This window comes from Psychrobacter sp. AOP30-A2-5 (assembly GCF_052378115.1).
GTDB lineage: Bacteria > Pseudomonadota > Gammaproteobacteria > Pseudomonadales > Moraxellaceae > Psychrobacter.
Window position 1 is genome coordinate 1 of record NZ_JBQSXK010000008.1, and the last position, 57,671, is coordinate 57,671.

Consider the following 57,671-nt stretch of genomic DNA (forward strand, 5'->3'; position numbering starts at 1 on the left):
TGCTAAGCCAGGTTCAATCACTCCTCACACCAAGTTTGACGCTGAAGTATATGTGTTGAGCAAAGAAGAGGGTGGTCGTCACACACCATTCCTAAACGGCTATCGTCCACAGTTCTACTTCCGTACTACTGACGTAACTGGCGCAATCCAATTACAAGACGGTACTGAAATGGTCATGCCTGGTGATAACGTTGAGATGGGCGTAGAGCTTATCCACCCAATCGCTATGGACAAAGGTCTTCGCTTCGCTATTCGTGAAGGCGGCCGTACTGTAGGCGCTGGTGTTGTTGCTAACGTATTGAACTAATCTATTAGTCTCAGTAATGAGCTTGTAAGTTAGTCATAAAAAGCCATCCTTGTTTAAGGGTGGCTTTTTTTTGGCTATAAAAAGGTAATGGCATAATCAATATTGTAATGATAAATATTTGAAATATATTAAGTGCTATTGTATTTGGGTTTGTATAAATAATAGTAAAAGGATATATAATGTTGATGATAAAGATTTTATCAACCCATAGTGCAGATTTTGAGCAAGTGCTGCAAGCAGTAGCGGATATTGAAGCCATCGTTCAACCGCAAGATGCTTGGGGTTTTCAGACATTAGTGGAATCACTCAAACAAGATAGCATGCATCTGCTGATCGTTTATGAGCAAAAAAACAATAGTATTAATAATACTGTGACAGGCTATTGTCTATATCAAGTGATTTTTGAACAAGCGGAGATTTTACGTATTGGCACCCATCCTGATTATCAACGTCAAGGTATTGCCTCACAAATTTTTGCCAGATTGAATACAGAATTGAGAACGCATCAGGTGGAGAGCCTTTTATTAGAAGTGCGCTCAGATAATGCGCCTGCGATAGCCTTATATGAGCAACAAGAATTTGCTCTAATTCATAAGCGTAAAGGGTATTACCAAACTCCACATCAACCAGCTATTGACGCACTGATTATGCAGCGTCTTTACGTCCGAGAATAATGAATGGCATCGAATAGAACCAAATAAACCCGCAGAATAGTAGATGGGTCGGCACTTTTATTATTATTGAGTGGGTATTTTCTTTTTGCAGATTTCAATATTGAGTTTATAGTCATTATCTACTTTCATACGCTCAAGAACATCGATACGTTCGCTTAATAGCTCTACCATGAGGCTGATATTGGCTTGCTGTTTTTGTATTTGCGCCAATTTTTGCTGAGTAAGCATCAGTTGTAAATCAACATCCAATTGACCATCGTAATAATCATTCAAGCTGTCTCTGATTTCAGTGAGTGTAAAGCCAATCGCTTGCGCACTTTTGATTAGCTCAATACGTTCGATACATTCTGGATGAAACTCGGTATATAAACGGGAGCCTGCCTGACGCTTACGAGATTTTAGCAAGCCCAGTTGGTCATAATGACGAACGGTGTCTTTGGTTGTTTGAGCTTTTGTTGCCAGTGTTCCAATCAGTAAGAACGATGTGTCGGGTGCCATGATAACCTCGTTGGTAGGTAGCAGTTGATAAGGTACGAGTTAATAAAGTAGCGATTAACAAACAGACATAAGCTATCAATCACTTCGTCATCGTATTTATTTTAAGATAAGCTGCCAAGGTTCTATGGTATCAAGTAACGATACGGCGAGTGGTTTATGAGAATTATTTTGCCATTTGGCAGTGCTATTAGCCGTTAAGAGATCTAATTGAGTCAAAAAGTCAGCACGCGGTAGCGTGGTTGCACCCAAGCTCATCAAATGCTCATTTGGTAGCTGACAGTCAACTAGCGCCACATGGCTTTGTTCACATAAGCGCATTAGACCCCAAAATGCGAACTTTGAGGCGTTAGAGGCGATATGAAACATCGATTCGCCAAAGTAAATGCTACCTACTTTTAGACCATAAAGCCCGCCAATGAGTTGCCCTTTATCATTCCAAACTTCAATGCTATGTGCAAATCCTTGTGCATGCAGTTCGGTATAAGCCTCAATCATTTCATCATGAATCCAAGTATGTTCGCCCTCGGGCTGTTCATTATTGAGGCGATCACTGCGCGGTAAACTACAGGCATGAATAACGTTATCAAAAGCTTGATTCAGGGTTAATTGCCAACGCTCGCGGATGGCTTGCTTACGCAGCGACTTGCTTGGCTTATAATTGGTTGGCACCATCACACAGCGCGGTTCAGGGCTCCACCATGCAATTGGCTCATCTTCATTAAACCAAGGAAACAGACCCTGCGCGTAAGCAGAAATCAATGTTTCGGGTGCCAAATCTCCTCCGACAGCGACGATGCCAATGCCGTCAGAATCAACCATCAAAGGGTCAGGAAAGTCATAACGCCCAAGACTTTTTAAGGTCTCAGGCGTGATGTGCTCATTGTTATATTGAGAGAAATTACCCATTTAGGCTTCTTTATCAGCAGTCAATGTTGACGCATAAGTATGGTCAGCGGCTGTGGCTTCGCCAATCGCATCCAAGTATTTTTCAGCATCTAGCGCGGCCATACAGCCCGTACCAGCAGAAGTGATTGCTTGACGATAGACATGATCTGCGACATCACCTGCGGCAAATACACCTTCGATGCTGGTTTGTGTGGCATTGCCGTCTAAGCCGCTTTTGACAATAAGATAGCCGTCTTTCATATCCAGCTGACCTTTAAATAAGTCTGTATTCGGCTTATGACCAATCGCGACAAACATGCCGAACACGTCTAATTGTTTAGTGCTGCCATCAATCATAGATTCGATGATTACGCCATTGACGCCCATGTCATCGCCGACGACTTCTTTGACTTTATGATTCCACTCGATTTTAATATTACCGTTTTTGACCTTTTCAAACAGTTTATCTTGGAGGATTTTTTCGGAGCGTAAGCTATCACGGCGATGCACCAAGGTCACTTCAGCGGCAATGTTAGATAAATATAGGGCTTCTTCAACAGCAGTATTACCACCACCGATGACAGCAACTTTTTGATCTTTATAAAAGAAACCATCACAAGTTGCACACGCTGATACGCCTAGGCCACGGAATTTAGTTTCTGATTCCAGTCCTAAATATTGTGCTGATGCGCCAGTCGAGATAATAAGCGCATCACAAGTGTAGCTACCGTTATTACCCGTCAGCTCAAAAGGTCGCACGTTTAAATTGACTTCATTGATATGGTCATAAACCAATTCAGTACCAAAGCGCTCGGCATGGGCTTTCATACGATCCATCAATGCAGGACCCGTTAAATCATGCGCATCGCCCGGCCAGTTATCGACTTCGGTAGTGGTCGTTAATTGTCCACCGACCTCCATGCCAGTTACCATGACAGGTTTCAGGTTGGCACGTGCTGCATACACAGCCGCTGCATAACCAGCAGGGCCTGAGCCTAGGATAATGAGTTTTTCGTGACGTGGAGCGGTATTGTCAGTTGCCATGAGTTGTTCCTTGCTAAATATAAATGTTAAAAATACGAGTGAGCAATATAATAAAAAACAGTCTTCAAAATTGATGCTAATGGGATTTTCTAATCGCTGCGTGATAATAACATAAGGGCATTGGACGAAAAGTACAAGTTTGCTAAAACAAACACAGGTATGATTACAATCAAAGTATATTTCTCTTGAAATATTATGGTTAGAAACCGCTGGTATTTTATAGGTCTTGTCTAATATGACTGTCCTTGTTCTGGTCGTTATATTTTGCAAGTGACATAGGTTTTTGTTTAAACCGTATGATTTTTATCTAAACCGTATACAGACTGATTTTATTGCACGCTTTCTTTGTAAGACGGTCGCCACTATCCCTATGTATTTGTTATTATAAGAAGTTATGCCAAGTGTGCCAAAGGCAAAAAGAAGGCTGTTGTATATCGCTTTTATAATAGACAATGTTTTCTGTACACTTCGCTAAGTGCGTTTGTATCAGCACTTTATATCAAACCCTTTATCAGCGCTTTATGTCAGCATGATTAGGCTTAGTCATGCATTGGCAACCATTTAGTATTAATAACAAGGCAGATCTTACGTGATATCAGCACCGCTTATTGAGTATTTAAAAAAGGGAATATTTACCCTCCTTGGGTTAATACTGGCCGTTTATCTATTTGTCATTTTGATGACATATACCAGTAACGATCCTAGTTGGTCGCATATCAGTAGCGATATGACCACGATTAATAATGTAGGCGGCGAATCGGGTGCTTGGTTATCTGACTTGCTTTACAGCTTCTTTGGTTTTGGTGCATGGTGGCTGCTGGCGTTTGTGGTTTATGAGTCTATCCTTATTTGGTGGGACAACAAGCCAACGTTTTGGCTGATGCGAGTGGTTGCTTATGTATTTTTATTATTAAGTGCCAGCGCTTTGTTTGCACAATTGGTGGCGTTAGTACAGCAATTGACCAATCCAGGAACGCTAGGGCTGGAAAGCGTGGCTGGTGGCATTATTGGGTTTGAATTACAGGCGCGTTTGGCACAGCTTTTATCGCAGTGGGGGAGTGTGATTTTCTTGACGGCATTCGTCATTATTACCGCAACTTTTGCCTTTAATATTCATTGGCTAGCGATTTATGAGAAGGTTAAGGCGCTATCGTGGCTTGGCTCAGGGGTGAAGCGTCAGGGTAAGATGCACGATAGCGTGTCAACCACGCCAGAAAACATTAATGCCAAGCAAAATAATGAAAACACAGCCAACAGTAACGAGAAAAAAGACGCAGCCGATCACGAGCAGTTACCACTTGAGTTACAAGTTGCTGGCAATGCTCAAGCCGTAGACAACAGTGGTCGGTTCAGCAATGTGTTGTCAGAGTTCTTGGCAACGTCAGGGTTGGCTGAGAGCGTTAAAGCTTCTGTAGTTGCCGCAACACAAGCGGCGATGCCTAATTCAGCTGCTAAATCTAGTCGTGAGAATAGTGAGCCTGTTCCTGTCTCAGTAGAAACACCTAGCAGTACTGTTCAAAATCTTGCGAGTCATACGAATACATCGACGCCGTCAAGTCCTGCCATGACTGCTATCCGTAAAGTTGAGCCAAGCTTTGCTTGGAATGACGCCAATACTGTCGATGACTTGTTAGCCAGCGAACAAATGGCTTATCACGCTAATGATATGAACACTTCTGATTCAGCTGCTACTACTTCTGTATCTGCCGCTACTACTTCTGTATATGCTGATAGCAATACTGAGTCGTTAGAGACAGCGGTGCTAGACTCTACAGCGATATCAGCCGTAGAGATGTCCGAAGCTCAACCAACAGAGAACTTGCCGTCAACAGCTCAGCCATCAATAAATGAGCTGGTATACGGTGAGACGGCTGACGAAACGGATAATGAGCCTAAATCGTTCGAGTTAGAGGATAAAGTGGAGGCCGTTGATATACTTGCCGATGCATGGTTGGCAGAGCATGCGGATGTATCAACACCTACAGCTATGCAGTCTGTAGAAACAGGGCAACCTACAGGAACAGTGCAAGCAGCCAATATGACTGAGCTGCCCAGACAAGCAGCAGTCACCGCGCCTGCGACAGACTCATCTAATAGCGAAATGAACGACTTTACTGATAAATGGTTTGATGAAGAGCCTGAACTGTCAGAGGATTTCGAGACTTCTTCTATATCTAATGAAGCGAGTATCGCCAAAGCAGTAGACGTGGTTGAACCAGTTGCTGATATGACGCCGACCAATACGCCGCCGTCTAATCCTAAACTGCCGCCTACGGTAGAAACCCGCGTCACAGCATCAGCTATTGAACCAATAGTTGTGCCTAAACCAACGGTAAGTTTTGCGGTACCTGAGGGCGATAGTAGCAATCATATCACTGACATGATGCCAGAGGATGACAGCGCTGAGGATGTCAATGCGCCCGTTATGCCAGATATTAGTGATGATGCCGCCTTCAGTCAAAAATCACGCTCGATGCAAACAGCTGCCTATCGCAGTAGCCTAACGCCTATTCCAGAGATTTCTATTTTGGATAAGCCAGACCCTGATCGTAAGCCCAGTTATACCGTCGCCGAGCTTGAGCAATTATCAGAGTTACTAGAGATTAAATTACAAGAGTTTAATGTAAAGGCGAATGTGGTCAACGCCATTCCGGGTCCTGTTGTCACCCGCTTTGAAGTCGAGCTTGCTGCTGGTGTAAAAGCCAGTAAGGTTACCGGTATTTCACGTGATTTGGCGCGCTCGTTATCGATGGCGTCTTTGCGTGTGGTTGAAGTGATTCCGGGTAAGCCGTATATCGGTATCGAAGTACCGAATAAGCAGCGCGAAATGGTACGTTTGATTGAGCTACTGAATACCGAAAAATTCCAAGATCCCAAAGCCCAAATTAGCATGGCGATGGGTAAGGATATCGGTGGCAATGCCATCATTACTGACCTTGCTCGCGCGCCGCATATGTTGGTTGCTGGTACTACAGGTTCGGGTAAATCGGTATTGGTCAACTCGATGCTATTATCGATGCTACTCAAATATACGCCAAATGAGCTGCGTCTCATTTTGATTGATCCAAAGCAGCTTGAGCTTGCCAACTATAATGATATCCCGCATCTATTAACACCAGTCGTCACCGATATGACTGAAGCGGCCAGTGCTTTGTCATGGTGCGTGGCAGAGATGGAACGTCGCTATCAACTGATGAGTTTACTCAAAGTGCGTAAGCTTAATGAGTTTAATAAAAAGGTCATTGCTGCTGAAAAATCGGGCAATCCGATGCTTGATCCTTTATGGCGACCTAATGACAGTGTGAGTATCAGCCAAGCACCGAAGCTAAAAACCTTGCCGATGATTGTCATTGTCGCGGATGAGTTTGCCGATATGATCATGCAGGTTGGTAAGCAAGCCGAAGAGCTTATCACCCGTCTTGCACAAAAATCGCGGGCAGCAGGGATTCATTTAATGCTGGCTACCCAGCGTCCATCGGTCGATGTCATCACGGGTTTGATTAAAGCCAATATTCCCGTGCGGGCGGCACTACGTGTGAACTCAAAAGTAGATTCGCGGACGATTCTGGACAGTGGCGGTGCCGAAGACATGCTGGGTAATGGTGACATGCTATTTTTAGGACCTGGGCAAATTGAGCCAGATCGTGTGCATGGTGCCTATGTCAGCGATGAAGAGGTCAATCGTGTCTGTGACGCGTGGCGCGAACGCGGTGCGCCTGATTATATTGACAATATGGCAGGCAACTTTGAACTGTCTAGTCCTAGTGGCGGCGGTAGTACGGCTAACGCCTCTGGTGAGGACGATGACCTTTATAACGATGCTGTGGCCTTTATTATGGAGACGCGAAAAGTTTCTGCTTCAAGTATTCAGCGTAAATTTAGCATCGGCTATAACCGTGCCGCACGTATCGTAGATTCCATGGAGGACGCGGGGTTGGTCAGCTCAATGGGCAAAAGCGGTAAGCGTGAGCTATTAATGTAGCGTTTAGATTATATTAGATAATAAAAAAGACGAGTCACGAGAGTGGTTCGTCTTTTTTATTGAAGAAATATGATAGAGCTCATGTCTGAATGACCAATCAGTTTTTTTATCAATTATTAGCACTCGTTTTTTATACTAAACTGACAGTGGTAAATAGCATAAATATCACTCAATTTTCAGAAGTCTTAGGTTTATTACTCAGCAAGGATGCAGGTTATGTTTAAAGAATATATCCAATATGATGCCATAGCATTGGCGGCATTGGTCAATTCAGGTGAAGTCAGCGCTAAAGAGTTGTTAGATGCTGCCGTCTATCAAGCCAATACACTCAATCCCAAATTAAACGCTATTATCCATCGTTTCGATGACAGTGCTTATCATGCTGCACAGGCGGGATTACCCTCAGGTATATTTAATGGTGTGCCTTATTTGCTCAAAGATTTGTCATTTAGCTTTGCCGATGAGCCAATCACGATGGGCAGTCGTAGTGTTAATATCATCTCTGAAAGCGACAGTGAAATCGTCAAGCGAATGAAGGCCACAGGTGTGAATACCTTTGGCAAAACCAATACGCCAGAATTTGGTTTAATCATTACCACCGAACCAAAAGCCCATGGTGCGACTCATAACCCTTTCAAAAAAGGTTACAGCTCTGGCGGTTCATCGGGCGGTAGTGCAGCATCAGTAGCGAGCGGTATCGTACCGATGGCGGGCGCGGGTGATGGTGGTGGCTCGATACGCTTCCCTGCTGCTTGGTGCGGCGCGTTTGGACTCAAACCCAGCCGTGGTCGTAACCCAATAGGCCCTAAATTCGGGGAAGGCTGGGAAGGTGCAGTCGCAGATCACGTGATTACCCGCAGCGTACGTGACAGTGCCGCGATGCTCGACGCTACAAATGGCGCAGAGATTGGTGCGCCTTATGTCATTGCGCCACCTGATGGTACATTTTTGCAAGCAGCGATGCGCGCACCAAGGCAATTAACCATTGCCTTGCATCAACAGCCATTGATTGCCAATACTGTGGTGGATAAAGAAGTGTTAGCCGTATTAGAGCAAACGGCTAAGCAGCTAGAAGCCATGGGTCATCGTGTCATACCCGCTGAGCCGAATATCAATATCGAGCAGTTTTGGCATGACTTTATGGTGGTGGTCTGCACCCATACCGCTTTTACCATTGATAATATCGAGCGTGACTTTGGGGCAGAACATATCAAAAACCTAGAGCCTCAAACCTATAATATGGCATTGCTGGGTCGCTCATTATCAGCCGTTGATTTGGCGCATGCTAAGCATGGTTGGCATCACAGTCAGTATCAAACTGGTTTGCTACTCGAAACCTATGACATGATTTTATGTCCGACCGTGCCGACACCTGCAGTTAAGCATGGTGTATTGCCACCAAGTCGTATGGATGAAATGCTCATGCGTAGCGCAGGATTGCTCAATAAGGGCATCGATATGGGTAAGTATGCCTTTAGCTCAGGTATGATCGAAAAGCTTAGTCAGCCTGTACTGGGCAAAATGGCCTTTACACTACTGGGTAATATCACAGGATTGCCAGCGATGTCATTACCGGTAGGAATGAGTAAAAAAGGTTTGCCAATTGGGATGCAGCTGATTGGGCGTATGAATGATGAAGCGACATTATTCAGTGTGGCAGGGGAGATGGAGCGAGCAGGGTTGTTTACCAAACACGCTTTTGAGAGGTAAGTTTGCATTTTATCGATTAAGTAATTATTACTTAATCAAATCGATAAATATCCATGCCTAAGCTATGATGCGCCATGCTTTGATGGACAACTGAGACACGCTGACCTGTACCTAAGGCAAAAAACAATGGCAACAGATGCTCGTCACTCGGATGAATATCTTTATAGTCAGGGTATTGCTGCCAATCTAAAGCACTAGGAATATCTGTTTTAAGCTGTTGTAGCAGCCATTGCTTAAATGCTTTAGCCGTTTGGTCAACACTATCTGCTTGCCAGCGTAATGCTTGCAGATTATGGGTAATGTTACCTGAACCGATGATCAGTATTTGCTCTTCACGTAGGCGCGCTAGCTGCGCACCCAATTGATAACAGGCGATACTGTCATAATGCTGCGGTAGAGAAACCTGTACGATAGGTATCTCAGCCTCTGGATATAAGTGCCTGAGCGGTGCCCACACCCCATGATCGCAAGCCCGCACCGGATTAACACTACAAGTAATACCGCGTGCAGTGAGCTGCTGGGCAAGGGATTCAGCAAGTGCTGGCTGACCAGATGCAGGGTATTGAAGCTCATATAGCTCAGGCGGAAAACCTGAAAAGTCGTGCCAAGTCTTGGGTTGCGGATTACTGCTTATTTCGAGTTTGGCGGATTGCCAATGCGCTGACATAATCAGGATGGCACGTGGCTTTGGTAAGTTTTGCCCAATACGTGCCAGTGCACTGGTCGTGGCAGATTGTTCAATGGCAAGCGTGGGTGCGCCATGCGAGATAAACAATGCTGGTAGCTTAGCCACATTTGACCCTGAAGCAGGTGCATCTGTCCAAACGCCAGTCGCTGTAATAGGCGTTGGCGAAAGAGAGTACGAGTCATCAGGCTGATGAATTGCATGAGGGGCGGTAGATGTCGCATGTTTTGGATATTTCATGTAGCGTTTATTAGGGCGCACAGCAATTTTTCAATCGCTTCTATCATTGATATTGTTGCCCATAAACTATCGGCACAGAGTATGGCAGTGTTTAATGATTGCTTAATTGCCACGATGATAAGGATGGTTATTATTGATACTCATCGCGCGATACAACTGCTCCATGAGCACAACACGTACCAACGGATGTGGTAATGTGAGCGCTGATAGTGATAATTTTACATCGGCTTTGGCTAATACTTCTGGTGATACGCCGTCCGCACCACCGATCACTACTGCAATATCATCACCTTGCTGCATGCCATCAGCTAATTTGTCAGCCAGCCCTTCTGTCGAAATCATCTTACCTTTGACATCCAGTACCCATAGTTGCTCACGCCCTGAAGCATTATGAGCGGCTAATATTGCCTGTCCTTCTTGCTCACGATACTGTGCCAAATTGGCATCAGAAGGGTTTTTTGCACGCTTTGCGGCAGCAATTTCCACGATTTCTGTACTGAGCATAGGTTGGATACGCTTAAAATACTCATCGAACCCCGTTTGTACCCATTTAGGCATTTTATTACCGACGGTTAAAATTCTTACTTTCATAGCCAGTACCACTTTAATTTTAGTCATTAGTAAAATGTAACAAAAAAATTTTACGCTTAAGTGAGCGTAACAAACAAGATTCTACGAAGCTTTTTTTATGCTCTACTAATCTTCGATAAGCAATAGGTCTTACATCAAGGGCTGTATGGTTTCTGAGACAGTATCTTCTGTATTTTGGTCATTACCGCTCGCATCAGTTGGGCTGGGTTTTGGAATGATAGTAAGCTTGGCATCAGACTCAAAAACGATGGCTTCAACATCATCGAAACGATGCACTCCTTCAGAGCGCATCGCACATTCAATCTCTTGACGAGTCAGCCGCTCAGCGCGCATGGCATCTGGCAAAAACTGCCCCTGATAAAAAACAATACGCGGCTCTGACAAAATAAAACTGCTAAATTGCGGTGAGATCGAGGCGTATTTCGTAACTAAAAACTGCAATAGATAAAGTACTAAAATCGATGAAACCCCTTCGACAAAAGGAATGTCTTTGAGCAGAATAGTACTGGCACCAAGTGAACCGATCATCACGGTGACGATCCAATCAAAATTATTGAGCTGCGAGGTGGAGCGTTTACCTGAGACCTTGGTCACCAGTACGATCAACACATAAACCATGACTGTCGTCAAAACGATGCGTCCAAGCTTGTCTATATTGTCAAAAAAAACCATGTCCATGATAAATGCTCCTATTAAAATATAAAACCGTTAATCACCCACAATCATCCAAAAGCTTGCTCATTAAAGTTAGCCTAACGGATTTTATGTATTAATAGGGAGAAAAATTTGTAGCACCTTGTAGAGGTTCGGCTGAGGTCTTCTCGCTCACATAGTTTTGCGTTTAGGGTCAAGCAGGCGATTGATCGCCCAAAGACTGATGCGAGCACTGACCAGTGTCAGCACCAATATCATCACCAGCGATGAGACCAATGGCAGTGGTTGCTGGACGGCCATCTCTAGTAGGACTTCGCGATTTACCGCATCAAACAACCAAAACCATATGGCTAAGAAGTAAATGACAGTCAGTAGCCAGACCACCGCGACGCCGCCAAACATTAAGCGATTGATTTCACCGCTATTCAATGCGCGCTGCTGATGTTTGACAAATTTATGAACCGCGATATAAGCCCCGATAATGATAGACAATACCGTTACCAGTTGCGAATTCAACGCAAGCTTGGTTTGAATCATCATAAATATTGCGCTGGCAAGCGTATAGCCTATCGCGAAATATCCTACATATTGTGCCAATTTAGGCTGCGCTGACTCATGGTTTTTCGGCAGCGGCTCGCCACCTGAATGAGTCTTGGATTTATTGAGATTGGTTGTCCTGCGTGACATAAGTGAACCTTTATAAAGGTGAAAAATAGGATGTGAAAAACACTTAATGCTGCGCCGTCCAATCAAGCATCGCATCTAGCACGGGTCTGGCTGTATAAGTGTTATGTGCTTGCTCACTATTGATGAGTCCAACCACGACATAATCCTGTCCCGACAATCCTTTGACATAGCCTGCCATCGAGGTGACGTTGTTTAAGGTACCTGTTTTTATCCACGCACGACCAATGGCTGCTGATTCTGGTAGGCGTTCACTATGAGCGGTAATGGTGCCACTGACGCCAGCGATACCTAACGAGTTGACGTAAGCGTTAAAACTTGGATGGCTATAAGCATAAGTTAATAGCTCGCTTAGGTTTGCAGCTGTGATGGTACAGTCGCGGCAGAGTCCTGAACCATTGGTCAAATGGGGCGGCGGTGTGCTTAGATTGGTCTGCCACCATTGATTAATAGTCTGCAATGCGACAGGATAGCTCGTCGCAGTCGGCGTGCCAAATTGATACAAGCTATGTGAACGATTAATAGCTTTATCGAGTGTTTTATTATCAACTTTGTCATAAACACCAATCGATAGAGCCACTTGCTCAGTCATCACATTGTTTGAAAAGTGATTGATATCGTAAATCTGCTGCGTCAAATTCAATGATGGGTAGCTGACAATAGGCAACGGTGATATAGGAAGTGCTGCCAGACCATGCGTTGATTTGGTGCTTTTCATTTTAGTGTAGGGCGCTTCTTGAGTGATGACATTACCACTCAGCGTATTGCCTAGCTCTTGCCATTTTGCGGCAATAACGCGTGCTGCAAAATCTTTAGCGTCAGGATAAGCCACATAAAAAGCATGCTCTTGGCAGCTGTTTGGCAATTGAGTCTTTAACACCAATTGTTTTGATTGCCACTCAGGTGCGAGACTATAACGCGCTTGCCCACAGGCCGCCGAACGCGTATTTATGATGCTAGGCAAAGCATAATTTGCTAATTTTGGTGTATAAGTTAGATTTGCTTGGTCATCGTTTAACGGATAGCTTTTGATACCGATGGTACTAAAATTCACCAAAAAACCATCGGGACTGGCGTTATAAGGACGCAGTGGCGAGTTGTCAAAGGCGGCAGGGTCTTTACTGACATTTTTAAAGACGCCACTGTCAATGATAATATCACCGTCGATATGATGGATACCGGACGACTGTACTTTATAAAGGAGCTGTTTTAAACGCTCGTGGGTCATTTTTGGATCGCCGCTGCCTTGAATAATCAAATCGCCATGCAGACGGTCACCGATGACAAGGCCTGTATGATAGACACGGGTATGCCAGACAAAATCAGCGCCTAGGGTGTCTAAAGCAATAAAGCTGGGAACGAGTTTCATGGTGCTGGCAGGCGTGCGAGCGATATCAGCTTGATGGTTCAGCAACGGCGAAAATGAAATTTTTATGGAGGGGTTATCAGTACTGATGTCATCAGTTTTATTATTATTAGCATTGTTATTAGCATTGTTATTAGCATTGTTATTAATGACAGCTGTTTTTGCCTTATCACCCAATATCGTTGGGATGCTTTCTAAGCTTTGATAAGTATAAGGATCATCGGTGTAGGCATGCAGTTTTTTCTCATGCTTTTCAATGGTACGCTGCTCAATAGTAATCAGCGTACTCTGTTGGCGCAAATGGTTATTATTGGTTTTGTCATTATTATTTTGCGTGGTTTTTTGAGAATTATTTTTTATATCAGTATTTATATTGGCAGTCGGTTTTGGCTGAAGAGCGGGGTTAGGTGAGCGGTGTGTGCTGCTATCAATAACCTGAATGGGAGCGGGCAGGTGACTGGCATTTTTATCACCGACTGGTGTGACGATAATACTAATATCAGCTTCTGTTAAATCGGCTCGTGATAATGCTGCTTCGATGGCTTTTGGTAGTGCTGCTTGCGCATGGATGGGTAATAGTGTCGCCGTTGCTAATAACGCCATGATAGGTACGTATTTAGCAGGCGGCTTCGACGGTCGCAGATAACGAGAAAAAGGAAGTAATTTGGCAGTAAAAGCAGAGGAATGACGGAGTTTAGAGGTGGGTCGCATGAGCATCTTTCATCAGGTAGCAAAAACAGCCTATGGTAACATGAGTTGCCGTTTTCGCGTAGATGGTAGGCGTGGTTGAAAACCTGTTTTTATCTGAATGTTCAAACTACGGACGCACGCTAGCGCACATGTAAAAATGCCATGGCAGTCATGATCGCATCGTTGTAAGCATCATGAGCGCCTAGATCGGGTATATTATAATGCGCTAAAATATTAGTTAGATGCTGCGCTTGGCTAGATAGCCCTTGGGTTTGACCACTCATGCGCCGACTATATAAATGGCGCAAATCGATGACTTCGTTGGGTAATGCTGTGCCCATATAGCGTTTGACCAGGGGGTTTAAAAACGCTGTGTCTAAACTCGTACAAAACCCCACAATTGGGCGATTACCTATAAATGGCAACAGCAGCGCCAGCATCTCATCGTAGCTCATACCATGCTCAACGTCGGCAGTACGTAGACCGTGAATCACAATGGTGTCACGGTCTGGCATCACAGGTGGTCTGCATACGATATGCATGCCATTACCGGTATCGATTGTATTGTCATTGATATGAATCGCGGCGACAGACAATAAATGGTGATTTTTTGGATTGAGTCCCGTCATTTCGCAGTCAATCGCTACCCATTGCTTAGCCACAGGTTTGGTAAACATCGATGCCAATTCTGGGCGCTGTAGCTGCGTTTTTTGCCAAGCGCAGGATAACTGTGTTAGCCAACTCATAGTTGTCGCTCATCCATTTATGCGATTGTTGTACTTATGCGAGTTCTAATTGATAATGCTGACGTAGCTGGTTTTTAAAGCTTTTAACAACGGCCAAACACTCTTTTAATAAGTCGCGCTCAAGCGCGGTCAAGGTCATTGGGTTGACTTGCCGTGCATGTTTATCATCGGTTGATAGGGCGACTGATAGGCGCTGTGCCATAAAAAACTCCAAGGCTTCTAGTAAAGTATCCGCTCGCTCTTGGGTCAAGGCGCGCGCTTGTACCAAAGCTTTCAGACGATTTTTACTACTGGGCAGCTCTAAGATATCGTTTTCTAATGCTAAGGTACGAATGCCATGAACCAGTGGAAAGATACCGGCTTTCTTTAGATCAATGTCTTCTGACCCGGATTTACCACCAAGCAGAGGCACGAACTTTTGCCACCACTGATTGACATCACCGAACTGTAGCGCGGCGCGCGCGAACTGGCGTACAAACATAGGGTCTGACTGCCTGTGGGCAACCTTTAAATGTTGACGCACCTGAGTCAATAATGACTCATCTCCGCAGACATATTCGCCATCGAGTATAGCGGACAAATAAATACCATGCATGGGATCCGTATTTCTAAACCATAAACCAATCTGGGCATTAAACTGTTTTAGCGGCTGTCGCCACATAGGGTTGGTCATCATGATATTACCATCGCACAGTGGATAACCGAGGTCTGCTAAATGCTGATTAAAAGTATCCGCAAATTGTGCCAGATCAGGGTGAGTATAGCCGTCACGTAAGATGAGCGCATTGTCTTGGTCAGTACGCATGATTTGCTCACCGCGCCCCTCGGAGCCCATCACGATCAGGCAGGTATTTGTCATGACCTCATCAGGCACGATAAGCTGCCAGAGCTTAGTAAATACCTGTGCATTCAAGGTCTGTACCATGCGGCTGATATTACCGATTTTGACACCATTTTGATGTTGTGCGCGAATGTAACGACCGATAAGCTCGACGGCGGTATCTAAGCTCGATAAGTCTTTTGCTTGCTCGATTTGGATACTAATGAGCTGTGAATGATGACCAATATGCGCAAGCATATCGCTTTGTCCCAATATACCGACGACATCCCCATGTTGATCAATCACTGGTAGCCGATGGATACGATAGCGGGTCATAGTCAATAATGCATCGCCAATCTCATCACTGGCTTTGATGGTACGCAGGTTAAAATTAGCATAGTTCTGGCAGGGGGTAGTGGCTGGATCTTGCTGGTCACTCACGGCGCGGCAAATGTCGGTATCGGTCAAAATACCCAATAGATGACCAGTACCATATTGCACCTCTCCCTCGTTTTTTAGGTGGTCTAAGGGTTGCACCAGTACATGTTTTAGCCCCGCTTTCGTCATGATAGACGCGGCTTCGTATAAGCTGTTATTGGCGTTGACGATATGGACTGGCAATAGATTGACATCAATGACGGGCTGCAACATGATTTGCTGCACTTCTTGTTGGTCATTGTAGCTGGCAGAGACTATGGATTTATTATTGCGGCGCTGCTGTAATGCCTTTAGCCGTTCGGGCAATTTGTCTGACAGCATTTGGCGCACTAGATGATTTTGGGCGCTGATTTTATCGACTGCGCTACCAGCGACTTGGAGCAACAAGGTATCCTCAGCGGCTCGAAACTGATAGGTCTGCAGCGCTTCAGTATTAAGGCTATTTTCAGTCAATGATTCAGGCAGACGACGGCTGTCGAACCAGTCGTTATTATTGAGATGGTCGGAGTGATTACTACCCAAGTAAGAGGCAACAAACTCACCATCAAGCAATTGCTCAATCTGCCCTTTAATGACCACATACAGATACTGCAACTCTTCGGCAGTTAGATTCTCATTTTTGGCGAGGTAGCGGATTTGGGTATTTTTCCTGATGCTTTGGCGTTCAGCCAGACTCAATACGTCAAAGGGCGGCTGGGTAAAGTCAAGATGGGGCATGGCATCATCCTTGATGGCATATTTGGTAAAAGATAATCGATGATAAAAGACACTTTACTATAGCATTATTAAAGCAAAAAACCTCTAATAACCACAGTAATATTGTGGCTATTAGAGGTTGCTGTTTTTTTGAAAGCTTTTGCGTATAAAGCGACTGCTTATGCGCCTAGTAATTTTCTAATACGGTTTATTGCTTCACGGCTTTCATCAACACTCGCAACGAGCGCAATGCGCACATAGCCTTGTCCAGGGTTTTTGCCATCAATATCACGTGACAGATAGCGCCCTGCTAGTGCGTGAATATTGGCCTGCTCGTACAGTGCTTTGACGAACCGCTCATCATCCCCATCGAATGGCTCAGGGACTTTTATCCAAAAGTAAAATCCAGCCTCAGGCATTCGTAACTCTAGTAGTTCACCAAGCTCAGAAATCCACAAGGCAAACTTTTCTTGATACAGAGCGCGATTGTGTGCCACATGCTTTTCATCTTGCCAGGCAGCGATCGAGGCGAGCTGATGTGGTATCGGCATCGCACAACCTTGATAAGTACGATATTGCAGGTAAGCTTGCAAAATATTGGCATCACCTGCCACAAACCCTGAGCGCAAACCAGGCAGATTTGAACGCTTAGATAAAGAGTGAAAGACAATACAGTTTTTGAAATCATGACGACCGAGGGCAGCGCAGGCTTGCAATAGTCCAATCGGTGCCGTATCAAAATACAGCTCGCTATAGCACTCGTCACTGGCAATAATAAAATCGTACTGATCTGACAGACGAATGAGATACTCCCAATCATCCATCGTCATGACTGAGCCCGTCGGATTGTTCGGACTACAAACAAACAGCAACTGCGTGCGCGCCCAAACGTCTTTTGGTACGGCGCGATAGTTACCTTTAAAGTCATCGTCCAGTGTGCAAGGCACAAAATAAGGCTCGGCTTGCGCCAGTATCGCTGCACCCTCATATATTTGGTAAAAAGGGTTGGGCATGACTATTGTAGGAGCAGTCGTAGGAACAGTCGTAGGAGAAACGGCAGATAACGGGTCAGAGCCAGACAGCGGACTACTCTCTGTATCGCTTACTTTATGATCAACGACTGCTTGTACCAGACTAAAAATAGCCTCGCGTGTGCCCATTACTGGCAATACTTGCGTATTGGCATCGACATGGTTCAAAAAGAAGCGTTTTTCTAGCCAATGCGCGATGGTTTGGCGCAGCTCAAACATGCCATTAGTCGTTGGATAACGACTTATTTTGTCCAAATTTTCACGTAGTACGTCCAGCACGAACGCTGGTGGCTCATGTTTTGGTTCACCAATACCGAGCTTGATTTCACTGTAGTCATGGGCTGGCACACTGTTAGCAAGCAATGTTGCCATCTTTGCAAAAGGGTAAGGATGCAGGTACGTTAAGTTGTGATTCATAAGTAGGGTAACTATAATAGACAATTAATAATAAAGTTATAAAGAAAAATTACATTTAAGCAGTGTAGCACTTCTCTTATTTTTTGTCTTTTACTTCTCATGCTCAAGCTGCTTAGCTATTTAACCATAAATTATAATAACTAATGAAGCCGTCACAGATTTAAAAATCCTAAAAAAAGCTTATCAATTGATAACTTATAACAATACAAAAAACTGCTGTCAGCCCTAATGATAGATTATGGTGAGGATAATTTGATATGCCTAGTATCTCAAAAACTAATGATCTTAACGCGACAGGCATTCAAGATGAAAATTTTGATGATGCGCAACAGCGAGCCAAATTCTACGAGCTATTAAAACAGCGGGAGCAAAGCTGGTGGCAAGCTCGCCAGCAATTAATTAGCCATAAAGAACGAAAAATGTTTTGGTACGGTGAAAACAGCTTGATGATGTGGTTACTGTGGCAACTGGTCAGTTACGTGATCGTTGCGATGGTGCTGATGTTGCTTAGCAATCAGCTCGGTATTTTACTACCCTTATGGCAATATATTGCCTTATTTGTCTTACAGACAGTGATTTTTGTGGCCATGCTCGCGTCCAAAAGTCGAATGGCAGACAGCTTGCAACGTAAAATCGATAAAGATGAGTTGATGCGTGAAGAGGCACTGAATGAGATGATTATCTTAGCAGAGGACAGCCTTTATCCCGATGTGCATGCCAAATCGCCTATTTCTCTAAGACAAATCTATGAGTGTTTTGGCAGAGATTTTCATTTAGCAAGTTTACATTGTTTGCTGCAAAAAGAGGTCAACGCTGGGCGCTTAATACTGACGCAAAAACAGATTGAAGCAGAGATTCTGCCACCAGATCTTGCGGATGATGAGCTCAATGAGCACGCTAGCGAAATGATATATAAAAGCACCTTATAAAAGGTGCTTTTGATATTAACGGGTTAAAAAATACAAAGCATGCCATCAATGAATGGATGATACACGCCGAGTATTTATATTAGACTTATCTTGTAAGCCCATTTGTTCAATCACATTTGCTGTAAGCAGCAGGCTGCTCTCTTTGCATACTGAGACTTGCCATCAAGGCGGATCGTAGTGCGTCAAGTCTAGCAGCAGATAGCGGTTCATCATTTTGATCGCTGATATAAAACATATCTTCTGCACGTTCACCCAAAGTGGTGATACGCGCCGCATGCACCTCAATTTTCTCCTGCAAAAACACCTGTCCTACTCTTGCCAATAGTCCCGGCTGATCAAGGGTTTCTAAGCTCATAATGTGCTGATCAGAAGCCTCATTAAATTCAAAATTAATCACCGTGGTTACTTCAAAATGTCTAAGCTGACGCGGTATGCGCTTATTGGTAAGTTTCAGTAATGTCGGGTCTTTAAAGGCATTGATTAAGCGCTGTTTGAGCTCTTGTTGACTGTCCTCATCGACCAATAATGTGCCACTGGGATCGAGCAGTACATAGGAGTCCAAAGCAAAATCGCGGGTAGCAGTAATGATACGGGCATCTAAAACATCCAAGTTCATTTGATCAAATACAGCCATGGTGACTGCAAACAGGTTCGTCTGATCTTGGGTATAAACAAAGACCTGTACCGCATCAAGGGCCAACTCACGATGCTCACGTAATACCACCAATGGCGGGCTATCTGCATTAGAAGCAAGACCAATCGGCGGATGGTTCAAAATGGCTTCGGTATGCCATAAGATGTCTTCAGGAATTTCTCTCAAGAAATATTCATCACCCAAATCATCCCATAGCCTCAAGACTTCATCGCGATTCATGTGTTGATTGTTGACACTATCGAGCATCGCTAAGGCTTGGGTACGTGTGGCACTGATCATATCTTGGCGATTAGTAGGTGCATCGATATCAGCGCGCAAAATGCGCCGAGTTTGTGAGTATAACTGTTTCATTAATGTGGCACGCCAGCTGTTCCACAACTGTGGATTGGTCGCATTCATATCCGCAACAGTGAGCACATATAAATGATTGAGGTGGGTGACATTACCGACTAAATTGGCAAAAATAGTGACCACTTCTGGATCTGAGATGTCTTTTTTCTGAGCAGTCATCGACATCAATAAGTGATAGCGAGTGAGCCAACCAACCAAGTTGGCATCCGCCAGACTCATACCATGCGCCAAACAAAATTCAGTCGACTCGGTTTGACCCAGCTCACTATGGTTGCCACCGCGACCTTTGGCAATATCATGAAACATGGCGGCCAGTACCAAGATTTCCTTGCGCTCGATACGCTGAAAGATAGAGCTAACCAGTGGGAAATCTTCATAAAATCGTGGGTCGGTGAAGCGATGCAAAATCCGAATTAAAAATAAGGTATGTGCATCAACCGTATAACGGTGAAATAAATCATATTGCATCAGACCCGTCACTTGGGCGAACGCAGGAATGTAGCTGCCTAAGACGCCGTAGCGATTCATGGCACGCAGGCGATGAAACAGATAATTCTGCTCTTTTAAATTGGCTAAGAAGAGCGCTTGGTGAGCGGGGTTATCACGGTAGACTTGATCGATGCCACGCGCGGCGATTTTTAGCGCACGCAAGGTATGAGTGCGCACGTTTTTGATACCGTACTGACCCATCAGTAAAAACATCTCTAGGATAGCATCAGGATGCTGAGCAAAAACCCGATGATGCGCCATGGCGATTTGGTCACCAACTTGGTTAAAGCGGGCATTGATTGGCTGTTTTTTTGGACGCTCATCATCAGGCAACTGCGGCTCTATAATCGTCTCGTAGTAGTGATTGGTCAGCATCTCAGACAGCGTCGATATCTGCATGGCACAGCGATAATAGTCGCGCATAAAACGCTCGACGGCGGCATTTGGCTGATCGTCTGGCTGCGTCTCATAACCCATCAATTGGGCAATTTCACGCTGATAATCAAACAGCAGCTTGTTTTCGTTGCGACCAGTCAATACATGCAGATAATGACGTATTTGCCATAAATAACCTTCTGCAAAGTTCAGCTCATCGAACTCTTTTTCAGTCAAAAAGTTTTGTTGTACTAAGTCATACAGCTTACCCACTCGAAAATAGCGTTTGGTCACCCAGCCGATGATATGAATGTCGCGTAGACCACCAGGGGCGGTTTTTATATTGGGTTCAAGGTTGTACTCGGTGGCATTGTGCTGTAAGTATCGCGCTTTAGCTTCTGCGATTTTTACTTCAAAAAACTCACGCGGCGACCACTGTTTATTGACAATTTGAACGGGTACATCCTGTAAAGCCTCATTACCAATTAATAGCCGAGCTTCTAGCTGGGCACTGGCAATGGTGTGATCGAGCGACGCCTCTAAAGCGTCATTAACACTACGTACCGAGAGAGCAGGCTCTAATCCTATGTCCCACAATAGCGCCACCAACCGATCTATTTTCCCACTGGCATCAGCGCCAATCTCATCAGGGGAGAGCAATAAAATGTCGATGTCTGAATAAAGCGACAGCTCGCCACGACCATAACCGCCTGTGGCAAATAAAGCCAAATCTGTCTTATCCAGCTCAAACCAGTTGAACAAGGCAATCAGCAATTCGTCAATCGCACCAGAGCGTGCCGCGACCAATTGACGAATATTGACACCGCGCTCAAGTGCACGGTTAATATCGTGATTAATTTGAGTCAACCAGTGAGGAATACCCAGTAGCGACTTTTCAGTGACAGGGGTGTCCGCTAGCAGTGACGCGTTTGTCGCTATATCCTTTGATAATAGAGGTAAAGGTGTCAGATCGATAGAAGCGACATCACAAGTAAACATGAGTGTTATCCCGTTAAGAGTTTTAAAATAAAACGTTTCAGCTGAAAAGCGTAGAATCAACAGTGTGCTGGTAGCTGACAAAAGCCACAAATAGAAGTTACCAATATAAGTTATTAAGTCATCAGAGTATAAAGATAAAAAGCGGGTGAGCACAATACTCAATATGACCTAATTATTGGCCAAAAAAAAGACCGCCTAGGCGATCTTTTTTGATATTACTGGGTCAAAAAACTTAAATCTTCTTCAGGGCGAGTGGTAAACACCTCACAGCCATTATCGGTCACGACCATCGTATGCTCCCACTGTGCTGACAGCTTACGGTCTTTAGTAATCGCCGTCCATTCGTCAGGCAAAATCTTGGTTTGCCATGTACCTTGGTTAATCATCGGCTCGATGGTAAAGGTCATGCCTGTTTTTAGCTCAAAGCCTGTGCCTTTTTTGCCATAGTGCATGACTTGTGGCTCATGGTGAAACTCATTACTAATGCCGTGACCACAGAACTCGCGAACGATACTGAAACGTTCAGGCTCGACCACTGCTTGGATAGCAGCACCGACATCACCTAGACGCGCACCGTTTTTGACGACACTCATACCAGCATATAACGCATCTTGTGCCACCTTGCAGATACGCTGTGCCATGATAGAGCCGTTACCAACGATCCACATTTTTGAGGTATCGCCATAGTAGCCATCTTTTATCACGGTCACATCGATATTAATGATATCGCCATCTTTGAGTAGCTTGTTTTCGGCTGGAATACCATGACAAACCACATGATTAATCGAGGTACAAATTGATTTTGGGAAGCCATTATAATTAAGCGGTGCAGGAATAGCCTGTTGCACATTAACGATATAGTCATGGGCGATTTGGTTAAGTGCCTCGGTACTGATGCCAACTCGAACGTGCTCATCGAGCATGACAAGGACATCACTGGCAAGTTTACCGGCCACGCGCATTTTTTCTATGGCTTCTGGGGACTGGATAAGGGATTTTTTAGTCATCATTATATTACTTATAGTTATGGAATTAATGGCTTGAATTATAACATAAATGAAGACGCCGCTGTTTTACGTTAAGTGATAGTGAACCTATCATTATTATTGATAATAATTGCTTTACAGCGAAGTAGGGGCAGTTGTGACCCTCTAGTCACAATAATATATTCATATTTTGACAATTTAGTTGAATGTTACAGAAGATATAAGTAATGTAATTTTGCATGCTAAAGGAATTAGCAGCAATCTTTGCCGCTTCTGCTGTCGTATTTGAGAGGCAAAGATAATCAAAATTAATGATAACAAGGACGTTATTATGACGCTAAAATCTTCTCTAGCTTCGGCTTTCACGCCCAGCGCATTTCTCCCCTCACTTGGTGTTATCGGTGCCGGTGTACTTTTAATGGCTTTACAAACCACCTCGGCTCAAGCTGCTGGTCAATACTATAATTGTGCCAATTCAACCGGATGTAAGCTGGTCAGCAACAAATACTGGACGTCAAATCATACTGATACAAAATACCCAATTGTTATGGCACATGGTCTTGGCGGCTTCACTAACTTGTTTGGGGTTATCGACTACTTCAATGGCATTCCTCAAGAGTTGATGAAAGGTGGCTCAGAGGTATATACCACCAAAACGTCAGCCGTCAATAACAGTGAGATTCGCGGAGAGCAACTGCTGCAACAAGTCAAAACCATCACTGCCATTTCAGGTGAGCCTAAAGTCAATTTATTTGGACACAGTCAAGGCGGTATAGATATCCGCTATGTCGCTGGCGTCGCGCCAAAATATGTCGCATCAGTCACGGCAGTCTCAAGCCCAGAACAAGGGTCAAAAACGGCAGATTTTGTCAAAAACACCCTTGAGCCAAACAACACCACAGGTAATCCATCCAATGTCACAACACAGCTAGTCTCAGGCGTGTTCAATTTGATTGGTGGCTTTACAGACGTTGGTTCAGGTATCAGTTTTAAAGAGATACAAGAGCAAGATGGCTGGCAAGCGCTCGTGGCTCTATCAACCGATGGTGCTGCTAAGTTCAATGCCAAATTTCCTGCGGCAATGCCAAAAAACTATTGTGGTCAGCCCACCAGTACTGCTGTCAATGGTATCAAATACTATTCGTTCAGCGGGGTTGGACAAATAACAAGTGCACTTGATCCTAGTGATTATCTATTGGCAGCAACGAGCGTGCCGTTTGCAGGCGAGTCTAATGATGGGTTGGTGTCTGCTTGCTCAAGTCGTCTTGGTTATGTGATTCGGGATAATTATAGAATGAACCATTTGGATTCAGCCGATCAAGTATTGGGTCTGACGGCATGGGGCGATTCTGAGCCAAAATCTATCTATCGTACTCAGGTCAATCGTCTTAAAAACGCTAACCTTTAATAATGTAAGCTTTTAAGAACATACGCTTTTAAAAACATAAGCCTTTAAGCTGACTTATAAAAGAACCCTTATTTATGTCGAATAATCGCCGCCCAGCCTATCTACCAATAGTTATAATCGCCGTGGTTAGCATAGCCATAACGGCGGCGGTGATTATGTGGTTCAAACCTGATAATACACGTATGGCTACAGCGCAACCAGTATCCAGTGCCCTCACTAGTGAGGCTGATGCTACTCTATCAACTGCGCTGGATAATGGCCAAGTAGTGCAAACAACAGCCGACCAAAACCAATCTCTATTTGTCACTGGATTGGAGCGTTTGCCGCGCTCATTACAAGGCACGCAAATTGACGGCGAAATCATTATTGACGAAAATAAGCAGTTGGTCGTCACTGAAGGTCTACGGCGTCTATTCGATTATTTTTTGTCGGCGCTGGGTGAAGAAGATGAAGCGGTTATTTATGCCCGTGTTGAAAGCTATATTCGTCACCACACGCCAGAGCCAGCCGCTAGTCAAGCGGTCGCTATATTTGACCAATATATTACCTATCTTAAAGCCATTTCTGAAATAGAACAACGTTATGGCAATCTGCAATTACAAGCGGCAAAAAGCGGTGAGCTGGATCTAAATATCGTCGCTCAGCAAAAGCAAGATGTAGCCAAGTTGCGTCAGCAGTATTTTACTAAAGAAATCATTACCGCCTTCTTTGGTGCAGAAGAGGAGTATGATGATTATAGTATGGAGATGGTCAGAATCAACCAAAACCAGCAGCTAACGGATGTGCAAAAAGAGGCAACACGGCAGAACTATATAAGCCGTATGCCGGATAATGCGCTCAAAGCCGGTATCACCCAGCAAGCCAACCTGAACGAGCTGATGAATCGCACAAAACAGATGCAAGCAAAAGGGGCAACGGCTCAGGAATTGTATAACATGCGTCGTGATCTGGTAGGTGCTCCAGCCGCCGCACGCCTCGCGCAAGTCGATGCAGAAGATGCTAACTTTGCTCAACGTTTCGACCAATATCAAGCTCAAAAACAGCACTTATTGAGTCAAAGTGCAGATAAAACGCAAGCACAAACCCAAATCAATCAAATCGAACAGCAGCTATTTAGTGAGGCTGAACGCAAACGTTTGGTAGGCTATGCTGCTTTGCAACAACAGAACCTCGCCAATCTGGAGTAATGCCTAACATAAATAAGTAAAACGGTAATTTTGACGAGAAATTGTCGGCTTTTAGAGTATATTCGAGAAGTTATATAAAAAGTGTTAGCAGTTAATGTACTGTCTAACAATAGAGGTTAGCAAAAAGACTATAGAGCGCAACAAATAACAGGGTAATCATACACTCAATCTATAATGACAGTTAAGCTCCAGTTGTGCATAATGACCGCATTATTGAGAGTAATGAATAAAACAGTAAATTAATCATAATAAAAACGAATGTTTAGGATAAGAGTTATTTTTTATTCTAAAAAAACCACTATAGGAGCTTATATGAAAAACATGACTAAAATGATGATGGCAGCGACACTTGCGGTAGGTACGTTGGCTGCTGGTTGCCAAACCACCCCTAGCGTAACAGCGCCAGTGACTCAACCAATTACTTCTAATACGCTACAAGCATATGATTGGCAGCTCGTTGACGCAAAACGCAGCAATGGCGATAAGGTTAGCCAATTGTTCTTTGATCCAGCGAAGCCGTTGACGCTAAAGTTCTTCAAAGATAGTGGCAGTGACCGTGTGACCTTTATGAACACCTGTAATAACATGGGCGCTGACTACAAGGTTGTGAATGGCAATGTCGTATTAGGCAACGTTTTATCTACTATGATGGCATGCCCTGAGCCACAAGCAAGTTTTGATACTGCGACTTTAGCGACCGTGCAAGGTAAATATAGCATCAGTAAAAATGCCAATAACACGCCTATCTTGACCATTACCAATAGTAATCAAGTTGCCCATTTCAAAGCCGTTTCTAAATAATTCAATCATTATAGATGGTTTTTAAATAGTATTTGCTAAAAGCTTTTTTTTATAAAAGTCAGATGTAGTTTTAAAAATGCCTCACTATCTAGTGGGGTATTTTTTTGTCCAAAATTTGGCATGGTTTACGCTACACTGTCATTTGCTATTAAGTAAAGTCTTTAGGCTAGGATATTTTGATGCACTCAATCTTTTAGCCTTAATTGTCAAGATTCTCAGTACGCAATAATCAACACTTTATTGGACGTTATTTTATGTCAAAAATGCTTGTATCAAAATCATCCGTCAATATAAGAACGATAAGTAATATCACCGCACTAACGAGTTTTATTCTGTTGACGGGTTGTCAGACCTTGCCTAGTACGATGTCTAAAACGATGCAAGCACCTGCTAATAATATGAGTGCGAGCAATCCACTAACGGCACGAATGTCAGCGATAGATCGGCAAGGGCGCATTGCCTATGTCGAGGAGCAAGGAATCGGAGCTGCAAAGATATCGACGCTTTATAGCATTCATCCTGATGGTAGTGATCGTCAGCTAATCGATCAGCTTAATGGTTATATTTATGCGCCAGCGTGGTCAGCTGATGGGCAACTGCTGGCATATAGTAAACAAGCGCCGCGCCAGCATCCTAAGATTTATATCTATGATCGCAAAAGCAACATCCGCAACCTTGCGGTAAATGCTGAAGGCAGCAATATGTCAGCGTCGTTCTCACCTAATGGTCAAAAAATTCTCTATAGCTCGACGGTCGGCGGCAATGCTGATATCTATGAGATGCGTCTGAGCGACGGTAATACCAAACAGTTGACTACATTATCAAGCACTGAGGTACAGCCAAGTTATGCCTCTGATGGCAAAAGCTTTGTCTATACCAGTGATAAAGTTCGTGCGGGACGCCCACGTATCTATCGCTATCACTTCGAGACTGCTAGTGCCACGCCTGTGCCAACAAGTGGCTATGTCGCCAGTCCGCAACTGAGCTTGGACGGTCAGCGTATGGCCTATCTCAATGGTCGAAAGGCCGCCGTTATGACCCTGAGTACTGGGCAAGTTATCAATCTAGCAGAGACTGGACTGGATGAACCAGCGCGTCTGTCACCATCTGCACAGTATGCTGTCTATCCGACAAAGCTTTCACAAGTGGGCGGTCAAAATGGCGGCAGCTTGGTCATTCATTCATTATCTGGTAATACAAGCTATGCGATCGGCAGTAAGGTGGGCGGAGTCGTGCGCTCGCCGATATGGGGACGCTAAAGGCAAAACCTATGTATTATGTAATGGAATGTATATATAATCCTTGATAAAGAAACATAAGTTGATTTAAAAAATGTAAACTTGGCAGCATTAATTCGAGTGAGCATCATCCACATAATACCAATTTGTATAACCAAGTCATTGAGCTAATAGATTGGGTGAGCAAAAGGAGAACACGCGCAATGCAAGAAGCTTTTTTAGTATTTATCACTAAAATCAGTTTATATCCCACGATTATTTTTACAGGGCTTGTGATGTTCGTCACCTTATATTGGGTTGTGTCTTTACTCGGAATGGCAGATATGGATAGCGTAGACCTTGGTGAGTCAGGCGGTGATGCTGATGTCTCTACCTTATCATCGACTGGTTTTTTTACGGGTCTCATGCTCAAATTTGGTCTTTACGGTGTCCCTTTAATCATCATACTAAGCTTAATTAGTTTGATCGGTTGGTTGCTCAGCTATTTATATACCAGCTTTTTACACCAATATTTCGATTCTGGCGTTCTATATTATTTATTCGGTACAGGGGCGCTCATTTTCGTATTGGTCGTATCCATGTGGTTGACCGGTATTATTATTTCGCCGATTCGCAAAAATATCGCCAAAATTCCCAAACGTAATTCGTCTAATAATGTGGGTAAAGTCGCTGTTGTGCGTACGCTTAGTGTCACAGATAAACATGGCGAAGCAGAGCTAAATGATGGCGGTGCAGGATTGATACTCAAAATTCGCTCAGACACCAATGATGGTTTGCTAAAACAAGGCGATAGAGTGATGTTGATAGAGTATTTAGACGAAGCCAATACCTACCGAGTTGCTGTCGTCGAAGATAAAAAAATATTGTAAAAGTATGAATACAACTAATTGTTTTTAGAAGTGATTGATTGTCAGAAATAGCAAGTTTTTAGAAATAGCACAAATCGTTTTAAATTTGGTTATAGTCGGTTCAATGTAGTTCAGATATCAGAATGGTGCGTGACAGGGCTATAAAGCGCACATGCTATAAACAGTGCTATAAATTGTAGAGTTAGCAGACCTGATAGCGTATCTGATTTATATTGAATGGATTATGGAATGTTTTAATTAAAGGAATGGATATGGACACACTCATTATCGTCGGCGTGGTTGTAGTGCTGGCGTTTGTTTTTATGATGGTCGCACTATTGATGCTCAAGGCCTTTTACTTTAAGGTCGAGCAGGGCAAAGCACTCATTATTAACGGTGTGAGTAAAATTGCCGTACGTTTTGATGGTGGTTTTGTTTGGCCAGTCATCAACAAAAAAGAATTGATGCGCATATCGCTCATCACGTTAGAAGTTGACAGACGCGGTAAAGAAGGTTTGATTTGCGCAGACAACATGCGTGCTGATATCACCGTGGCATTTTATTTACGCGTCAATGAAACCGAAGAAGATGTGCTAAAAGTCGCCAAATCGGTTGGAGTAGAGCGTGCGTCAGATAAAGTCGCTGTCAACGAGCTGTTTAATGCTAAGTTCTCTGAAGCCCTAAAAACAGTTGGTAAGCAGATTGATTTCGTCAAACTGTTTGAAAACCGCAGCGAGTTTCGTGACAGTATCGTCCAAGAAATTGGTAACGATCTGAATGGCTATGTCTTAGAAGATGTGGCGATTGATTATTTAGAGCAAACCCCAAAAGCGTCATTAGATTCAAGTAATATTTTAGATGCTGAAGGTATCAAAAAGATTACTCAGCTAACGGCGTTCCAAAACGTCATCACCAACGAGCTGGAGCGTGATGAAGAGCTGGCAGTTAAGAAAAAGAATGTCGAAACCAGAGAGGCGATGCTAGAGCTAGAGCGTCAGCAAGCCGATGCCGAAGCCAAACAGCAACGTGAAATCTCGTCAGTGATTGCCCGCGAAACGGCTGAAACTCGCAAGATTGAAGAAGAAGAGCGTAAAAAGTCTGAAACAGCTGTTATCTCGGTTGAGCAGGATTTGGCCATTCAGCGTGAGAATCAGCAGCGTGAAATCGAAGTAGCAGGGCAAAATCGTCTGCGTGCGGTCGTCATCGAAGAAGAAAAAGTGACGCGTGCTCGTGATTTAGAAATTGTCTCTCGTGAGCGTGAAGTTGATCTGCAACGTATCGAAGCTGAACGTGCGATTGAGCTTGAGAAAAAAGAAATCGCTAACGTCATTCGTGAACGTATTGCAGTGGACAAAACCGTTGCGCAAGAAGAAGAGCGTATCAAAGAAGTCCGCGAAATTAGCGAAGCTGAGCGTTCTAAGCAAACACGTGTGCTAGCAGCAGAAGCCGATGCGGAAGAAATCAAAGTACGTCAGGTGAAAAAAGCCGAAGCAGAAGAGCTGTCTGCCAAGCATAAAGCCGTCGAAATCACTACGCTTGCCGCTGCGAATCTTGAAGCATCTGCCAAAGATTCAGAAGCCAAAATTAAAATGGCCGAAGGTATCAAAGCAGAAGAGTCGGCGCATGGCTTTGCTGAAGCGGCTATCCAAGAAGTCAAAGCCGCTTCTTTGGAAAAAGAAGGCATTGCGAAAGCCAATGTTATCAAAGCGACTGGACAAGCTGAAGCACAATCAGATCGTGAAAAAGGCATGGCAGATGCTGAGGTTATCGCGGCTCGTGGCGAATCTAAGGCAAAAGCGGAACGTGATATTGGTATGGTCGATGCAGAAATCATCGCCGCTCGCGGTGAATCTACTGCCAGAGCTGAGCGTGAAAAAGGCATGGCAGATGCTCAAGTCATCGCGGCACGCGGTGAGTCAAATGCCAAAGCAGAACGCGAAGTTGGATTGGCAAAAGCCGAAGTTACTCGTGCACATTTCCAAGCCGAAGCAGATGGTCTGGTCGAGAAATTCAATGCCATGGGTAGCATGAGTAAAGAAGCACGTGAGCACGAAGAGTTCCGCATGAGCCTTGAGACGGCCTTGCAAGAAGCGCTTGCCTCAATTGATGCTGGTAAAGAGATTGCGAAAGAAAATGCTGAAGTATTGGCAGTGGCACTACAGAAAGCCAAAATCGATATTGTTGGCGGTGAAGCTCATTTCTTTGATAATTTTGCCAAGTCACTGTCTATTGGTAAAGCCATTGATGGCCTAGCGGGTAAGTCAGACACATTGAGCGGTATCATCAATGGTGTGATGGCCAGTCAAGCCATGAAATCAAACCAGAAAAATGATGATAAAACGACTTATTAGTAAGGTCTAAATGACTAGGGCGTGTCATCAATTAGCACATTAGTACGTTTAGTGGTCTTAAAATGGCTAAATTTTGCTAAACATCGTCAGCAATTTTGTCAATATGTTCATATTAACGGCAATTGCTTCCTTGTTTATCTACAATTTTTCTCATTTTAAGCCTCACAATCTAATTGATGACACACCCTAGCCTTAATGGGTAAGTTTTTATCTAACAGTGTGAATGAGTAATATTTTCTAAAATAAAGAATCTGTCGTGTAGGCGGCAGATTTTTTTGCTAACTCAGGGTGATTCGGAGCGACGAATCATGATGAGTTGGTTAATCTAAAAAAACAGCAGTGACCACTCGTTTTTTTAGATTAGCCAAGTGCTTTTTTACTTTCGATGATCTTTATCTCAAATAACTTCTTATTTTCCTTATTGCCCAAAATTCTCTTATTATGTAAAAACAAAAACGGACGAGCAACGATGGCGGATACGCAAACTTCAAAGAACTCAGATAGCAACGATAATAATAGCGCTAATCAAGCAAACCAAACCGATCAAGCAGTTGCTTCAGGCAATGCTTATGAGCTCATCAAAAAGCGTTTAACCGAACAAGGCAGCCGCTTAGAGCAGCAGACTGCTACGCTCAATAATTCGCGTCTCGAAGAGTTTGGTAGCACGCAGATGCAAGTCATCGCCCGTACTCGTATTCGTACCGAGTACAACTGTGTGGCACAAGACATGGTGCAGGTCGGCGATTATTTGCTGTTTGGCTACAACGTTTTTATGGGGCTAAAACGCGCGAGCAATATTAAAGACGTACTGTCGTTATATCGTTTGAACGAGCCAGCTGGTAATGAAGAAGAGTATCAGCTTGAAGAGGTTGACTTAAAAGGGACTTTTTTGGCTCAAGACGCCTTTGTCCAAGACTTCAATGAGCTGTATCGATACTACAAGCAAACGCGCCTGATTCAAATAACAGTTAAAGACAGCAAATTACTGTTGGCGTTTCAGATTGGCGAGCGTATCACCGATATTCGAGTGTTCCGTTTTGCGCTAGATTTTAGCCAAGGTACGCCAGAGTCGGCGCAAGTCGCTTATGTGGACAATCGAGGCGAGCGTGATATTGAGCTGCCGCCTGCTTATGATTTTGACTGGATTGATACCACCCGTGATCAAATGGTGAATGGTAAATATCCGCATATGAATATCTTAGACACGATATTTGTGGAAACGGTCGGTGGCGATTTGACCATCAAGATTGAGGACAATACGCAGTCCGGTCAGGGTATTTATAGTGAACCGGTCAATGACCGTACCCAGTCGCTGACCGATGCTGAGATTGCTTATGCCAAAGTGGGCAGTTTAATACTGCTTAAAATATTGCCTTATCGTGAAGAGGACTACCGTTATTTTGTTTATAACACCTTGACCGAAGCGGTACTGCGATTGGATGCGATTGGACAGTCATGTGTTCAGCTACCAGAAGACCACGGCATCATGTTTCCGGGTGGTTATTATCTACAGACGGGTGAGTATAAGCTGTTTGAGGCCAATAACGTTGGTGCTACTGACTTACGGTTTAAGCGTAAAATTGTATCGCCGAATGGGGAAGATGTTCTATTCTTATTTTACGACAGAGACTTGGGCGTTACGGGGCTGTTTCCTTATAACTTGATTAAAAAGCAATTGGCGAACCCTATTTATTGCAACGGTACGGCCTTGGCTGAGAATGGCCGCTTGGTGCTGTTTAGTGACCAAAGCGAGCCGTCTCGTATTCATCCGATGCAGATATGGCACACGCCTTATGCCTCACACGAGTATGTAAGTGAGTTGCCAGAGAGCACGAGCTTCTATGGCAAGATTGGCAATAAAGAATTGGTGCGCGGTATCTCAGATCTTTATAGCATTACCCGCCTCATTGACAATCAAAGCGTGTCGCAGAAGCTCTATGAAGAGCTTACCAATAATACCAGCCGACTCTTTGACAGCTATTATTGGTTGTCTGAGCCTGAGCTGAGCGAAGTCGCCAGTAGTATTAAAGAAGTGACGGCCACGGCTGAGCTGGTGATTGATGAGTTCGCCAAAGTACAAAGTATCCAAAAGCAAACCCAAACTGCGCTAGCCGATGCCGATACCCAGCAAAGTGAGATTTTGCGGCAGATACGGGTCACTAGTTTTGAGTCTGCCAGTGATTATGTCGATCAGTTGTCAGCGTTAAGACGCCAAAAAGGCCGTTTGGTCAGCTTGGAAGATTTGCGTTATCTGGATGCTGATAAGTTACGAGCATTGCAGACGCAGTTAGAAGAAGCCGAAAGCGAACTGGCTGAAAAGACCGTGCTGTTCTTAAGCGGGGAAGAATCGCTATCAAGCTACGAAGGCATATTAATAGATGTCAGTGAGCGCTTAAACACCGCAGAAACCAATGCTGAGCTAAAACCTATACTAGAAAAAATCGATGAGACAGCGCAAGGGTTAGATTTATTAACCGAGTTGCTAGGCACGTTGGATGTGGCTGATGCTACGGTGCGTACGCAAATTATCGATGATATATCGACTATCTATGCGAGCCTAAATCAGAGCAAAGCCAAGCTCAATCATAAACGCAAAAATCTAGGCTCAGCGGAGGCCGTTGCACAATTTGGTGCGCAGTTTAAGCTGTTCGGGCAATCTATTGCCAATGCATTATCCATTGCCAATACCCCTGAGAAATCAGATGAGCAAATGGCAAAATTATTAGTGCAGCTAGAAGAGTTAGAGAGCCAGTTCGCTGATCCAGAGACCAACAGCGGCGATCAGTTTTTAGCCGATATCATCAGCAAACGTGAAGAGATTTACGAGACCTTCGAAAATCATAAGCAGCAATTACTCGATGCCCGTAACCGTAAAGCGCAAAACTTAGGTGATGGTGCGCTACGAATGCTTGAGAGTATTAAAAAACGCACGCAAAGCACTGGCGTCACAGGTTTTACAGAAGAAGAAGCACTAAATACGTATTTCGCGGCTGATGGTCTGGTGCAAAAAGTCCGCAACATCGCAAAAGAGTTGCAAGCGATGAGCTTTAGCGTAAAAGCTGATGACATCGATGCCCGCCTAAAAGCCATTCAAATCGAGAGTTATAAGAGTCTAAAAGATAAGTCGGACTTGTTTGAAGATGGTGGTCAGATTATTAAACTGGGCAAGCACCGTTTTTCGGTCAATACTCAGCCACTTGATTTGACGTTATTGAGTCGTCAGCAGTCAGATGGTAATCGTGTTTTAAATCTACATCTAACGGGCACAGACTATTATGAAGTGCTTAATAACACTGAGCTGAACGCATTGCGCCCGTATTGGGACATGAATATCGCCTCTGAGTCTGATACCGTTTACCGCGCTGAGTACTTGGCCTATAGCATTATCGAAAGTGCTAAGAACAGCCAGGAGGGTTTGACTGAAGCGCGCCTATATCAAGCATACGATGCGACTGTCATTACGCTCGATATTAATGGTGATATTGATAATGACAGTCCATTGTCCAAATTGGTCAAAGCTTACGCGACCCCTCGCTATCAGCTCGGCTATGACAAAGGTATTCATGATCATGATGCCACGTTATTACTGATGCAAATACTGCCGACTTTGCGCGAGGCAGGGTTGCTGATTTATACCCCGCAAGTACGTGCCTTGGCGCAATTATTCTATTGGCAGCTGAATATCGTACAAGCGCTGGGCTTAGACAGCTTACGCCAGTTCGGTTATGACGCTTGGTTAAATGAGTCTGTGCTGACGCGTGCAAATAACTGGACGGATAGAGCTGCGACCGCCGAGCAACTGCGCCGTGCATTGGGCAGTGATACGGCCAAATTGCTATTGGTCGAAGATATGAGCCAAGTGATGCGTGATTTTGTTGTCGCTCATAATGATGGCAATATTGGTGGTGATACCGGTGCTAGCGTTGATAAAGATGGTAGCGTTGATAACGGTGCTAATATCTTCAAACCAAGCTATATTCAGCTTGCCTGCGAATATTTGGTGAGCGTGATGGGGCAGTCGGCTGAATCGAATGCAGTCGCAAACAGCACAGTAAACTGGCAAACCAGCCAACAAGCGCAGCAGTTGTGTGAGCAGCTAAGTCAAACCCTAAATAGTGCGTCAGGTAGCATGCAAGCGACGGCCAGTTTTGATCAACTACAGTCTTCTATTAGCAAGCTTGGATTCCAGCCAAAATCAGCCTATGAGCTATTGGCAACCTGGTTCTATGCATTGCTTGAGAAGATTTACGGTGAGAATGAATCGGCTAACGTAGCGACTGATGGCATCAACGAAGCAGGTGAAGCACTCAGCGAAGCTCAGCTTGCCGAGATTGACGCACAAAACGCGCTACGCAAGCAGCAGTTAGAAAGTGGTCGTCATTATGTGCCGGAGGCGATAGCCGTTTTACTTACTCAATTGAACGATGCCCAACGTGAAGCTTTGGTGCAACGATTGATTGATTCAGGTGCTAGCTTTGATAAACGGATGGGTGTTAAAGGGTTAGGCAGTACAAGCGCAAGTACTACGCCATCTGCTTTATCACTTTCCTCAATCACCTCGTTGCCAGTTTCATCGACTCCGTCATTGACCAGTATTAATAATCCGCTCAATCAAGTGCAAAGCTTTGAACGTAGCACGGGTAAGGTATCGCTTGAAATACAAGTGAATCATCTACTAGGTGAGCATCCGCGTATTCATCAGCAGACCTTAACTTTTGCGGTTGATGATTTCTTAAATCGTCTGCATCATCATGATACCCAAGTCATCCCTGCCTATAGACGTTATCTGGCCATGCGCTCAGAGATATTACATGACTCAAAAGAGACGTTGCGACTGGACGAGTTTATGCCACGTCCATTGTCTTCATTTGTGCGTAACCGTCTGATTAATGAGAGCTATCTGCCACTCATCGGTGACAACCTCGCCAAACAGATGGGCACGGTCGGTGAGGATAAGCGTACCGATTTGATGGGTATTCTCATGATGATATCGCCACCAGGGTATGGTAAAACCACCTTGATGGAGTACGTGGCGAACCGTCTGGGCCTTATCTTTATGAAGATTAATTGTCCATCACTCGGTCATGATGTGACGTCTTTAGATCCCGAAAAAGCGCCCAATGCTACCGCACGAGAAGAGCTGAATAAAATCAACTTAGCTTTTGAGATGGGCAATAATGTCATGCTTTATCTCGATGATATTCAGCATACCCATGCGGAATTTTTACAGAAGTTTATCTCACTCGGTGATGGTACGCGCCGTATCGATGGTGTTTGGCAAGGTAAAACCAAAACCTATGATATGCGTGGCAAAAAGTTCTGCGTGGTCATGGCAGGTAACCCATATACCGAGAGCGGCGAAGCCTTCAAAGTGCCAGACATGCTCGCCAACCGTGCCGATATCTACAACTTAGGTGATATCATGAGCGGCATGGAAGAAGTGTTTGCGCTCAGTTATATCGAAAACTCTCTAACTTCTAATACTGTCCTCGCGCCACTGGCCAACCGCGACCTAGCGGATGTCCATCGTCTCATCAAAATGGCGAAAGCGGACAATGCGAATCTTGCACAAGCCCAAAGCGGTGATTTGACGTATCCGTATAGTACCTCAGAGATTAATGAGATTGTCGCGATCTTGCGTCATATGTTTAGGGTGCAAGAGGTCATTCTAGACGTCAACCAAGCCTATATTGCCTCGGCCTCGCAAGATGACAAGTACCGCGTTGAGCCGATATTTAAGCTGCAAGGTAGTTATCGTAATATGAATAAAATGACCGAAAAGCTGTCGGCGGTCATGAATGAGAGTGAGCTAAATCAGCTGATAGATGATCACTATCTGGGCGAGTCACAGCTATTGACTCAAGGCGCAGAGAGTAACTTGCTCAAGCTTGGTGAGATGCGCGGTGTCTTGACCGAAGCAGAAATGCAGCGTTGGGCGCAAATCAAAGCCGACTTCTTGCGTAACAAAGCCATGGGCGGTGAAGATGGTGACACGGGCGCGCGTATCGTTGCCCAATTGGTCGATTTGGCCAGTGGCTTCAATGCCATCAGTAGCCAGTTTGAGACATACTTAACGAAAAATGATCCAGAACAAATCGCTCGCTTACGAGAAGCAGGGCAACAAGCGCAGCTCGATGCGCAGTTAAACGGCCAATTAGAAGCACAGAAAATCCTTGCCGATAGTGTCATTAATAATGCCAAAGTTGTCAGCGACAGTATCGATAATGGCTTTGAGAAAAGTCTGAATCAGCTGATGCAAATATATAAGCATGATCACAATGCTGAAAAGGCAGAAGGCGAGTATCTCAAGCAAAACCAAGAGGTGCAAAAAGCACTGATGGTGCAGCTGGTCAACGCCGTTGAACAACTGGCACAGAAAATGGCGGATAGCCTGTCTAATAGTTTAACTGAAAGCCTGATTAAAAATGAAGAGCATCAAACCGTAGATAGCGATGCGCCTGATATCACTCAGCAGACCGCGCTTATAGCAAACGCATTAAAAGAAGCGCTTGCACCGCTGACGATGCGTATGGATGAGAAATTACTTATTGATAGCAGTACCGATCAATCAGGCAAGCTCATCGTTAATAGTCTCAACAGACTTAATAAAATCTTTGATGATTATGACTAATTACTACTGATTAATAGCTGACGATTAGTCACTACTGGTTAACAGCTATGATTGATGGCTAACGATTAAGCGTTAATGCTTAATTATTAACGCTCATGAGCCATGCTGATGACTTGCACTTATGAACATCACTTATGAATAGCACTATAAATAGGGCTTATGATTAAGAGACAGTGGTAATATAGTCGGCAACAGCTACTTTGGATACAATGACGGCGAGTAAAGTTGCTACAAACAGTAGGTTGAGCAAGCCTAACACCGTATCCGATGATAGTGAATCGACTATAGATTAAACAAACCAATGAGAAAGTTATGGCGCACAAAAAGAAGAACGTCCGCAAAAAACTCTGCCCTGTCTGCGAGCGCGAGTTTAGTTGGACTAAGAAGCTGGATAAAAACTGGGAGAGCATGGTCTATTGCTCCGACCAATGCCGACGGGTGAAAAAGTATGAAGGGCTGGATCATCAAAAAGAAGCTAGGTAGGCAGTAAACGTTAACCATAGATATGAGACATACGGAACAAGGGAGCAGACGATGGCACATAAAAAGGTAAACCTACCGCAAAAAACCTGCCCCGTCTGTCAGCGCCCGTTTACGTGGCGTAAAAAATGGGAGAAGGATTGGGAGCAGGTGATTTATTGTTCGGAGCGGTGTCGGCGGGGTAAGGGTAAAGTAGAATAAACAGAACATTGAACAATTTTAATATACATCAGGGACGAGTATGCATCTATCAAATATAAAGTTATGGAATTATCGTAAATTTGGTTCAAAAACTTTTGAACTTTCTAAGCCAAGTCTCAATCTTGAATTTACCAAAGGGCTTAATGTTATTATTGGTGAAAATGATTCAGGTAAGACTGCAATTGTCGATGCTATTAAACTGGTCTTAAAAACGCACAGTTATGATTACATTCGAGTGGAAGATGAAGATTTTTTCCAAGACTCTTTAAGATTCAGGATTGAGCTTAAGTTTTCAAATTTATTAGACGAAGAAGCTGCACATTTCACAGAGTGGTTGGGTTGGGATACAGACAATGGTGGAAAAGTAACTCCGTATCTAAAACTTATATATGACGTTCGCCGAATAAAAGAGAGAGTGCTACCTTCTGATGTTAGAGCAGGCGCAGATGATGAGGGTTATCCATTAACAGCCGAAGCAAGAGATTACTTGAAAGCTACTTATTTAAAACCATTGAGAGACGCTAAAAACGAGTTAGTAGCAAAGAGAAACTCCCGATTAGCTCAAGTCCTTTTAGGAGATGTGGCATTTAAAGGAAAAGAAGACAACCATGAATTACTCAGTTTGTTCAAACAACTTAACAGTAGTATGACTGAATATTTTGAAGGTAATTTGCAAGTCAATAGTCCTGTGCCCACTAGTAGTTCAACAGTTCCGCAAGATGGTAAAAAAATAAAAGACAATATCGATAAGTATGTACAGAACTTTTACGGTGCACATGCTGAAACCGAGTTTTTCGCAAGTGAGAATACTTTAAAAAGCATTCTCGAAAAATTGACCCTTGGGCTTAAAAATGAAATTAATCTTGGTTTAGGAACGCTAAATCGTCTATTTATGGCGACTGAATTATTACATTTGAATAAGCAAAACTGGACAGGTTTACGTCTTGGTTTGATTGAGGAATTAGAAGCTCATCTTCATCCTCAGGCTCAAATGCAAGTAGTAGAATACTTACAGAAACAAGATGATATTCAACTGATTCTTACTTCTCATAGTCCTAATTTAGTATCTAAACTCAAATTGCAAAATCTTATTGTTTGTTATGGCGGAAACGCTTTTCCTATGGGAAGTAATCACACTAAGCTCGAAAAAGATAATTATAAATTTTTAGAGAAGTTTCTAGATACAACAAAAGCTAATTTATTTTTTGCAAAAGGAGTTATTTTTGTTGAAGGTTGGTCTGAGGAAATATTACTACCTAGCCTTGCTAAGCTTATAGGTATAGACCTAACAGCGCAGGGTATTTCAATTGTTAATATTGGGAATATCGGTTTTGAACACTATATTCGTATATATTTACGCGAAAATGAACCACATATGAAAATACCTGTTGCCGTGGTTACTGATCTTGATATACAGGTCTATGAAAGAACTGAAAATAATTTTAATAAATTAGATGAAAAATTGATCGAGTCTCAGATTATAACTAAAAAGACCGAAATGGAAGATAAGAATAGAAATAATATTAAATATTTCATTGCACCATCATGGACTCTAGAATATTCGTTATTGAAATCGACAACCTTAAAGAAAGAGTTTAAACAAACGCTGAAAGATTCCCACACAAAAACTAATTGGGATAATGACTATGAATTAGAGCTTGCAAGAAAGCTTATTAATGGTGGACTGCATAAAACAGATGTTGCTTGTAGATTAGCTAGTGTAATAGATGAAGATTTGGATAAAATCGAAAGTGAACGTGAAATTGAACTAGATCAAAACGATGATTACATAGGATATTTACTTGATGCCATCCGCTATGTAGCAGGAGTAAGCGATAATGCTGATAACGGATGAAGATATAAATTACGCAGAAAAGCTATTACTAGTAGATGGTCAGTCTTTCGATGAAGAACGTAGAGACTTTATCAAAAATATGCAAACGATAGACTTGCAAGCAGTCCCTGGAAGTGGGAAAACAACTGCATTACTAGCTAAGTTAGTAATACTAGAAACTAAGTTACCGCTTGAAGGTGGTGTTGGTATATTGGTGTTGTCCCATACAAATGCTGCTATTGATGAAATTAAACATCGAATTCAAAGCTATTGTCCAAAATTATTCGCTTACCCTAATTTCATAGGTACGATCCAAAGTTTTGTGGATACGTTTTTAGCAATTCCTTATTATAGTAATATATTTAAAAGAAAAATAAGTAGATTAGACAATGAGATATATGAAGAGTTTGCTTTAAGAAGATATTCCAAACTAAAAAATATAAATTATAGTACTTTTAATTGGTTAAAGAGAAAGAATGATCCGGAGAAATATTTTTTAAATCTTAGGTTTGATAAAGATTTAAATTTAGTTGAAGGTTTGCATGGAAATGTATGTCTACAAAATAAGAATGAAAAAAGTTCCCAATCTTATCTGTGCCTTAGAGATATTAAAATAGATATTCTTAGGTCAGGCTGTTTGCATTTTGATGATGCCTACATAATTGCAGAAGACGCAATTATGTCGACTGGAATATTAGAAATACTCCAAAAGCGCTTTCCTTTCGTCTTTGTTGATGAAATGCAGGATATGGGACAACACCAATACGAGCTAATAGAGAAATTATTTCATCGAAATAATTGTGACTGTATCTTACAGAGAGTTGGAGACATAAATCAAGCTATATACAATTTGGGAAAATCAGATGCTAACTCTATATGGCAACAAAGAGAACCAACGTTACCTTTAGCAAACAGCCATAGACTTAGTCCAAATATTTCAAATATAGTTAATCGTTTAGCTGTAAACGCTGTTGATTATGCGGTTCAGGGTAATAATCACAGTGCACTCCTAAGGCCTCATATTCTATGTTTTAATAATGAAACTATAAAGAAGGTTATTCCTTTTTTCTCACGTTTGGTGCATCAATATTATAACGAGGAAAAGTTGCCCAACTTTGGTAGAAAGCCTATTAAGGCAATTGCATGGAGTGTCAATTGGAAAGAAGATGAAGCAAGTCGGAATGATATTTCTAGGTTAAGATTAGAAGATTATTTTACTTCATTTGATGTTAATACGAATAGTCCAAAAATTGACTATAAGTGCCTAAAAGAGTATCTGACCCATCATCTAAAAGATACGAATACTCTAGCACCTATCAGAAAAAATATATTGAACGCTTTTATCAAAATACTAAGAATAGAAAATATAAAAGATAATAGTCCAAATAACTCAATGTTTTATACAAAACGTAAATTACTTAACAAGATAAAAGATGAAAACGAAGAGCTTTATGCTAAATTTAAGCTTAAGCTTTACCAGTGGTCTGTTGGCGTGGTCAAAGGTGATATTGATGATGTATTGGTAAACATACAGTCTTTTGTCCCAGAGCTATTAGAGTTTTTTGAATGTTCGGTTAATAAGTGTCAGCGATTCATTACAGATGAAGATATTAGAGAGGTTGAAGGTATTGAAATTATAGCGCAATCGAATAGTTATTATGAAGATGGATTTGAAATCGATATTACAAGTGTGCATTCTGCAAAGGGACAAACCCATTGTGCCACTTTATATCTAGAGTCTTACTATCACGGCTATGAAGCTAAAAAGCTTAAAAATTTTTTCCTTGGGGGAGAAATAGATTTAAGTAAGAGTAGGCAGGTTGAGGCATCTAAAATGATGTATGTAGGTTTTTCACGCCCAATGGATTTGCTATGTTTCGCTGTTCATGAAGATAGATTAAATGATTTGAGAGAAAGTCTTGGAAACGACTGGGAAATTATTAATATGTTTAGCGAGAGCTAGAATTAGATATACATATTTGTTATTTTGCTAGTCTATCATTTAAAAAAGCGGGCTTTCAAATAGAAGCCCGCTTTTCTGTTGTTTAATAAAACACTCCTACAAATTCGGATTTAACCACTTCTCAGCAGTCTTCATATCCCAGCCTTTACGCTCAGCATAACTCTCTAACTGATCACGGCTTATCTTACCGACGTTGAAATACTCACTGTCAGGATGCGAGTAATAGAATCCGCTGACCGATGACGCAGGCCACATCGCATAGCTTTCGGTTAGCGTTGTACCAATCGCATCTACCGTACCGAGCCAATCAAACAATTTGCCTTTTTCGGTATGCTCAGGGCAGGCAGGGTAGCCAGGCGCAGGGCGGATACCCACGTATTTCTCTTTGATCATCTCATCATTAGTGAGTGATTCAGTCGGTTGATAGCCCCAATACTCTTTACGGATGAGCTCATGCAGATGCTCAGCAAAGGCTTCAGCTAAGCGATCAGACAATGCCTGCACCATGATGGCATTATAGTCATCACCTGCTGCTTTGTACTTTTCAGCCAGTGCTTCTGTACCGACGATAGAGACGGTAAAGCCGCCCAAGTGGTCAGTGTGGGTGTTAGATGGTGAGATAAAGTCTGCCAAGCTAAAGTTAGGCTTGCCGCTGGCCTTGTCGCTTTGCTGACGTAAGTGCTCGAATTGATATTCTGCTGCGCCGCCTTTAGTAGTACGGTCATAGACAGTAACGGTATCGGCACCCGTACGGCGAGCTGGCATAAGTTTGAACACCCCTTTGGCGACGATTAATTTTTCATCAATCATCTTTTGCATCAGCTCATTGGCATTATCGAACAAATCGCGTGCCGCTTCGCCGACTACATCATCTTGCAATATTTTCGGATACTTACCGACCAGTCCCCAAGAGATAAAGAATGGTGTCCAGTCGATATAAGGCAGCAGGTTAGCGATTGGATAGTCATCAAATATCACTTGCCCCAGCTTATTGGGGACTGGTGGCACATAGTTTTCCCAATCATACTGAAAACCAATCTTGACCGATTCGGCATACGTGACCTTCGCCGCTTTTGGTTGACGCTTGGCAAGGCGTTCACGTACTTTGACATACTCTTCGCGAGTTTCATCGATAAGCGCTTGACGGTGTTCTTTGGAGAGCAGTTTGGTGACTACACCGACTGAGCGTGAGGCATCAGATACATAGATGACGGCATCATTTTGGTATTGTGGCTCGACTTTGACCGCGGTATGCGCTTTGGAGGTCGTTGCACCGCCAATCATCAAGGGTAGCGTCATGCCGCGCTCTTGCATTTGCTTGGCGACATAGACCATCTCATCGAGACTTGGGGTAATCAGACCTGACAAGCCAATGATATCGACTTCTTCTGCGATAGCGGTATCGAGGATTTTTTCACACGGCACCATGACACCCAGATCAACGATATCATAGCCGTTACAGCCCAGCACCACGCCGACGATGTTTTTACCGATATCGTGGACGTCGCCTTTGACCGTTGCCATGAGGATTTTGCCTTTCTTTTCACCCTCGACTTTTTCTGCTTCGATATACGGATTTAGCCACGCAACGGATTGTTTCATCACTCGCGCAGATTTCACGACCTGAGGTAAGAACATTTTACCGGCACCAAATAAGTCACCGACGATATTCATCCCGTCCATGAGTGGCCCTTCGATGACTTCTAGCGGCTTGGGGTATTTCTCCCATGCTTCTTTAGTATCGGCCTCGATAAAGGTCGTGATGCCTTTGACCAGTGCATGAGCGATGCGCTCTTCTACTGTGCCTTCGCGCCAGCTCATATCAACGGTGCTGTCTTTTTTCTTACCACCGTTTTGGTAGTTCTCAGCCACAGTCATCAGACGTTCGGTGGCATCTTGACCGCTCTCACCTTGGTTGCGGTTGAGCATCACATCTTCGATGGCGTCACGAGCTTCTTTTGGAATATCGTCATATAACTCAAGCATGGCAGGGTTGACGATACCCATGGTTAAGCCATTCTGAATCGCATGATAGAGGAATACGGAGTTGATGGCTTCACGGATAGGATTACCACGGAAACTGAACGAGACGTTAGAGACACCGCCGGATACCATCGCATTGGGCAAGTTATCGGTAATCCATTTGGTGGCATTGATAAAGTCCGCACCATAATTATTATGCTCAGTGATACCAGTGGCAACGGCAAAAATGTTCGGGTCAAAAATAATGTCTTCTGATGGGAAACCAACTTCATTGACCAACACATCATAGCTGCGTTGACAAATCTGAATCTTACGCTCGTAAGTATCGGCTTGACCGTCTTCATCAAATGCCATGACGATAACGGCGGCACCGTAGCGCATGCAAAGCTTGGCACGCTCAACGAATTCAGTATGACCTTCTTTTAATGAGATAGAGTTGACAACGGACTTGCCTTGGATACGCTTAAGGCCTTCTTCGATGATGTCCCATTTAGACGAGTCAATCATCAGCGGTACGCGGCTGATATCAGGTTCACCAGACACCAAGTTGACGAAATGAATCATCGCTTGCTTAGAGTCGAGCATGCCTTCGTCCATATTGATATCGACGATTTGCGCGCCGCCTTCGACCTGATCTCGTGCCACATCGAGCGCTTCGGTGTAGGCTTCGGTTTTAATCAAGCGTAAAAACTTTTTAGAGCCTGTGACGTTGGTACGTTCACCCACGTTGACGAACAAGCTATCTGCATTAATAGTAAATGGCTCAAGACCTGACAAACGGCAGGCAGGTGGGATATCTGGAATGACGCGCGGTGGATAATTTGCCACCATTTTAGCGATTTGACGGATATGCTCAGGCGTCGTACCACAACAGCCACCAACGATGTTTAAGATACCTGCTTTGGCAAAGCCTTCGAGCAGGGCGGCGGTTTGTTCGGCTGTTTCATCATATTCACCAAACTCGTTGGGCAGACCTGCGTTCGGATGCGCGGACACATAGGTATTAGCAATGTTCGATAGCGTTTGGATATGCGGACGCAGCGCATCAGCGCCTAATGCGCAATTAAAGCCAACCGATAATGGCTTGGCATGGCGGATTGAATTATAAAAGGCTTCAGCGGTTTGACCTGATAGCGTTCGACCTGAGGCATCGGTAATGGTGCCCGAAATCATAATCGGTAACTCAAAACCAATGTCATCAAACACACCCGTAATGGCGAAGATTGCTGCTTTGGCATTGAGCGTATCAAATATTGTTTCGATGAGGATGAGGTCGACACCGCCTTCTATCAGGCATAAGGTCGCTTCATGATAATTTAGTACCAATTCGTCAAAGGTAATGTTACGAAAAGCTGGGTCATTGACGTCCGGTGATAGCGAGCACGTGCGTGAAGTTGGCCCTACGACACCAGCGACAAAACGCGGTTTCTCAGGCGTTTTTGCCGTAAATTCATCCGCCGCTTGACGGGCAATCTTGGCTGCTGTCTTATTCAGCTCTGGCACTAGATACTGCATATCGTAGTCAGCCATCGACAGACGCGTACCGTTAAAGGTATTGGTCTCGATGATATCGGCACCAGCTAGCAGATGATCGTGATGAATGTCTTTAATCATGTGCGGCTGTGTCAGTACCAATAAATCATTGTTACCGCGTACGTCTTGATTGATATCGGCAAAACGCTCACCACGATAATCTGCTTCTTCTAATTTATAGGTCTGAATCTGTGTACCCATCGCCCCATCTAACATCAAGATGCGTGATGCCATTTGCTCGGTGATACGTGCACGTGCCGTCAATTGCTGTTCTTTATAAGGAAACACGGCAGGTGGCGTTAAAATAAAGTCATCAGCGGATGATGGATTAGAAGTAGGATCAGATTGAGAAGTCATCGTTTGAGTCATAGGAGCGCTGCTTATATCGTCAATGTTATAAAAGGGGAAGTAATAAGAATAAGAATAATAAATAGCGTGCAACATTCATAAAAGGCGTGGGCAAATCCGCATTATTCTAGCATGAAAATCATACCTCACGTGGGACAGTACTTATTCCTCTTTGGCAATATGCTAGACAAAAAATCTGCCTGTTGATTGAGTGAGCATGATGTTCAAATTTTATGACATTAAATGATTAGGAACAAATGAATATCATTTCGCTTAAAGATTACATAAAGCTTTGTTTCTATAAATGAAAGCACAACGATTGTGCTTAAAAGTCAGACAGAGTTTACACCTGTACTACAAAAAGTTGCGTAAAGAGGAATTGATAAAGCTTGGTTATATGTTAATTTAATTTCAGAATGATTGATGTTTCATAAGCAATACTTACTAGTAAATGTTAATAGTTGTATTAGTGACATCTAACATTTACCACTATTATTAGCGCTAGTATTTGCTATAAGGGAAGACGATCTAATCTGCAAGACAGTTATAGAACAGTCAATAAATACTCAATCATTAAGGATAATGTTATGAAGCTTACTAAAATTGCTACCATCGGTACATTAGCACTCTCAATCGCTGGTTTGAGCGCTTGTAATAATATGATGCCAAGCAAAAGCGCAGCCATGAAAGCGCCTATGCACAGTCAATCTATGGCAAAAATGAATGTGGTACAAGTTGCCCAAAGTAATCCTGACTTCTCGCTACTGGTCGAAGCCGTCGTAGCGGCAGATTTGGCGGGTGCTTTGTCTAACCCGAATGCAAACTATACAATATTTGCGCCGACCAATGCCGCATTTGTACAAGTCTTGCAAGAAACAGGCATGAGCAAAGCACAACTATTTGCCAACAAGCCACTATTGACTAAGATTTTAGGCTATCACGTGATTAACGGTGCTGCGCCAGTATATGCGAAAGACGTTAAACCGGGCAATATCACTATGTTCAGTAAAGATACTCTGATGGTCACCAATCAGGGTAAATTGATGGACGAAAATGGTCGTACTACCAATATCATAAAAACCGATATTGCTGCTAATAACGGTGTAGTACATGTTATCGATAGAGTATTACTGCCCAAATAAGATTGATTTAAAAATTTTAGTCAAAGAATTATATCCCTATTACTTTGTATGATGCAGTTGGTATGAGTACCAGCTACCGTCTTTGATGACATGACTATTAAATACACGCTACTTTGATTGCTAACGGTTTTAGATGAAGCTCCTTTAGATGAAATTGCTGGCATTTAGAATATTTGAGATATTTTTAAGCGTGTCATCATTATTGTTTAACACTACGACAATAAACGACAGTCATCTTTGTTTCTTGTTGAAAGCTTTGATCATTTAACAATTTAAATCATTCGACTTCAATCATTCGACGGATGCTACTGACAAAGTAGATGGTCCATCTGGACTCATACATAAGGATATACTCATGCTAAAAAGAACCCTATTATCTCTGGCGCTTGCCATGACCATTTTGCCGCTAGCCGCTTGTAATGACGACGACAATGATTTTTCAGTTGTTGTAGAAGCGCCAACACAAAATATTGCAGAAATTGCTGCTGAAAATAAAGATTTAACCATTCTTAACGCTGCATTAAAGGCATCTGGACTTGATAAAGTTTTGATGTCATCAGAGGACGAATTTACTGTATTTGCACCTACTGATGCTGCATTCGCTGAATTATTAGAAGAGCTTGATGTGACGTCAGAAGAGTTATTGGCTGACAAAGAGCTATTAACCATGGTCTTAACTTATCATGTTATCCCCAATATGACAGTCAAAGCTGCTGACATTCCTTATGGCGACAGTATCGAAACAGTCAATGGTCAAGCGTTCTCTATTAGTGATGCCAATATCATTATGGATGCAAGTGGGGATACCTCTAAAATTATCAAAACAGATGTATTGGCCACTAATGGCGTCATTCACCTCATTGACGACGTATTGCTACCTACTGACAAGTCTATAGTCGATCTAGCCGTTGCCACAGAGGATCTCAGTATCCTCAAAGAAGCGGTGGTAGCAGCAGGATTGGCTGATGCCCTCGCTGATGAAGACGCTGACCTTACCGTCTTTGCACCAAACAATGCCGCTTTTGCTAAATTATTAGCTGAACTTGATATAAGTAAAGAACAGTTATTACAAGATAAGCCGTTGTTGACGAAAGTGCTCACCTATCATGTGATTGAAGACGACCGCGTCTTTGCCTCTGAAATTATGGCAGGCAGTCAAGAGATGCTAGAAGGCAGTAGCATCACATTTGACGCTAAAAAACAAATTACCGATGGGAGAAATCGTACCTCTAATATCGTGACCGCGAATATACAAGCGAACAATGGAGTTGTACACGTGATCGATACAGTGTTGCTACCTAAGTAAGCATTAATCCGAAATTAATCAGTTAAAATTATAGTTATTGGTATAGCAGAGGCGACATTATTACTATTGTTTAGTTGCTATCATTTGCAACAGATAAGTGGTTCGCTGTTATATACATTAACTGGGTTAAGTTATTTGTCAAACAAGTCACTTAACAGACTATCCCTTTATAAGGAAATACTTATGTTGAAGAAAAACTTACTTTCTATTGCTGTCGTTACAGCTGCCATGTCATTAGCCGCTTGTAATGATAAAGAAGCAGTTACTGATCCTGTTGAGCCTGAAGTGACTACTGAAGAAGTGGTTGTAGAGCCTGTTGCCGAAGTTGAGCCAATGACTGAAGCCGATCCAATGGCCGATACTGCTGCGACGCAAAGCATTGCTGAAATAGCAGCTGGCAACGAAAATCTAACGATTCTAACGGCTGCGTTACAAGCTGCTGGCTTAGATACAATGATGATGGATGCTGGGACTTATACAGTATTTGCACCAACTGATGATGCATTTGCTCCTGTGCTAGAGAAGCTAGGCGTTACTAAAGAAGAGCTATTAGCCGATACAGATCTACTGAAAAAAGTACTTCCATATCACGTAGTGCCTATGGTTGTTATGGCAGCTGACATTCCTTATGGTACTGATGTTGCTACTGTAAATGGTGCTACTATCAATATTAGTGATGCTAATGTCATCACTGATGCGACTGGTAACACGGCTAATATTACTGGTACAGATATCATGGCAACGAACGGTGTGGTTCACACTATCGATGCAGTATTGATGCCTGAGTAAGTTGTTTCTATAGTCTCTTTATTTATGATTAATTAATTATTTAAATAATGACGTCGAAGAAGCCTAGCTATTGAGCTGGGCTTTTTTGCGTTTGGGGGATACCTAATGTTTACCATAGCATTGATATAAATCAGTCGCATGAAAACGGTTCAATGTAGTGGAGAGTAAGATAAATGAGCCTCTCATTGGTTTAAAATGATGCAAGTTTAATGATGAATGATGAACGATGAACGATGAATGATGAATGATGAATGCAAAGGTTTGAAACAGAAAAGCCCGAAACGATGGTTTCGGGCTTTTGTTTTGGAGGTTTGAATAACAATTATGTTAAAGAATGATAGCTACGTTATAGAATATTACTTATGCTCTTTACGTAGTGGATCTGCTGCCATTCTTTGTTGCTCTTTTAGATGACGCTCTTCCCAATAAGGGGCGTTTTTGATGCCGAATTTTGCAGGATCAAAACTGTAGCGCTCAACACCTGCTTTACGCTGTGCTTCATAGTCTTTTAGCATAGTAAGCGTTGGACGAGCCACAATGAAGATGACCAAAATACCAACGATGTTCAACCAAGCCATAAGCCCAACACCAATATCACCAATAGCCCAAATGTAGCCAGCTGAGTTTAGGCCGCCGTAAGCAACCATCACCATGATTAAGATTTTGACTAAGAATAGACCAGTCTTGTTGGCACTGCGACCGACAAAGCGCGTTAGATAAGCAACGTTCACTTCGGCGATGTAGTAGTAAGCCAAGATAGTGGTAAAGGCAAAGAAGAAGACAGCAATAGCGATAAAGGTGTTACCAAAACCACCATAAACAGATTCCATCGCCATTTGCGTGAATGCAGGGGCGTTGATTTCAGTGGTAGCAGCGACATTCTGTACGATGAACTGACCGTCTGGTAATGTTCCTTGAATGTTATAAGTACCCATTGTTAGGATCATGAAGGCAGTAGCAGAACATACTAATAGGGTATCGACATATACTGAGAATGCCTGAACCAAACCCTGCTGTGATGGATGCTCAACTTCAGCAGCAGCAGCAGCATGAGGACCTGTACCTTGACCTGCTTCATTTGAGTAAATACCACGTTTTACGCCCCAACCAATCGCTGCACCAAAACCTGCTTGAGCAGTAAATGCATCGCTAACGATTAGACCAAATACTTGTGGAATCATATCAAAGTTAGTAAACATGATGATCAGTGCAAGGACGATATAGCCCAATGCCATAAAAGGAACGGCATACTCGGTAAACGTTGCGATACGCTTGATACCACCAAAAATGATAATACCTAATACCACAAGGATAATGGCTAAGGCTACTAGACGCATTGAGCCAACTTCTAAGGCGCCAATGCTCATAACAGACCCTTCGCCCATTACCTGTGCGAAAGCATTGATAACGCCGTTTGCCTGTACACCTGGTAAAAATATACCACAAGCGAGGATAGATGAGATTGCAAAGAGGATGCCATACCATTTTTGGCCAAGTGCGCGCTCAAAATAGTAAGCTGGGCCACCGCGATATTCGCCAGTGATGACGTCTTTTTCTTTATAAATCTGTGCGAGCGTAGACTCAACATAAGCAGTAGATGCGCCTAAGAAGGCCACGACCCACATCCAAAATACGGCACCTGGGCCACCGAAACCGATAGCCGCAGCTACCCCAGCGATGTTACCCATACCCACGCGTCCTGCGAGTGATACGGCAAGTGCCTGAAATGATGAAATACCTTGATCACTAGATTTACCAGTAAAGAGTAATTTGATCATTTCACCGAACAGACGCACTTGTACGAAGCGCGTCATAATGGAATAAAATAGGCCCGCGCCCAAGCACAGATAGATCAGTGCGGGGCTCCAGATAATTCCGTTTACTAAGTTAACTAAACCTTCCATATGTATATTCCTAGTACTGTCTCAAAGTGGCTCTGTATGCTAGGAGTAAGCTAACTGGTTAACTTACTTATTTAAGTTAAGCAGTTAAATTATCTACATTGACTCATGTATATCCGTTAAGTCTCATACGCGCTTAGCCACTAAGAATGGACTGTAGTTGTCTGTAGTTATCCGCTTGGTTTATCAGTAATATTGACGGTTTGCTTATGCTTATTACCGATGATATGTGTATCAGCATAGTTGCAAGGCGTAAGCTGTCTCAATTACTGCGACATTTATCTTATCACTTAATATCTGAGATGAATGTTCAGTAGACCGGTGGATAAAACAGGCGGTTATAATATTAAATACTTATCATGCCGATAGCATTCAACTTTTTGTGAGCGGTATCGATTGACTACAGGGTTGATGTGGCTGATTGAAACGATTAAGCGAGTCTCTAATAATTGAGTAATATTTTACATAGAAATCAACAACTCGCTAATACTAATCAAGCCATAAGTCCACTACCAAATGTATTCAAACCGTACGGCTACGTAACTGCAATTTGCCATATTTTTGTCGTAATTACTAGAATTTTCTTTGTACAGAAGCATATATATTCATATTGAGTCAGGAAGATATGACTACAAATAACGATAAAATATCGTATGTTTTGACCATTGTTAGATATCGAATCAATAGATAAAGCCACATCAACTACACAAAAACAGAGCGATCATTAACCGCTTATCTGTCACTCCTCTATACTGGACAAGCTATGCACTAAAGATAATGCCAGTGGTTCGATGATATTTGTGAGGTAGATGTTATCAATGATAGGTAATAAAAACGAGCAATAGTCATGGGATAGCAGTGTGGTTTTGCGGTTGTGTTTTGGTAACGGCTAATTGTAAAAATAATGAGATAGCGCCATCATTGTGTAAGATATCTTATCCTATAGTTTTGTTTCGTTGATAAGAAGAGACTCTAGCAGAGCGGCATACGATTGCTATCGTACTCATTAACTGCTGTTTTTATGTTTAGTGTGGCTTTAATATAAGTGATGTGCCTTTAATTATAAAAAATATACGGCTCTAATACTTAAATAGACATACATTTGCATGACCTCTTGTATCAGCTTCAAAATACAAGCTTTAAAAAATTATTAATAAAGTGTTACTGGTTATTTATTATTTACCATTATTAGGAGAAACAATGATGACGCGTCAATCAATTGTAAAACCCATATTGCTCGCAGCCGTGTTAGCGACGTCTACCGTTGGTCTAAGCGGTTGTGGCTACAACAACCTGCAAGCTCAAGATGAGCAAGTTACCGCGTCGTGGTCAGAAGTGGTGAACCAATATCAACGCCGCGCTGATTTGGTGCCAAACTTAGTCAAAGTCGTGCAGCAGTATGCTGAGCAAGAACAAGAAGTGTTTACTCAAGTAGCTGAGGCACGCTCTCGTGCTGGTAGCATTACTGTGACGCCAGAAGTACTGAATGATCCAGAAGCGATGGAGCGTTATGCAGCTGCACAGGAACAGATGACAGGTGCACTATCACGTCTGATGGCTGTCTCTGAACGTTATCCTGAGCTAAAGTCAGATGCTTTGTTCCAAGACTTACAAGCCCAGCTCGAAGGCACTGAAAACCGTATTGCCGTTGCTCGTAACCGTTATATTCAAGAAGTGCAAAGCTACAATACGACGGTGCGCCAGTTCCCAACTAACATTACAGCAAAAGTATTTGGTATGAATGCCAAGCCAAACTTTAGCGTGGCGAATGAAGACGCTATTTCAACCGCACCAAGTGTTGACTTCGGTGATGATAAGTCAGCGACAGCTGAATAGTGGTGATTGAGTAGAGATGAAAACAGAGCGGGATTTGCCGCTCTGTTTGTTTACATTTTTATCGTTTAGCTTAGTTAGCCACTAGTTTGCTTAGCCACATTTTTAAAGGTATTGATGGATATGAATGCCTATTAAACTTAATACCAAATCCGAAAAGTACGATTAGCTATGTCAAATTTGGTTTCTTTGCTATGCTAATTTTTGTAAATGGTATCACGTAGATTCACTCAGTACAGATGTCACTTGAGGTGGTATAGATTAGATGAACAATTCAAAAGCAATCCTATCAGTATTACTGTTCACACTCAGCGTCAGTAGTGCGTCTGTGTTGTATGCTGCGCCTAATGAAGCCATTGATAGTACCTCAGACATGCAAAGTCGTAGTGTTGAGGATTTGGTAGCGATTGCCAAAGCGGGCGAGTCTAATGAAGCGATCAATGACGCTGTATTGGGTAATGATGCAATCAATGATGCCATTTTAGGTAATGAGGCGATTAACCCTAATGTGGCTAATAATGAGGCAACAGTTGGGTCAACAGCCGCAAATCCTTCTCCTATACAGTCGAATGCACCCAGTGTCGATGCCGATAAGCTCATATTAAATAATCCTGTCGTTGATCAGGCTAATATTCTAAATCCGCAAGAAAAACAGCGTCTAGAGGCGCAGCTTAGAAATATTTATCAGCAAGGTCTTGCGCAAGCAGCGGTGGTTATCGTTCCTACGACCAATGGTGTTCCTATCTTTGACTATGCTCTACAAGTAGCTGAGAAATGGCAGCTGGGCAATAAAGACATTGATGATGGCTTACTCATGGTAGTCGCCGTCAATGACCGTGATATGTACATTTTGACGGGTTATGGACTAGAGGGTGTTTTACCAGATGCTGCCGTCAATCGTATTATTCGTGAAGATATCACGCCGTTATTTAAGCAAAATAACTATGGCGCTGGGATAATAGCTGGCGTTGACGCGCTCAAAACGCGGCTGACTGCTGATCCTGAGGTATTGGCTCGTGCCGATGCGCAAGCAGCCGAGCGTAGTGCACAACAAGGTTCAGACGAGCTACCATCGCCCATATTTTTATTCATTATGGCAATGATATTTGGAAGCTTTATTACCAGTATTTTTGGTCGTGTATTTGGTTCTATTATTACTGCTGGTGGGTTTTTTGCGGGATCGTTAGCCTTAGGCGGTGGTTTTTTTATGACCGTTATTATGGCTATCTTCTTATGGCTATTTTTGATTTCACGAGGTGGTGGCGGTGGTGGTAAAGGTGGATCTGGCGGCGGTCGTAGAGGCGGCGGCATGGTATTCCTACCCGGTATGGGCGGCGGCTCTGGAGGTGGTGGTTTTGGCGGCGGCGGCTTCGGTGGTGGTGGCGGCGGTTTTGGTGGCGGCGGTGCTGGTGGCTCGTGGTAGACGCTTGGTAGATGCTTAAGTAAAAACAGATACTAAACGACCGTCAGCAATGACGTATTTGAGGAAATAGTAAAATGTCAGAAAACAACGCGTCAAATCCCAGTTTTGCCCGCTGGTGGCGTCAAGTATTATTTATTCCTATATTGCATAGTAAATGGTTAACAGCAGCAGCCAAAGCACGTTTGACAGACGAGGTGACCCGTGCAGAGCGAGGGCATCGCGGTGAGGTGTTTTTGATTGTAGAAAACCATCTGCCTATACAAGACGCCTATTATATTGGCTGTCGCGAACGTGCGATTGAGCTGTTTAGTGAGTATCGAGTTTGGGATACTGAAGAGAATACGGGCGTCTTGGTGTATGTCAATATTTGCGAGCATCAGTTAGAGATCGTAGCTGATCGTGGTATCAGTGCTCATGTCAGCCCCACCGTTTGGCGGGCGATGTGTGATAAGGCCGTGTCAGGTATTGCCAATCAAAAAACCGAAGAAAGCTTGGCTGAATTGTTAGATGAAGTTGGGCAAGTGCTGCGTCAGTATTATCATTTGGAGCAGGATCCAGCGGGTAACGAGTTGTCTGATACTGTGGTGTTTTTGAAATAACGTTGATGAGGGAATCTGATGGCTTGTTATTTTGCTAGCATCGTGTTCTTTTATGGGGTTTTGGCATCAATTACAATATAATAGCGCCTCTAGAAATTGAGGGTGATTGATATATTGCTCAAGCGTCTATACAGGCTTTGCATTTATAAAGGCACTTCTCAAAAGCACTTCTCAAAAGTACTCTACTACAAAAAGCCGTCACTGGAACCCTATGATTGATTTAATAAAGAAACTACCAAAAGCTGAGCTGCATTTACATATTGAAGGCTCACTAGAACCTGAGCTGATGTTTAGATTGGCTAAAAAGAACCAGATAGAGATTCCCTACAAAGATATAGAAGATGTACGCAATGCCTACAACTTTACTAATCTACAAACTTTTTTAGATATTTACTATGCAGGCGCAAATGTTCTTATCACAAAAGATGATTTCTATGATTTAACGTGGGAATATATACTTAAGTGTGTTGAAGACAACGTCATTCATACAGAGATATTTTTTGACCCACAGACGCATACCGAACGAGGTGTGCCTTTCGAAGCCGTAATCACAGGCATCAAAGAAGCGCTCGCCGATGCTCAAGAAAAGTATGGTATTACCTCTTGTATCATCATGTGTTTCTTAAGGCATTTACCGCAAGAAGCCGCGTTTGAAACTTTAGAGCAAGCACTGGCATTCAAAGATGACATCATAGGTGTCGGTCTTGATTCGTCAGAGCTAGGCAATCCGCCATCGAAATTTAAAGAAGTTTTCAAGCAAGCTAAAGAAGCAGGTTTTAAACTGGTCGCTCATGCTGGTGAAGAGGCCGATTTTTCGTATATTTATGAAGCATTAGACTTATTAAATATCCATAGAATTGATCATGGTGTGCAATCGATAAAAAGCCCAGAGTTAATGCAGCGACTTAAAGATGAGCAAATGCCGCTGACCGTTTGCCCGAATTCAAACATCGAGTTAAAAGTCTTTGATAATTACAAAGAACACAATATCAAAGAGCTGCTAGATTATGGTCTAAATATCACCATAAACTCAGATGACCCAGCCTATTTCAAAGGTTATATGAATCAGAACTTTATAAATATATGCGAAAATTTACCACTGACAGAAGAGGATGTTGTTACTTTGGTAAAGAATTCCTTTAATGCCTCATTTATTAGTGATGAATTGAAAGCAGTATATTTGGCGAAAGTTGATCTGGCACTAAAGTAAATCAACTATGATTAGGTTTTAGATCCGAGGCTTAACGGTTGATATCAATCGTTAAGCCTTTTCTTTTTTACACGGTATGCTTTTTAGGTTCAAGCGACTTAGGTGCAAGTGACTTAGGTGCAAGTGACTTAGGTTCAGGCGACTAGAGCGCAGTGATTTTCTGGATTAATAACGGCATAATCACCCCAGCTTTTTCTGCTAAGATGATATCCACAATAGTATTCGGCGTTGGATTGGGATTTATCTCAATAATTTTGGCACCATTTTGCTTCGCTAACTGTGCGAGTCCAGCGGCAGGATAGACGAGACTGGAGGTGCCAATACTGATAAATACCTCGCAGTTCGCCGCCGCATCTTCTGCCGTTTGCCATGCTTGTACTGGTAATGCTTCGCCAAACCAAACGATATCTGGTCTGATATAGCCACCGCAATGGCGACAGGTAATCAGTGTGTCATCAAAATTGATTGTATCCTCGCTATGATACGAACCCCTCGATTGACTTTGGCAGAATGTCTTGCATTGACTACAGTGGTTATGCCACAGATTGCCATGCAAATGAGTTACCGTACTGCCAGCTTGCTCATGTAAATCATCAACATTTTGAGTGATAAGCGTTAATGATTGATTAGACGACTGAGTATGGTATTGCCACTGCGCTAAGGCAAAATGTGCAGGATTCGGTTTTTTATCTGCGACCAATTGCCTGCGCCATTGATACCATGACCACACCAGTTTTGGATCACGAATGAAAGCCTCAGGTGTCGCCAAGTCTTCCACACCATAGTTTTCCCACAAGCCTGTTTGCTTATCTCGGAAAGTTGGAATGCCACTTTCGGCTGAAATCCCTGCACCCGTTAAGATGCAAATATGCTGTTTGGATGTCAATAATTTAGCAGCAAGTTCTACTTCTGCTATTAACGCTGGTGATAATTCTGCTAACATGAGCCAACCCTTGCTAATAATGGATATCTCTTCTAATGATAGATGGAATTTGGTGGCTTGTCATATTGTTTGCCGTTATTGCCGCTTTATGGTTGTTGGCAAAGTCACGAGGCGTAAAAGTGGGTGAGACAATTCATAATAAATCGTCTAAAAGCGTGAAAAAACCTATTAATGACGACCTGCAAAAAACATCCGTACTGATCAAACAGTATTTTCCTGATTATCGAGTCACACGCAAGACCAATCATTTGTTGCTCAGTAAACAAGATAAAAAAATTGCAATGATTACGATGGATAAGAAAATTGCTTCAGGTCAGCGCCTGTTAGGTAACGTGCCCGTGATTAATTATCATCGTGTGCCTAACCGTGCCCAGCTAGCAGCTAATTTGCAGCAAGCAGAATAGGCGAGTGTTATAAGCGAAATGCCTATCATATAAGAAAACTGTCTATCAATAGACGAGCACGCACGGCGAAATCCGCAAATATTTTGAGCACGGAGTTGATAGATATTCAAGATTTAGGGTAATGCTAAGGAAGGATGACACAAATATTGTAGATACAATGATTGGTGCGCTCGGCGGGAATCGAACCCACGACCCTCGGCTTCGGAGACCGATACTCTATCCAACTGAGCTACGAGCGCATAATAACAATGGCGTACGGTATTATCAACATCATGCCTAAACGAGCGTTATGAGCAGTAAAGATGTCGAAAAATAAAGACCGCTTAGTCTAACAAATAAAATCCATAAAGCCAATGAATGAAGACAGTGATTG

39 protein-coding genes, 1 tRNA gene and 1 pseudogene are annotated in these 57,671 nt (G+C 43.1%); 24 read left to right on the plus strand and 17 right to left on the minus strand.

Going from position 1 to position 57,671, the window contains the following annotated elements:
* A pseudogene (tuf, locus tag ACT3S4_RS07430) lies at window positions 1-307 on the plus strand (elongation factor Tu); the annotation flags it as partial.
* Window positions 308-486: 179 nt separating this feature from the next.
* The gene (gene rimI / locus ACT3S4_RS07435) at window positions 487-981 is read left to right on the plus strand and encodes a ribosomal protein S18-alanine N-acetyltransferase (protein ID WP_109592738.1); all 495 of its coding nucleotides are present in this window, start codon (window positions 487-489) and stop codon (window positions 979-981) included.
* A gap of 63 nt (window positions 982-1,044) precedes the next feature.
* Here rimI and ACT3S4_RS07440 read toward each other — a convergent pair whose 3' ends face one another.
* From ACT3S4_RS07440 to trxB, 3 genes are all read right to left on the minus strand, one after another.
* A complete protein-coding gene (locus ACT3S4_RS07440) occupies window positions 1,045-1,479 on the minus strand; it encodes a MerR family transcriptional regulator (protein WP_045447676.1) in 435 nt (144 codons plus the stop codon).
* A gap of 96 nt (window positions 1,480-1,575) precedes the next feature.
* Complete coding sequence (gene aat, locus ACT3S4_RS07445; RefSeq protein WP_109592736.1) at window positions 1,576-2,385, minus strand: leucyl/phenylalanyl-tRNA--protein transferase; 810 nt, start codon at window positions 2,383-2,385, stop codon at window positions 1,576-1,578.
* A complete protein-coding gene (gene trxB / locus ACT3S4_RS07450) occupies window positions 2,386-3,408 on the minus strand; it encodes a thioredoxin-disulfide reductase (protein ID WP_045456114.1) in 1,023 nt (340 codons plus the stop codon).
* 589 nt (window positions 3,409-3,997) lie between these two features.
* Between trxB and ACT3S4_RS07455 the strand changes: the two genes are divergently transcribed.
* Together ACT3S4_RS07455 and ACT3S4_RS07460 are read left to right on the plus strand one after the other, a co-directional pair.
* Complete coding sequence (locus ACT3S4_RS07455) at window positions 3,998-7,390, plus strand: DNA translocase FtsK (RefSeq protein ID WP_444760822.1); 3,393 nt, start codon at window positions 3,998-4,000, stop codon at window positions 7,388-7,390.
* Window positions 7,391-7,606: 216 nt separating this feature from the next.
* The gene (locus ACT3S4_RS07460) at window positions 7,607-9,100 is read left to right on the plus strand and encodes an amidase (protein ID WP_109592732.1); all 1,494 of its coding nucleotides are present in this window, start codon (window positions 7,607-7,609) and stop codon (window positions 9,098-9,100) included.
* 31 nt (window positions 9,101-9,131) lie between these two features.
* On the opposite strand, the gene ACT3S4_RS07465 is transcribed toward ACT3S4_RS07460, so the two are convergent.
* The 8 genes from ACT3S4_RS07465 to dapC all read right to left on the minus strand — a co-directional run bounded on the left by ACT3S4_RS07465 (window position 9,132) and on the right by dapC (window position 18,158).
* The gene (locus ACT3S4_RS07465) at window positions 9,132-10,025 is read right to left on the minus strand and encodes a DODA-type extradiol aromatic ring-opening family dioxygenase (protein WP_109592730.1); all 894 of its coding nucleotides are present in this window, start codon (window positions 10,023-10,025) and stop codon (window positions 9,132-9,134) included.
* Between the two features lie 102 nt (window positions 10,026-10,127).
* Window positions 10,128-10,616, minus strand: a complete 489-nt coding sequence (gene rlmH, locus ACT3S4_RS07470; protein ID WP_444760823.1) for a 23S rRNA (pseudouridine(1915)-N(3))-methyltransferase RlmH — start codon at window positions 10,614-10,616, stop codon at window positions 10,128-10,130.
* 129 nt (window positions 10,617-10,745) lie between these two features.
* Entirely contained in the window at window positions 10,746-11,294 is a 549-nt protein-coding gene (locus ACT3S4_RS07475; RefSeq protein WP_109592728.1) for a DUF421 domain-containing protein, read from the minus strand.
* Between the two features lie 147 nt (window positions 11,295-11,441).
* Window positions 11,442-11,957, minus strand: coding sequence for an ABZJ_00895 family protein (locus tag ACT3S4_RS07480; RefSeq protein ID WP_444760824.1), 516 nt, complete (start codon window positions 11,955-11,957; stop codon window positions 11,442-11,444).
* 43 nt (window positions 11,958-12,000) lie between these two features.
* The gene (gene dacB / locus ACT3S4_RS07485; protein WP_444760825.1) at window positions 12,001-14,031 is read right to left on the minus strand and encodes a D-alanyl-D-alanine carboxypeptidase/D-alanyl-D-alanine endopeptidase; all 2,031 of its coding nucleotides are present in this window, start codon (window positions 14,029-14,031) and stop codon (window positions 12,001-12,003) included.
* 119 nt (window positions 14,032-14,150) lie between these two features.
* Window positions 14,151-14,756 (minus strand): 3'-5' exonuclease, encoded by a 606-nt coding sequence (locus ACT3S4_RS07490; RefSeq protein ID WP_045447696.1) that lies wholly within the window; start codon window positions 14,754-14,756, stop codon window positions 14,151-14,153.
* A 34-nt stretch (window positions 14,757-14,790) separates the two neighbouring features.
* Entirely contained in the window at window positions 14,791-16,731 is a 1,941-nt protein-coding gene (locus ACT3S4_RS07495; RefSeq protein ID WP_444760826.1) for a DUF294 nucleotidyltransferase-like domain-containing protein, read from the minus strand.
* Between the two features lie 158 nt (window positions 16,732-16,889).
* Window positions 16,890-18,158, minus strand: a complete 1,269-nt coding sequence (gene dapC / locus ACT3S4_RS07500; protein WP_444760827.1) for a succinyldiaminopimelate transaminase — start codon at window positions 18,156-18,158, stop codon at window positions 16,890-16,892.
* Window positions 18,159-18,415: 257 nt separating this feature from the next.
* On the opposite strand from dapC, the gene ACT3S4_RS07505 reads away from it, so the two are divergent.
* Entirely contained in the window at window positions 18,416-19,087 is a 672-nt protein-coding gene (locus ACT3S4_RS07505; RefSeq protein ID WP_193007864.1) for a hypothetical protein, read from the plus strand.
* 106 nt (window positions 19,088-19,193) lie between these two features.
* On the opposite strand, the gene glnD is transcribed toward ACT3S4_RS07505, so the two are convergent.
* Together glnD and map are read right to left on the minus strand one after the other, a co-directional pair.
* Complete coding sequence (gene glnD / locus ACT3S4_RS07510) at window positions 19,194-21,956, minus strand: [protein-PII] uridylyltransferase (RefSeq protein ID WP_444760828.1); 2,763 nt, start codon at window positions 21,954-21,956, stop codon at window positions 19,194-19,196.
* A 215-nt stretch (window positions 21,957-22,171) separates the two neighbouring features.
* On the minus strand, window positions 22,172-22,963 hold the full coding sequence (map, locus tag ACT3S4_RS07515) for a type I methionyl aminopeptidase (RefSeq protein ID WP_372815769.1): 792 nt from the start codon (window positions 22,961-22,963) through the stop codon (window positions 22,172-22,174).
* Between the two features lie 310 nt (window positions 22,964-23,273).
* Here map and ACT3S4_RS07520 point away from each other — a divergent pair, with 310 nt between their 5' ends.
* The 11 genes from ACT3S4_RS07520 (at window position 23,274) to ACT3S4_RS07570 (ending at window position 41,884) form a co-directional block, all read left to right on the plus strand.
* Entirely contained in the window at window positions 23,274-24,350 is a 1,077-nt protein-coding gene (locus ACT3S4_RS07520; RefSeq protein ID WP_087814041.1) for an esterase/lipase family protein, read from the plus strand.
* Window positions 24,351-24,424: 74 nt separating this feature from the next.
* Window positions 24,425-25,537, plus strand: coding sequence for a lipase secretion chaperone (locus ACT3S4_RS07525; RefSeq protein ID WP_201553102.1), 1,113 nt, complete (start codon window positions 24,425-24,427; stop codon window positions 25,535-25,537).
* 312 nt (window positions 25,538-25,849) lie between these two features.
* On the plus strand, window positions 25,850-26,338 hold the full coding sequence (locus ACT3S4_RS07530) for an META domain-containing protein (protein WP_055125201.1): 489 nt from the start codon (window positions 25,850-25,852) through the stop codon (window positions 26,336-26,338).
* Between the two features lie 254 nt (window positions 26,339-26,592).
* Window positions 26,593-27,597: a Xaa-Pro aminopeptidase gene (locus ACT3S4_RS07535; RefSeq protein WP_444760829.1), complete on the plus strand. Its 1,005-nt coding sequence runs from the start codon at window positions 26,593-26,595 to the stop codon at window positions 27,595-27,597.
* A 182-nt stretch (window positions 27,598-27,779) separates the two neighbouring features.
* Entirely contained in the window at window positions 27,780-28,445 is a 666-nt protein-coding gene (locus ACT3S4_RS07540; protein WP_424517724.1) for a hypothetical protein, read from the plus strand.
* A 251-nt stretch (window positions 28,446-28,696) separates the two neighbouring features.
* On the plus strand, window positions 28,697-30,775 hold the full coding sequence (locus ACT3S4_RS07545) for a hypothetical protein (RefSeq protein WP_444760830.1): 2,079 nt from the start codon (window positions 28,697-28,699) through the stop codon (window positions 30,773-30,775).
* A gap of 469 nt (window positions 30,776-31,244) precedes the next feature.
* Complete coding sequence (locus tag ACT3S4_RS07550; RefSeq protein ID WP_444760831.1) at window positions 31,245-37,406, plus strand: DNA repair ATPase; 6,162 nt, start codon at window positions 31,245-31,247, stop codon at window positions 37,404-37,406.
* Window positions 37,407-37,718: 312 nt separating this feature from the next.
* Complete coding sequence (locus ACT3S4_RS07555; protein ID WP_444760832.1) at window positions 37,719-37,889, plus strand: DUF2256 domain-containing protein; 171 nt, start codon at window positions 37,719-37,721, stop codon at window positions 37,887-37,889.
* 51 nt (window positions 37,890-37,940) lie between these two features.
* The gene (locus ACT3S4_RS07560) at window positions 37,941-38,087 is read left to right on the plus strand and encodes a DUF2256 domain-containing protein (protein ID WP_201553123.1); all 147 of its coding nucleotides are present in this window, start codon (window positions 37,941-37,943) and stop codon (window positions 38,085-38,087) included.
* Between the two features lie 40 nt (window positions 38,088-38,127).
* The gene (locus ACT3S4_RS07565) at window positions 38,128-39,942 is read left to right on the plus strand and encodes an ATP-dependent nuclease (RefSeq protein ID WP_201553126.1); all 1,815 of its coding nucleotides are present in this window, start codon (window positions 38,128-38,130) and stop codon (window positions 39,940-39,942) included.
* Window positions 39,926-41,884 carry a UvrD-helicase domain-containing protein gene (locus ACT3S4_RS07570; RefSeq protein ID WP_444760833.1) on the plus strand — a complete coding sequence of 653 codons (1,959 nt, stop codon included), beginning with the start codon at window positions 39,926-39,928 and terminating at the stop codon, window positions 41,882-41,884. The genes ACT3S4_RS07565 and ACT3S4_RS07570 overlap by 17 nt, the downstream gene beginning before the upstream one ends.
* Window positions 41,885-41,980: 96 nt before the next feature.
* Here ACT3S4_RS07570 and metH read toward each other — a convergent pair whose 3' ends face one another.
* Entirely contained in the window at window positions 41,981-45,769 is a 3,789-nt protein-coding gene (metH, locus tag ACT3S4_RS07575) for a methionine synthase (protein WP_444760834.1), read from the minus strand.
* A gap of 566 nt (window positions 45,770-46,335) precedes the next feature.
* On the opposite strand from metH, the gene ACT3S4_RS07580 reads away from it, so the two are divergent.
* The 3 genes from ACT3S4_RS07580 to ACT3S4_RS07590 all read left to right on the plus strand — a co-directional run bounded on the left by ACT3S4_RS07580 (window position 46,336) and on the right by ACT3S4_RS07590 (window position 48,985).
* A complete protein-coding gene (locus ACT3S4_RS07580) occupies window positions 46,336-46,890 on the plus strand; it encodes a fasciclin domain-containing protein (RefSeq protein ID WP_045447723.1) in 555 nt (184 codons plus the stop codon).
* A gap of 355 nt (window positions 46,891-47,245) precedes the next feature.
* Window positions 47,246-48,196 carry a fasciclin domain-containing protein gene (locus ACT3S4_RS07585; protein ID WP_444760835.1) on the plus strand — a complete coding sequence of 317 codons (951 nt, stop codon included), beginning with the start codon at window positions 47,246-47,248 and terminating at the stop codon, window positions 48,194-48,196.
* 183 nt (window positions 48,197-48,379) lie between these two features.
* A complete protein-coding gene (locus ACT3S4_RS07590) occupies window positions 48,380-48,985 on the plus strand; it encodes a fasciclin domain-containing protein (RefSeq protein ID WP_087814347.1) in 606 nt (201 codons plus the stop codon).
* A 356-nt stretch (window positions 48,986-49,341) separates the two neighbouring features.
* On the opposite strand, the gene ACT3S4_RS07595 is transcribed toward ACT3S4_RS07590, so the two are convergent.
* Window positions 49,342-50,889, minus strand: coding sequence for an alanine/glycine:cation symporter family protein (locus ACT3S4_RS07595; RefSeq protein WP_055125213.1), 1,548 nt, complete (start codon window positions 50,887-50,889; stop codon window positions 49,342-49,344).
* Between the two features lie 1,200 nt (window positions 50,890-52,089).
* On the opposite strand from ACT3S4_RS07595, the gene ACT3S4_RS07600 reads away from it, so the two are divergent.
* The 4 genes from ACT3S4_RS07600 (at window position 52,090) to ACT3S4_RS07615 (ending at window position 55,951) form a co-directional block, all read left to right on the plus strand.
* Window positions 52,090-52,722: a LemA family protein gene (locus ACT3S4_RS07600; protein ID WP_045456163.1), complete on the plus strand. Its 633-nt coding sequence runs from the start codon at window positions 52,090-52,092 to the stop codon at window positions 52,720-52,722.
* Window positions 52,723-52,984: 262 nt separating this feature from the next.
* Complete coding sequence (locus tag ACT3S4_RS07605) at window positions 52,985-54,142, plus strand: TPM domain-containing protein (protein WP_443215814.1); 1,158 nt, start codon at window positions 52,985-52,987, stop codon at window positions 54,140-54,142.
* A 74-nt stretch (window positions 54,143-54,216) separates the two neighbouring features.
* Window positions 54,217-54,741 carry a TPM domain-containing protein gene (locus ACT3S4_RS07610; RefSeq protein WP_055125215.1) on the plus strand — a complete coding sequence of 175 codons (525 nt, stop codon included), beginning with the start codon at window positions 54,217-54,219 and terminating at the stop codon, window positions 54,739-54,741.
* A gap of 211 nt (window positions 54,742-54,952) precedes the next feature.
* Window positions 54,953-55,951, plus strand: coding sequence for an adenosine deaminase (locus ACT3S4_RS07615; RefSeq protein WP_443549110.1), 999 nt, complete (start codon window positions 54,953-54,955; stop codon window positions 55,949-55,951).
* A 142-nt stretch (window positions 55,952-56,093) separates the two neighbouring features.
* Here ACT3S4_RS07615 and ACT3S4_RS07620 read toward each other — a convergent pair whose 3' ends face one another.
* Window positions 56,094-56,894 carry an NAD-dependent deacylase gene (locus ACT3S4_RS07620; protein ID WP_444760836.1) on the minus strand — a complete coding sequence of 267 codons (801 nt, stop codon included), beginning with the start codon at window positions 56,892-56,894 and terminating at the stop codon, window positions 56,094-56,096.
* 35 nt (window positions 56,895-56,929) lie between these two features.
* Between ACT3S4_RS07620 and ACT3S4_RS07625 the strand changes: the two genes are divergently transcribed.
* On the plus strand, window positions 56,930-57,298 hold the full coding sequence (locus ACT3S4_RS07625; protein WP_045454568.1) for a hypothetical protein: 369 nt from the start codon (window positions 56,930-56,932) through the stop codon (window positions 57,296-57,298).
* A 162-nt stretch (window positions 57,299-57,460) separates the two neighbouring features.
* Here ACT3S4_RS07625 and ACT3S4_RS07630 read toward each other — a convergent pair.
* A tRNA-Arg gene (locus ACT3S4_RS07630) sits at window positions 57,461-57,537 on the minus strand.
* Between the last annotated feature and the right edge of the window lie 134 nt (window positions 57,538-57,671).

What these genes read in the sequence shown, in the direction of transcription:
- rimI (WP_109592738.1), top strand. Translation starts at nt 487, where the DNA reads ATGTTGATGATAAAGATTTTATCAACCCATAGTGCAGATTTTGAGCAA.
- ACT3S4_RS07440 (WP_045447676.1), bottom strand. Translation starts at nt 1,479, where the DNA reads ATGGCACCCGACACATCGTTCTTACTGATTGGAACACTGGCAACAAAA.
- aat (WP_109592736.1), bottom strand. Translation starts at nt 2,385, where the DNA reads ATGGGTAATTTCTCTCAATATAACAATGAGCACATCACGCCTGAGACC.
- trxB (WP_045456114.1), bottom strand. Translation starts at nt 3,408, where the DNA reads ATGGCAACTGACAATACCGCTCCACGTCACGAAAAACTCATTATCCTA.
- ACT3S4_RS07460 (WP_109592732.1), top strand. Translation starts at nt 7,607, where the DNA reads ATGTTTAAAGAATATATCCAATATGATGCCATAGCATTGGCGGCATTG.
- ACT3S4_RS07465 (WP_109592730.1), bottom strand. Translation starts at nt 10,025, where the DNA reads ATGAAATATCCAAAACATGCGACATCTACCGCCCCTCATGCAATTCAT.
- rlmH (WP_444760823.1), bottom strand. Translation starts at nt 10,616, where the DNA reads ATGAAAGTAAGAATTTTAACCGTCGGTAATAAAATGCCTAAATGGGTA.
- ACT3S4_RS07475 (WP_109592728.1), bottom strand. Translation starts at nt 11,294, where the DNA reads ATGGACATGGTTTTTTTTGACAATATAGACAAGCTTGGACGCATCGTT.
- ACT3S4_RS07480 (WP_444760824.1), bottom strand. Translation starts at nt 11,957, where the DNA reads ATGTCACGCAGGACAACCAATCTCAATAAATCCAAGACTCATTCAGGT.
- dacB (WP_444760825.1), bottom strand. Translation starts at nt 14,031, where the DNA reads ATGCGACCCACCTCTAAACTCCGTCATTCCTCTGCTTTTACTGCCAAA.
- ACT3S4_RS07490 (WP_045447696.1), bottom strand. Translation starts at nt 14,756, where the DNA reads ATGAGTTGGCTAACACAGTTATCCTGCGCTTGGCAAAAAACGCAGCTA.
- ACT3S4_RS07495 (WP_444760826.1), bottom strand. Translation starts at nt 16,731, where the DNA reads ATGCCCCATCTTGACTTTACCCAGCCGCCCTTTGACGTATTGAGTCTG.
- dapC (WP_444760827.1), bottom strand. Translation starts at nt 18,158, where the DNA reads ATGAATCACAACTTAACGTACCTGCATCCTTACCCTTTTGCAAAGATG.
- ACT3S4_RS07505 (WP_193007864.1), top strand. Translation starts at nt 18,416, where the DNA reads ATGCCTAGTATCTCAAAAACTAATGATCTTAACGCGACAGGCATTCAA.
- glnD (WP_444760828.1), bottom strand. Translation starts at nt 21,956, where the DNA reads ATGTTTACTTGTGATGTCGCTTCTATCGATCTGACACCTTTACCTCTA.
- map (WP_372815769.1), bottom strand. Translation starts at nt 22,963, where the DNA reads ATGACTAAAAAATCCCTTATCCAGTCCCCAGAAGCCATAGAAAAAATG.
- ACT3S4_RS07520 (WP_087814041.1), top strand. Translation starts at nt 23,274, where the DNA reads ATGACGCTAAAATCTTCTCTAGCTTCGGCTTTCACGCCCAGCGCATTT.
- ACT3S4_RS07525 (WP_201553102.1), top strand. Translation starts at nt 24,425, where the DNA reads ATGTCGAATAATCGCCGCCCAGCCTATCTACCAATAGTTATAATCGCC.
- ACT3S4_RS07530 (WP_055125201.1), top strand. Translation starts at nt 25,850, where the DNA reads ATGAAAAACATGACTAAAATGATGATGGCAGCGACACTTGCGGTAGGT.
- ACT3S4_RS07535 (WP_444760829.1), top strand. Translation starts at nt 26,593, where the DNA reads ATGTCAAAAATGCTTGTATCAAAATCATCCGTCAATATAAGAACGATA.
- ACT3S4_RS07540 (WP_424517724.1), top strand. Translation starts at nt 27,780, where the DNA reads ATGCAAGAAGCTTTTTTAGTATTTATCACTAAAATCAGTTTATATCCC.
- ACT3S4_RS07545 (WP_444760830.1), top strand. Translation starts at nt 28,697, where the DNA reads ATGGACACACTCATTATCGTCGGCGTGGTTGTAGTGCTGGCGTTTGTT.
- ACT3S4_RS07550 (WP_444760831.1), top strand. Translation starts at nt 31,245, where the DNA reads ATGGCGGATACGCAAACTTCAAAGAACTCAGATAGCAACGATAATAAT.
- ACT3S4_RS07555 (WP_444760832.1), top strand. Translation starts at nt 37,719, where the DNA reads ATGGCGCACAAAAAGAAGAACGTCCGCAAAAAACTCTGCCCTGTCTGC.
- ACT3S4_RS07560 (WP_201553123.1), top strand. Translation starts at nt 37,941, where the DNA reads ATGGCACATAAAAAGGTAAACCTACCGCAAAAAACCTGCCCCGTCTGT.
- ACT3S4_RS07565 (WP_201553126.1), top strand. Translation starts at nt 38,128, where the DNA reads ATGCATCTATCAAATATAAAGTTATGGAATTATCGTAAATTTGGTTCA.
- ACT3S4_RS07570 (WP_444760833.1), top strand. Translation starts at nt 39,926, where the DNA reads ATGCTGATAACGGATGAAGATATAAATTACGCAGAAAAGCTATTACTA.
- metH (WP_444760834.1), bottom strand. Translation starts at nt 45,769, where the DNA reads ATGACTCAAACGATGACTTCTCAATCTGATCCTACTTCTAATCCATCA.
- ACT3S4_RS07580 (WP_045447723.1), top strand. Translation starts at nt 46,336, where the DNA reads ATGAAGCTTACTAAAATTGCTACCATCGGTACATTAGCACTCTCAATC.
- ACT3S4_RS07585 (WP_444760835.1), top strand. Translation starts at nt 47,246, where the DNA reads ATGCTAAAAAGAACCCTATTATCTCTGGCGCTTGCCATGACCATTTTG.
- ACT3S4_RS07590 (WP_087814347.1), top strand. Translation starts at nt 48,380, where the DNA reads ATGTTGAAGAAAAACTTACTTTCTATTGCTGTCGTTACAGCTGCCATG.
- ACT3S4_RS07595 (WP_055125213.1), bottom strand. Translation starts at nt 50,889, where the DNA reads ATGGAAGGTTTAGTTAACTTAGTAAACGGAATTATCTGGAGCCCCGCA.
- ACT3S4_RS07600 (WP_045456163.1), top strand. Translation starts at nt 52,090, where the DNA reads ATGACGCGTCAATCAATTGTAAAACCCATATTGCTCGCAGCCGTGTTA.
- ACT3S4_RS07605 (WP_443215814.1), top strand. Translation starts at nt 52,985, where the DNA reads ATGAACAATTCAAAAGCAATCCTATCAGTATTACTGTTCACACTCAGC.
- ACT3S4_RS07610 (WP_055125215.1), top strand. Translation starts at nt 54,217, where the DNA reads ATGTCAGAAAACAACGCGTCAAATCCCAGTTTTGCCCGCTGGTGGCGT.
- ACT3S4_RS07615 (WP_443549110.1), top strand. Translation starts at nt 54,953, where the DNA reads ATGATTGATTTAATAAAGAAACTACCAAAAGCTGAGCTGCATTTACAT.
- ACT3S4_RS07620 (WP_444760836.1), bottom strand. Translation starts at nt 56,894, where the DNA reads ATGTTAGCAGAATTATCACCAGCGTTAATAGCAGAAGTAGAACTTGCT.
- ACT3S4_RS07625 (WP_045454568.1), top strand. Translation starts at nt 56,930, where the DNA reads ATGATAGATGGAATTTGGTGGCTTGTCATATTGTTTGCCGTTATTGCC.